Annotated in this window: 51 protein-coding genes and 1 riboswitch (1 of these 52 only partly in view); of the genes, 30 read left to right on the forward strand and 21 right to left on the reverse strand. The window is 38.4% G+C overall.

All coding sequences use genetic code 11. From position 1 onward, the window contains the following. A protein-coding gene (locus ACT53H_RS15525) for a phage major capsid protein, P2 family (protein WP_476009605.1) crosses the window boundary here: on the reverse strand, positions 1–371 show its beginning. The gene continues 619 nt to the left of window position 1, outside the view; the window shows 371 of its 990 coding nt (coding positions 1–371); it begins with the start codon at positions 369–371; its stop codon lies beyond the left edge, outside the window. A gap of 15 nt (positions 372–386) precedes the next feature. Beyond that, positions 387–1,190 (reverse strand): GPO family capsid scaffolding protein, encoded by an 804-nt coding sequence (locus ACT53H_RS15530; protein ID WP_476009606.1) that lies wholly within the window; start codon positions 1,188–1,190, stop codon positions 387–389. A 157-nt stretch (positions 1,191–1,347) separates the two neighbouring features. Between ACT53H_RS15530 and ACT53H_RS15535 the strand changes: the two genes are divergently transcribed. Further along, the gene (locus ACT53H_RS15535; protein WP_476009607.1) at positions 1,348–3,132 is read left to right on the forward strand and encodes a terminase large subunit domain-containing protein; all 1,785 of its coding nucleotides are present in this window, start codon (positions 1,348–1,350) and stop codon (positions 3,130–3,132) included. Continuing rightward, on the forward strand, positions 3,133–4,122 hold the full coding sequence (locus ACT53H_RS15540) for a phage portal protein (RefSeq protein WP_476009608.1): 990 nt from the start codon (positions 3,133–3,135) through the stop codon (positions 4,120–4,122). Between the two features lie 64 nt (positions 4,123–4,186). Here the strand turns inward: ACT53H_RS15540 and ACT53H_RS15545 are convergent, their stop codons facing one another. Next, positions 4,187–6,415 (reverse strand): hypothetical protein, encoded by a 2,229-nt coding sequence (locus ACT53H_RS15545; protein WP_476009609.1) that lies wholly within the window; start codon positions 6,413–6,415, stop codon positions 4,187–4,189. A 319-nt stretch (positions 6,416–6,734) separates the two neighbouring features. Here ACT53H_RS15545 and ACT53H_RS15550 point away from each other — a divergent pair, with 319 nt between their 5' ends. From ACT53H_RS15550 to ACT53H_RS15595, 10 genes are all read left to right on the forward strand, one after another. Next, entirely contained in the window at positions 6,735–6,944 is a 210-nt protein-coding gene (locus ACT53H_RS15550) for a hypothetical protein (protein ID WP_476009694.1), read from the forward strand. A gap of 1,042 nt (positions 6,945–7,986) precedes the next feature. After that, a complete protein-coding gene (locus ACT53H_RS15555) occupies positions 7,987–9,009 on the forward strand; it encodes a DUF2939 domain-containing protein (protein ID WP_476009610.1) in 1,023 nt (340 codons plus the stop codon). A 321-nt stretch (positions 9,010–9,330) separates the two neighbouring features. Then, on the forward strand, positions 9,331–10,602 hold the full coding sequence (locus tag ACT53H_RS15560) for a sensor histidine kinase (protein ID WP_476009611.1): 1,272 nt from the start codon (positions 9,331–9,333) through the stop codon (positions 10,600–10,602). Positions 10,603–10,670: 68 nt separating this feature from the next. Then, complete coding sequence (gene glnE, locus ACT53H_RS15565) at positions 10,671–13,421, forward strand: bifunctional [glutamate--ammonia ligase]-adenylyl-L-tyrosine phosphorylase/[glutamate--ammonia-ligase] adenylyltransferase (protein WP_476009612.1); 2,751 nt, start codon at positions 10,671–10,673, stop codon at positions 13,419–13,421. A 24-nt stretch (positions 13,422–13,445) separates the two neighbouring features. Next, complete coding sequence (locus ACT53H_RS15570) at positions 13,446–14,372, forward strand: branched-chain amino acid transaminase (protein WP_004789093.1); 927 nt, start codon at positions 13,446–13,448, stop codon at positions 14,370–14,372. 67 nt (positions 14,373–14,439) lie between these two features. Further along, complete coding sequence (locus tag ACT53H_RS15575) at positions 14,440–15,330, forward strand: mitochondrial fission ELM1 family protein (protein ID WP_476009613.1); 891 nt, start codon at positions 14,440–14,442, stop codon at positions 15,328–15,330. Positions 15,331–15,352: 22 nt separating this feature from the next. Further along, positions 15,353–16,381, forward strand: a complete 1,029-nt coding sequence (locus ACT53H_RS15580) for a glycosyltransferase family protein (RefSeq protein ID WP_476009614.1) — start codon at positions 15,353–15,355, stop codon at positions 16,379–16,381. Continuing rightward, on the forward strand, positions 16,378–17,133 hold the full coding sequence (locus tag ACT53H_RS15585) for a polysaccharide deacetylase family protein (RefSeq protein WP_476009615.1): 756 nt from the start codon (positions 16,378–16,380) through the stop codon (positions 17,131–17,133). Before ACT53H_RS15580 ends, ACT53H_RS15585 begins: the two co-directional genes overlap by 4 nt. Beyond that, entirely contained in the window at positions 17,130–17,894 is a 765-nt protein-coding gene (locus ACT53H_RS15590; RefSeq protein WP_476009616.1) for a glycosyltransferase family 2 protein, read from the forward strand. Before ACT53H_RS15585 ends, ACT53H_RS15590 begins: the two co-directional genes overlap by 4 nt. A gap of 11 nt (positions 17,895–17,905) precedes the next feature. Then, complete coding sequence (locus ACT53H_RS15595; protein ID WP_476009617.1) at positions 17,906–18,940, forward strand: glycosyltransferase; 1,035 nt, start codon at positions 17,906–17,908, stop codon at positions 18,938–18,940. On the opposite strand, the gene ghy is transcribed toward ACT53H_RS15595, so the two are convergent. Beyond that, positions 18,937–19,827 (reverse strand): glycosyl hydrolase Ghy, encoded by an 891-nt coding sequence (gene ghy / locus ACT53H_RS15600; protein WP_476009618.1) that lies wholly within the window; start codon positions 19,825–19,827, stop codon positions 18,937–18,939. The two genes, ACT53H_RS15595 and ghy, sit on opposite strands and share 4 nt — an antisense overlap. Positions 19,828–19,895: 68 nt before the next feature. On the opposite strand from ghy, the gene ACT53H_RS15605 reads away from it, so the two are divergent. Together ACT53H_RS15605 and ACT53H_RS15610 are read left to right on the forward strand one after the other, a co-directional pair. Next, a complete protein-coding gene (locus ACT53H_RS15605) occupies positions 19,896–20,651 on the forward strand; it encodes a glycosyltransferase family 25 protein (protein ID WP_476009619.1) in 756 nt (251 codons plus the stop codon). Positions 20,652–20,680: 29 nt separating this feature from the next. Beyond that, the gene (locus ACT53H_RS15610) at positions 20,681–21,610 is read left to right on the forward strand and encodes a lipooligosaccharide outer core biosynthesis glycosyltransferase GtrOC6 (protein ID WP_476009620.1); all 930 of its coding nucleotides are present in this window, start codon (positions 20,681–20,683) and stop codon (positions 21,608–21,610) included. 39 nt (positions 21,611–21,649) lie between these two features. On the opposite strand, the gene ACT53H_RS15615 is transcribed toward ACT53H_RS15610, so the two are convergent. Further along, positions 21,650–21,868, reverse strand: a complete 219-nt coding sequence (locus ACT53H_RS15615; protein WP_174732785.1) for a hypothetical protein — start codon at positions 21,866–21,868, stop codon at positions 21,650–21,652. Positions 21,869–22,071: 203 nt separating this feature from the next. Here ACT53H_RS15615 and ACT53H_RS15620 point away from each other — a divergent pair, with 203 nt between their 5' ends. Then, entirely contained in the window at positions 22,072–23,100 is a 1,029-nt protein-coding gene (locus ACT53H_RS15620) for a stealth conserved region 3 domain-containing protein (RefSeq protein ID WP_476009621.1), read from the forward strand. Positions 23,101–23,165: 65 nt separating this feature from the next. On the opposite strand, the gene aspS is transcribed toward ACT53H_RS15620, so the two are convergent. Both aspS and ACT53H_RS15630 read right to left on the reverse strand, forming a co-directional pair. Then, the gene (gene aspS / locus ACT53H_RS15625) at positions 23,166–24,950 is read right to left on the reverse strand and encodes an aspartate--tRNA ligase (RefSeq protein WP_004789117.1); all 1,785 of its coding nucleotides are present in this window, start codon (positions 24,948–24,950) and stop codon (positions 23,166–23,168) included. 170 nt (positions 24,951–25,120) lie between these two features. Beyond that, entirely contained in the window at positions 25,121–25,885 is a 765-nt protein-coding gene (locus ACT53H_RS15630; RefSeq protein ID WP_476009622.1) for a DUF4184 family protein, read from the reverse strand. 137 nt (positions 25,886–26,022) lie between these two features. Here ACT53H_RS15630 and znuD point away from each other — a divergent pair, with 137 nt between their 5' ends. Both znuD and ACT53H_RS15640 read left to right on the forward strand, forming a co-directional pair. Continuing rightward, on the forward strand, positions 26,023–28,098 hold the full coding sequence (gene znuD, locus ACT53H_RS15635) for a zinc piracy TonB-dependent receptor ZnuD (protein ID WP_476009623.1): 2,076 nt from the start codon (positions 26,023–26,025) through the stop codon (positions 28,096–28,098). A gap of 75 nt (positions 28,099–28,173) precedes the next feature. Then, positions 28,174–29,637: a phospholipase D family protein gene (locus ACT53H_RS15640; RefSeq protein ID WP_476009624.1), complete on the forward strand. Its 1,464-nt coding sequence runs from the start codon at positions 28,174–28,176 to the stop codon at positions 29,635–29,637. 248 nt (positions 29,638–29,885) lie between these two features. Here ACT53H_RS15640 and ACT53H_RS15645 read toward each other — a convergent pair whose 3' ends face one another. Next, positions 29,886–30,332 carry a hypothetical protein gene (locus tag ACT53H_RS15645; protein ID WP_004789125.1) on the reverse strand — a complete coding sequence of 149 codons (447 nt, stop codon included), beginning with the start codon at positions 30,330–30,332 and terminating at the stop codon, positions 29,886–29,888. 164 nt (positions 30,333–30,496) lie between these two features. Between ACT53H_RS15645 and ACT53H_RS15650 the strand changes: the two genes are divergently transcribed. After that, positions 30,497–30,880 carry an RcnB family protein gene (locus tag ACT53H_RS15650; RefSeq protein WP_174758810.1) on the forward strand — a complete coding sequence of 128 codons (384 nt, stop codon included), beginning with the start codon at positions 30,497–30,499 and terminating at the stop codon, positions 30,878–30,880. A 48-nt stretch (positions 30,881–30,928) separates the two neighbouring features. On the opposite strand, the gene ACT53H_RS15655 is transcribed toward ACT53H_RS15650, so the two are convergent. The 4 genes from ACT53H_RS15655 to ACT53H_RS15670 form a co-directional block, all read right to left on the reverse strand. Beyond that, positions 30,929–31,411, reverse strand: a complete 483-nt coding sequence (locus tag ACT53H_RS15655) for a phosphate-starvation-inducible protein PsiE (protein ID WP_013196854.1) — start codon at positions 31,409–31,411, stop codon at positions 30,929–30,931. A gap of 122 nt (positions 31,412–31,533) precedes the next feature. Then, positions 31,534–33,315, reverse strand: a complete 1,782-nt coding sequence (locus ACT53H_RS15660; RefSeq protein WP_004789132.1) for an acyl-CoA dehydrogenase C-terminal domain-containing protein — start codon at positions 33,313–33,315, stop codon at positions 31,534–31,536. 167 nt (positions 33,316–33,482) lie between these two features. Beyond that, positions 33,483–35,285: an acyl-CoA dehydrogenase C-terminal domain-containing protein gene (locus ACT53H_RS15665; protein ID WP_004789135.1), complete on the reverse strand. Its 1,803-nt coding sequence runs from the start codon at positions 35,283–35,285 to the stop codon at positions 33,483–33,485. A 289-nt stretch (positions 35,286–35,574) separates the two neighbouring features. Beyond that, entirely contained in the window at positions 35,575–35,952 is a 378-nt protein-coding gene (locus ACT53H_RS15670) for a hypothetical protein (RefSeq protein ID WP_005309618.1), read from the reverse strand. A 131-nt stretch (positions 35,953–36,083) separates the two neighbouring features. Here ACT53H_RS15670 and baeS point away from each other — a divergent pair, with 131 nt between their 5' ends. Next, complete coding sequence (gene baeS, locus ACT53H_RS15675; protein ID WP_049838143.1) at positions 36,084–37,742, forward strand: sensor histidine kinase efflux regulator BaeS; 1,659 nt, start codon at positions 36,084–36,086, stop codon at positions 37,740–37,742. Between the two features lie 21 nt (positions 37,743–37,763). Beyond that, complete coding sequence (locus tag ACT53H_RS15680) at positions 37,764–38,450, forward strand: response regulator (RefSeq protein ID WP_003655179.1); 687 nt, start codon at positions 37,764–37,766, stop codon at positions 38,448–38,450. A 71-nt stretch (positions 38,451–38,521) separates the two neighbouring features. Here the strand turns inward: ACT53H_RS15680 and ACT53H_RS15685 are convergent, their stop codons facing one another. The 3 genes from ACT53H_RS15685 to ACT53H_RS15695 form a co-directional block, all read right to left on the reverse strand. After that, complete coding sequence (locus ACT53H_RS15685) at positions 38,522–39,103, reverse strand: L,D-transpeptidase family protein (protein ID WP_476009625.1); 582 nt, start codon at positions 39,101–39,103, stop codon at positions 38,522–38,524. 76 nt (positions 39,104–39,179) lie between these two features. Then, on the reverse strand, positions 39,180–40,622 hold the full coding sequence (locus ACT53H_RS15690; RefSeq protein WP_476009626.1) for a protein adenylyltransferase SelO: 1,443 nt from the start codon (positions 40,620–40,622) through the stop codon (positions 39,180–39,182). A 99-nt stretch (positions 40,623–40,721) separates the two neighbouring features. Further along, positions 40,722–41,894, reverse strand: coding sequence for an acyl-CoA desaturase (locus ACT53H_RS15695; RefSeq protein WP_004789144.1), 1,173 nt, complete (start codon positions 41,892–41,894; stop codon positions 40,722–40,724). Between the two features lie 208 nt (positions 41,895–42,102). Between ACT53H_RS15695 and ACT53H_RS15700 the strand changes: the two genes are divergently transcribed. Next, a complete protein-coding gene (locus ACT53H_RS15700) occupies positions 42,103–42,636 on the forward strand; it encodes an META domain-containing protein (protein ID WP_440202843.1) in 534 nt (177 codons plus the stop codon). Between the two features lie 27 nt (positions 42,637–42,663). Here ACT53H_RS15700 and ACT53H_RS15705 read toward each other — a convergent pair whose 3' ends face one another. The 3 genes from ACT53H_RS15705 to ACT53H_RS15715 form a co-directional block, all read right to left on the reverse strand. Beyond that, positions 42,664–43,377, reverse strand: a complete 714-nt coding sequence (locus ACT53H_RS15705) for a glycerophosphodiester phosphodiesterase (RefSeq protein ID WP_476009627.1) — start codon at positions 43,375–43,377, stop codon at positions 42,664–42,666. A 74-nt stretch (positions 43,378–43,451) separates the two neighbouring features. Continuing rightward, positions 43,452–44,030: a cob(I)yrinic acid a,c-diamide adenosyltransferase gene (locus ACT53H_RS15710; protein WP_174739537.1), complete on the reverse strand. Its 579-nt coding sequence runs from the start codon at positions 44,028–44,030 to the stop codon at positions 43,452–43,454. Between the two features lie 96 nt (positions 44,031–44,126). Then, positions 44,127–45,977, reverse strand: a complete 1,851-nt coding sequence (locus tag ACT53H_RS15715) for a TonB-dependent receptor plug domain-containing protein (protein ID WP_262446262.1) — start codon at positions 45,975–45,977, stop codon at positions 44,127–44,129. A gap of 24 nt (positions 45,978–46,001) precedes the next feature. After that, positions 46,002–46,208: riboswitch (cobalamin riboswitch) on the reverse strand. Between the two features lie 126 nt (positions 46,209–46,334). Between ACT53H_RS15715 and ACT53H_RS15720 the strand changes: the two genes are divergently transcribed. Genes ACT53H_RS15720 through ACT53H_RS15735 form a run of 4 tightly spaced genes read left to right on the forward strand, consistent with a single transcriptional unit; the run spans position 46,335 to position 49,763 of the window. Further along, entirely contained in the window at positions 46,335–47,003 is a 669-nt protein-coding gene (locus ACT53H_RS15720) for a phosphoribosylanthranilate isomerase (protein WP_476009628.1), read from the forward strand. Then, the gene (gene trpB / locus ACT53H_RS15725) at positions 46,978–48,207 is read left to right on the forward strand and encodes a tryptophan synthase subunit beta (protein WP_002116129.1); all 1,230 of its coding nucleotides are present in this window, start codon (positions 46,978–46,980) and stop codon (positions 48,205–48,207) included. The genes ACT53H_RS15720 and trpB overlap by 26 nt, the downstream gene beginning before the upstream one ends. A gap of 10 nt (positions 48,208–48,217) precedes the next feature. Continuing rightward, on the forward strand, positions 48,218–48,730 hold the full coding sequence (locus tag ACT53H_RS15730; protein WP_476009629.1) for a DUF1543 domain-containing protein: 513 nt from the start codon (positions 48,218–48,220) through the stop codon (positions 48,728–48,730). A 37-nt stretch (positions 48,731–48,767) separates the two neighbouring features. Then, on the forward strand, positions 48,768–49,763 hold the full coding sequence (locus ACT53H_RS15735; protein WP_476009630.1) for a DUF2804 domain-containing protein: 996 nt from the start codon (positions 48,768–48,770) through the stop codon (positions 49,761–49,763). A gap of 8 nt (positions 49,764–49,771) precedes the next feature. Here ACT53H_RS15735 and ACT53H_RS15740 read toward each other — a convergent pair whose 3' ends face one another. Next, complete coding sequence (locus tag ACT53H_RS15740; RefSeq protein WP_476009631.1) at positions 49,772–50,647, reverse strand: metal-dependent hydrolase; 876 nt, start codon at positions 50,645–50,647, stop codon at positions 49,772–49,774. Between the two features lie 120 nt (positions 50,648–50,767). Here ACT53H_RS15740 and ACT53H_RS15745 point away from each other — a divergent pair, with 120 nt between their 5' ends. The 5 genes from ACT53H_RS15745 to ACT53H_RS15765 all read left to right on the forward strand — a co-directional run bounded on the left by ACT53H_RS15745 (position 50,768) and on the right by ACT53H_RS15765 (position 56,092). Beyond that, the gene (locus tag ACT53H_RS15745; protein ID WP_238612542.1) at positions 50,768–51,817 is read left to right on the forward strand and encodes an AraC family transcriptional regulator; all 1,050 of its coding nucleotides are present in this window, start codon (positions 50,768–50,770) and stop codon (positions 51,815–51,817) included. Between the two features lie 246 nt (positions 51,818–52,063). Continuing rightward, positions 52,064–52,867, forward strand: a complete 804-nt coding sequence (gene trpA, locus ACT53H_RS15750) for a tryptophan synthase subunit alpha (RefSeq protein ID WP_004789166.1) — start codon at positions 52,064–52,066, stop codon at positions 52,865–52,867. Next, the gene (gene accD / locus ACT53H_RS15755) at positions 52,864–53,760 is read left to right on the forward strand and encodes an acetyl-CoA carboxylase, carboxyltransferase subunit beta (protein WP_005309656.1); all 897 of its coding nucleotides are present in this window, start codon (positions 52,864–52,866) and stop codon (positions 53,758–53,760) included. The genes trpA and accD overlap by 4 nt, the downstream gene beginning before the upstream one ends. Next, the gene (folC, locus tag ACT53H_RS15760; RefSeq protein WP_476009632.1) at positions 53,757–55,043 is read left to right on the forward strand and encodes a bifunctional tetrahydrofolate synthase/dihydrofolate synthase; all 1,287 of its coding nucleotides are present in this window, start codon (positions 53,757–53,759) and stop codon (positions 55,041–55,043) included. Before accD ends, folC begins: the two co-directional genes overlap by 4 nt. Beyond that, positions 55,034–56,092, forward strand: coding sequence for an SPOR domain-containing protein (locus ACT53H_RS15765; RefSeq protein ID WP_174758562.1), 1,059 nt, complete (start codon positions 55,034–55,036; stop codon positions 56,090–56,092). Before folC ends, ACT53H_RS15765 begins: the two co-directional genes overlap by 10 nt. Before the next feature lie 28 nt (positions 56,093–56,120). Here ACT53H_RS15765 and ACT53H_RS15770 read toward each other — a convergent pair whose 3' ends face one another. Beyond that, positions 56,121–56,699 carry a dual specificity protein phosphatase family protein gene (locus ACT53H_RS15770; protein WP_174758563.1) on the reverse strand — a complete coding sequence of 193 codons (579 nt, stop codon included), beginning with the start codon at positions 56,697–56,699 and terminating at the stop codon, positions 56,121–56,123. After that, positions 56,696–57,508, reverse strand: a complete 813-nt coding sequence (locus tag ACT53H_RS15775) for an MBL fold metallo-hydrolase (protein ID WP_174758564.1) — start codon at positions 57,506–57,508, stop codon at positions 56,696–56,698. Before ACT53H_RS15775 ends, ACT53H_RS15770 begins: the two co-directional genes overlap by 4 nt. Positions 57,509–57,671: the final 163 nt, after the last annotated feature.

Raw genomic sequence — 57,671 nt, forward strand, 5'->3', positions numbered from 1 at the left:
AAATCTGGGAACACGGCCCATGCATCAAGCTTTTCATAGCCAATAGCAACGTCAAAATCGGTTTTGATACATTCATAATTATCTGCACCGAAGCCTGTTGGATCTACTGGCGTACGTTCACCTGAACCTGATGTATCTGTACGACCTGCAATTGTTTGGTTTACAGACAAGCCAATCGCTTGACCCTTCGGATTAATCACGCCAATGACATTAATTTTAGAAAGAAATTCACTTGAAGCTTGAATTTTATCTTCCATCTTTTGAGCTGGAACCGGAGCAACATTAAAGGTATGAGCTACAGACCCAACACCATTAATTTCGGCTAGTTTTTGAAGACTGTGGTTATATTTAATTCGTGTATCGTTACGCATAAGTTCGCTCTCTAATTAGCAATCAATTTGTTCTGAGAAATTGCCTGTATTTTCGGGAGCAGGCGGTGTGTCGGGGTGTGGCTCTTGACTCAGCTTAACTTTCAAAGCTTTAAAGTCTTTTTCGAGGGTGGAGTACTTTGTTTTGAACTCTTGGAGTTCTTGCTGAGTTTCACCAAAGGTTTTAGCAATCTGCTCAATTGACTTTGCAACTTCAGTAAATTGGCCTTTGTTTTTCTGATCCTGTTCTTCTTGTTGTGGCTTTAGCCAATTCATAACGGTATTGAACAAGCCTGTAACTGCCAGCTCTTCTTCAAACTGTAAATCGACTTCTTCAGCAGCAGTGAAAAGATTGTCTTTGTGCTGCTTTTTAGAAGTAAAAGGACTCGCTTCAGGATTGTTAGCCGCAAACTCCATGATTTGCGTACCTAAAGAAGCAGGTGTGTCAGTGAACGCAATGCCAACTAAATACGCTTCATTGGTATCCGCAAAGCTTGGGTTAACTTCAATTGAGTTAAACAGTTTTTGTTTTCGGCCATGCATCTCAATGAGATTATCGAAGGCTTCAAGCTGAGCATATAAAGCCCATTTCTTTTGCCCAGCAATTTCATCTTCTTGAGCTTTTAGAGCAATTACTTTTGCATAATTTCCAAAAGTAGAATCTGGCGAAATACCACGGAAGTGTTCAATGTTTGCTAAGGCGGTATAAGTATTCTGGCTATAGTTTTTAGCCATTTGTTGAATCCAAGCTGCTTCAATCTGGCGGCCATCAGTGGTGGCTCCAGCAACTGCAACTCGATAAAACTTGGATTTCTTACTCATGAGGTTTGAATCCTGCTTAATATTTAAATAATTCATAATTTACGTAGTAAGCAGAATCGGAATTAAACCTAAAAGAATCAATGAAACTCCCTTGTGAAAACAGTTTTCACAAGGTCTGTACAGTGAATCAATAAATTGAAGTTGGCTTAATAAGCCAATGAATACGACACTTGAAAATACACCTCTGACTTTTGATAACCGCCTCTTAGCAAAGTTCTTGTACTGGATGGGGTGGCGAATCAGCTCGATTGCAGAATACTTAAAAGAAAAAGACAAAAATGTTCATGCGTGGAAGGCACGAGATGAGTGGGACGAGCAAGCACCTGAGGGGAGAGTCGCGCAGGCTTTAGAGGCCCAACTTGTAAAGCTCATCATTATAGAGAAAAAAACACCAGGTGATTTTAAAGAAATTGATTTGCTTATGCGTCAACTGGAGCGCATGGCTAAAATCAATAAATACAACAATGGCGGTAATGAAACGGACCTTAACCCTAATTTAAAAAATAGAAATGCAGGTCCACGTAAACCCACTGCTAGAAATGTGCTTACAGAAGAACAAATTGAAAAGCTTCTTGAAGATTTCGATGAGGGTTTATTTGAATATCAAAAAGTATGGTACCGAGCACGTGAACAGCGTAACCGTGCGCTCTTAAAATCACGTCAGATTGGTGCCACATTCTATTTTGCCCGTGAAGCTTTAATCAAAGCCGTAACGACTGGCCGTAATCAAATTTTCTTGTCTGCTTCTAAAGCTCAGGCACATGGCTTTAAAACTTACATTAAAGATTTTGTTCTTCAGTCAATTGGTGTGGATCTACAGGGTGATCCAATCACAATCACTCTACCGACCAATGAAACAGTTCAACTCATTTTCTTAAGTACAAATGCCAAGACTGCCCAAAGTTACCATGGCGATTTGTACTTTGATGAATTCTTCTGGGTAAATGGCTTTGCCACACTTAAAAAAGTGGCTTCTGCTATGGCAGCTCAAAAACAATATAAAAAGACTTACTTCTCAACACCTTCAAGTAAATCACACGAAGCCTATAAGTTCTGGACAGGTGAGGCATATAACAAAGGCCGAACTAAAGATAAGCAAGTTGAAGTAGATACAAGTCATGAAACTTTAAGGGATGGTGCACTTTGTAATGACCAGATGTGGCGACACATCGTCAATATTTATGATGCTGAACGCCAAGGCTGTGACCTGTTTGATATTGACGAGCTGATTGCAGAAAACAGTGCAGATGAATTTGCAAACTTGTATATGTGTGAGTTTGTTGACGATGGCCAGAGCGTATTTCCTTTAAGCCTGATTCAACCTTGTATGGTGGACTCATGGGAACTTTGGGCCAAAGACTTTAAACCGTTAGCAATAAGGCCATTTGGAAGTAAACAAGTATGGGTGGGCTATGACCCGGCTGAATCTGGCGACAGTGCAGGCTTGGTCGTGGTTGCCCCACCAGAACCCACTTACAACAAGTTCCGTTTATTAGAACATCATCAGTTCAAAGGAATGGACTTTGCAAGTCAGGCACTGTTCATCAAGAAAATTTGCCAAAAGTATCGGGTGACTTATCTCGGTATGGACAAGTCAGGAATGGGAACTGGTATTGCTCAGTTAGTTTTAGATTTTTTCCCCAACCTTACGACCTTTACATATTCAGTCGATGTCAAAACTCAATTGGTCATGAAGGGTATGGATGTCATCAACAAAGGGCGCTTTGAGTTTGATGCTGGTTCAACTGAAGTGGCTCAATCCTTAATGGCCATAAAAAAGACCTTAACAGCTTCTCAGAAACAAATGACTTTTGAAGCTTCACGTGCCGAGAACATTGGTCACGCAGATTTAGCATTTGCCATATTTCACGCCTTCTTTAACGAACCGTTATCTTTAGAAAATGACGGAAATTCTAAAAAATCCTCAATGGAGATTTACTAAATGTCAGACAGTAAAGTTCAAGCTTTTTCATTTGGAGATCCTGAACCGGTTCTAAATAACCATGACTTTTCAGGTTACTTTGAGACTTGGTTAAATGGACGGTATTTTGAACCGCACATTAGCTTAAATGGTCTGGCTAAATCATTCCGTTCTACACCATATCTTTCTACAGCCATTATCTATAAAAAGAATCAGCTTGTTTCTTCATTCAAAACGCACAAACTGCTTAGCTCAGCAAACTTTGAACGAATAGTTTTAGATAATCTAGTTTATGGCAATGGATATTTGCAACGCATTGATAACCGTTTAAAAGATCCGCTTAAATTCAAAGGATTGATGGGTAAGTACGTTCGACGAATGAAAGAATCTAATCAATTTTTAATGTTGATGGATGGCTTTAATGAACACGAATTTGCAGAGGGTTCAATTTGTCACATTAAAACTTCAGATGTTGACCAAGAAATATATGGCTCACCAGAATACTTATCTGCTTTACAGTCTGCATGGCTTAATGAGTCGGCAACTTTATTCCGTCGCAAGTACTACAACAATGGATCTCATGCAGGATTCATCTTGTACATGACCGATTCTGGAATAGACGATGAAGATGTTGAGTCACTTAAACAGGCAATGAAAGACTCCCGTGGACCAGGGAACTTTAAAAATTTATTTCTTCATGCACCAGGGGGCAAAAAGGATGGTTTGCAACTGATACCAATTAGTGAACTGGCTGCAAAGGACGAGTTTCTCAACATCAAATCAATCACTCGTGATGACATTCTTGCTGCCTTCAGAACTCCACCGCAACTGCTAGGAATCATTCCTTCAAATGCTGGAGGTTTTGGATCTATAAAAGATGCACGAGAGGCTTATTGGTATAATGAAATTATTCCAGAGCAAGCTCGAATTGCTAATAGTGTTAATGAATGGGCAGCGGACGATATTGTAATGTTTAAATCTTGGAGAGAAATGGATCCGGCTTTAAATTAAAAAAAATATTTTATTAATCACTTTAAAGTAATAAGGGCCAAATTAAATTTTGGCCCTTATTACTTTAAAGATAATTTTCTAATTTAACAGAAATTTTCTCTTCAATTTTATGGTTTTTACGCATAAAAGGCATACCTGAAAGGTAGCTTTCAATAGAGATTTCATAATTAGAGGTTTCAAAATTAAAATGATATTTTTCAGTAAATTCATCATAATTTTGGCTAATTGATCCTCCCGCTATAAATCGTATTAGATCAGTCGTTTGAAATTTTTCTGCTTCCCATAAACTTTCAGTATGATCAAAATTTAATATCTCTCCGGAGGCTAATAAATTAATTATTTGATGTGCATGATGTACATAGATATTATTTTTGTTATAGCCAACAAGCATTCTATTGGCATTACATACTCCGTAAAATACTTTTATATCTGAGTTGTAGTGTTCAGACCATCCTAAATTTTCAAAAAGCTGCCTTAATTTATTCTTATCTTCTAGTTCGCTTTTGGCTCTTTCTAGTTGAAAAAATGCATGTTGAATATGATCATATATATTCCTTAACTCATGGCTATTAACAGGGAGATATGGGTTTTTACATTCAAAAATGAATAATGAATTATCTTTCAAGGCAAGGAAATCTAATTCAAAATTTGAAAATTCAAAATCTGTTTTGACTAAAAAATTTTGAGCTTGAAAGCATTTCTGCATTTCTACAACCATTTGATCTTTGTTAACTTCTTCTGAAGCATCAATTGAAAAAGAGAACTTATTATGAATGCAAATTCTTCTTATAAGATCGGAATTGAAAGATGTAGCATTTAATATCAAATATTCTAAATCATTAATTTTTAAAATAGGTGTATATTGAAGGTCTACATGATGATTTTCTTTGTTAATATCCAAAGTAATTGGTGATAAAAAATCGTCAAGCTCATCTATACTATTTATTATACCAATATAATTGAGAATATGTTTAAGTTGCTCTTTCGAAATTATTGATAAAAGTGAGTTGGATAAAATTTGATCGGCATTTGGTAATTTATCTGAATTTTCGTGGTAAGCAATTTGTAACGCATAGTTAGATAGATTAAATATTTTACTTAAATTAAGATAATTCATAACTGAATAATTATTATGAATTATAGTTTTAGATATTTCATCTATAGAGGTTATCTTATTGAAAAGATAATTCTCATAATATATTTGAGAAAATTTTACTAAATCTTCAAGGTGAAGTTTTTGAGGAGAATATTCTTTAGTTTTAAAAAAATTTAATGGAATTTTTATTAAAAATCTATCAGGATTTTTTGCGATTATATAAGGTTTAAATTCTGAGTCTTCACTAGAGCTGATATCTTTTAAAATTTCGTAAAGACTTTTAAATTCTAAAAAGTTATCTTTTTTAAATTTGCTGAAAGTCTCGACTGCATTTGATAGTCTTTTTTGATCTGAAAGAAAATATCCAATTCTTTTTTGTCTTTCAAATATACCGCCATTAATATAAATTTTATTATTTATATTGATTGCTTGATATTCAAATACACCAACATCAATTTCGATTTCCTTGTATTTGTTTATTTTATATGCAGAAGATAAGGCTTCTTTAATATCATGATTGCAATCAGGTAAGGAGTTTAAGTTTGCAGTTGGTATAAGCCCTTTAATATTAGAGTCAATATAAATACTTACAATAGTAGAAATACTATTGCAAATCTCTTCAGGAGAGTAAAAATTAGATTTTATTACCATTTCTTCAATACAATTATAGCTATGAAAAAATAATGGGTTTATTGTGTTGATAATGAAGGTATGATCGCAATTATTTAAAACTATTCTTAATGCCTGATCATCCATTAAAAATTGTACAATTTTTTCATATTCGTTTTTAATATCATCTGATAATATTAAAATATTTGTAACTGAGTTAAAATAGCTTGAATATAAGTTAATGTTTATTGAGTTTAAGAATTCTTTTAGATTATGTATAATTTCCAATAAAGGTTGGAAATTATAATCATATTTGGAGCTTCTAAAAACTCCTATTGATTTAACATAAGTATGTCCCAATGGATGGTTTTCACTTAAGTAAATTAATTTAAGGAAATCAAAAGCTGACTCTGTATTGCCGATAGAAATTTCATTAATAATTTCTTTACATATTTTTTCATAAGTCTTTTTTTGTTTTTTTAGACTTTTAGGTAGTTTTTCATTTATTAGTTCTTTTATAACTAACATTCTTTCATTTGTTAAAATTTCATCAGCAATAGCATTTTTTAAATCATAAATAATTTGCATATCTAAACTCTAATTTAAAAGTATTAATTTCAATAGTTTTATATTACTTGACCCGCATATAGTATCTAAGCTACTCTAAATTTACCACCCACATGGTGGTCGAGTTTGGTCGCTCGTTTAGAAACATATGGTAGACAGCCGCTACTAGCGGATTTTTTTTGTCTATAATTCGGTGCACCCGTTGTTATGGTGGATCGGATGGGGAGGCTAACGCCTGCCGTTTTACCTGTGTTTCACGGTCGACCAACCCCGTTCGGTCTGCCACCCTAGTTTGGTCGCTGGGATGGCATAGAAAAACCAAACACAGGTGAATAGAACTATGACTCCATTATTAAAAGCTGTTAATAAGCCAACGAACTCAGAAGACTTACTTCAAACAGTCAGCGACTCTCTTTCTAAACTAGAACACTACCTCTCAGCTCTGTCACGTATGCACTTTGACGATGACCTTCATAGTGATGAGTTCAACGCCATCATGTGTGGACTACACCTACAGGTCCACGAGATCTGCCAGCAAATCAAAGCCTGACTAAAATCTGGAGAGAATGGGCCAAAGTTGCTCATTCTCCTTCAGCGCGGGCGGTTGTCCCCCCACCACACCTGGGCAGTAAATATGTCGAATACTCTACAAAAAATCAGCCACCCACAATTGTGGGTAAAACGGCTGTAGATATGGCATACGTTAGAGCAAAACCACACAAAATTGATTCTGCATTTTTCTACACGGTTTCCTCAAATTTCTACAGAAAGAAAATCATTGAAAAGATGTATCCCAAAACAGGCTTTTTAAAATCAAAATAAAAAATCTGAAATTAGGTAACACACACCTAAAACTATATGTAAATACATGAATTAATTGATAAAAAGCTGTCACAAAGAAAGGTAACATTAGGGAACAGATTAAGTAACATGGTTATTAAGTTATTGATAAATATCAATTTGTTTAGTAACGCTCTGTTACCTGAAAAGTGGGTAACTTGTCACCTAGATGTTACTTAAATGTCACTTTATAAAATTAATTAAATAATTATATTATTCATATATTTAGATACTATTTTCTAAATCTGTTACTTTTGTTACCTGTTTTTTTTGTCATTAGAAATTTTGAGTTTTCATCATTTTGACGCTTCTTTTGATGCTTTATAAAAATCACCATAAATCGTACCTTCTTCCACATTTACCCACATTTATTTGATTAAACCACTGTTATTCAATTCTTTTCAGACCCCGACCCTCGGGACCATATTCAGAATCGTAAGATTCTACGAAAACCCCTAAGCTAACGGCTTAGGGGTTTTTTTGTTGGGTTAAAATAACTGCCTATCAATTATAATTTTATCTTTTAGTGTTAATTCTTAATTTATAGAAAGGTTAGATTTCTTATGAAATTTCATTTGGGAGCTAACTTGTGAAAATAAGTGATGATCTATAATTTTGGTGGAATAAATAGATCTGTCTTTCATTCAAAGTCTTGAGCTGTAAATTTTGATTAGAATATAAAAGACAAGATAGGGTATATGATTTAGGTAGAATTATTTTCTACTTATTATTTTACAATTAGAGAGTAAATCATGAATAAAAAAGTTATAGGGGTAATCTTCGGATTAATCATTTTGATTTTTGGGTATTTATACGCTTCGCCTTATATCATCTTAAATAGTATTAAGAATGCATTGAAAGAGAATGATAGTGAAAAGGTTTCTGCTTATATTGACTATACAAGTGTACGCCAAAGTCTGAAAGATCAGATGAATGCTTATATGTTAAAAGAGATCACAGCTAAAGAAACTAATGGTTGGGAAGCTTTAGGTGCAATGATGGTTTCAACTTTGGCCGAAAAGATGGTCGATGCAATAGTAACACCTGAAGGTATGACCTTGATGCTGCAAGGGAAGGATCTTAGAAAAAGTTTAACTGGTAGTAAAGAGGAAGAAGATACGCATAAAGAAAGAACAGATACCTCAAAGATAGAATACAGAACTCGGTACTTATCAATGAGTATGTTTGAGGTAACTTTTAAAAATAAAGAGAATGGTTCGGATGTGAAAATCATTATGGAGCGTGATGGTTTAAGCTGGAAAATAAAAAAGATTGTTTTGCCCATGGATGAGATAAACCCTAAACAAAAACTAGAGCCGACAACGATTCCTACAGTAGAAAAAATACCAGAATCTGAAACTCCATCAATGATAGAACCAAAGACAACGTTTAATTTCTCTGGTGTACAGAAGGGGGCGAAACTTGAATCTTGTTATCATGATCCATGTTCAATTATTCGGGTTATGGAGTTCAAGTTAATAAAGCAAACACCCACTGAATCAAATATTGAGTTAACAGTTGTAGGTGGTAGTCAAGGCTGGGATGCTAAAAAAATAGAATGGAACCATGAAGCTCATAAAATCCAGATTCAATGCTCTATCACTAAGCCAACATTACAGATTGAAGATGAGGTAACAATAATACCTTTAAGTGATTCTGGGGTGCCTGGAGTATTATGGTCAGATGCCGAAACTTACATGCAAGCATGCCATAATTACACTGGGGACATGGGAGCTGGCATTCAACAGTATGGTTATAATGTACAAGATAGTTAAATTATTAATAAAATAGTAATCTGAAAAAGGCCAGTTTATTGGCCTTTTTTTAAACAATAGTTTTAATCGGCTTTTAAAAAATTCTGAACTCGCATTTCTAACATCTTACAACTCTTTACCTTCAAACATTTGTTGTATTTTTCTAAAACATACCCACTTTATGTATCTGAAAACCTTTAATTGAAACTTCACATTTCTATTTCGAAAAGAACGTTGCTCTTTTTATGTACTGTGTTAAAGTTTGTAGTAGATCATAATGATTATAAGTACATTTTTTAAGAGCGTTTCCGACCAAAAACGACAAAATCTGTGAGGCGGGCAATGACATTCCAGCGTTTAGAACTAAATCAGGTTGAGCAGTTAAGTGCTTGTAGAATCTCTCTGTTGCTTGGATTAAATGCCGAGCAGAACTACATTGAGCAATTTTTTCGGTTTAGTCTTCGACTTTTGAAGTGTAAAAAAGCCTTATTAACTTTTAATCAAGAACCTTACTTTTGGCATCGTTGCCCCGAAGGTATGACGGCAATTTCTTTTAAGCCTTCGAAACATTTAAAGCAGTGCTTTGCGAAACAACAGGTGATTAATCACTCACATCCTTCTTATCAAAACTTAACCAACTATTTAAAAGAACTAAACATCGAGTGCAGCAGGGCATTGGCCGTGCATCTTTTGCATCCTGATAAAACCTCTATGGGCTTTGCTGTCTTTTTCGATGACGATGCAGCAACGTTTGAAGATGACGATATTCAATTGCTGCTCGATTACTGTTCTACTTTTATGCAGCAAGTCGAATTAAAGTTTAACTATGAAGAGTTAAACGAACTCTATGAACAACAAGTTGCGATTAACTCAAGTAAAACCAAATTTTTCTCGATTATTTCACATGACTTACGAGCGCCGTTTCATGGGTTGCTCGGATTTTCTGAAGTATTGGCTAAAGAACGTGAAACCTTAGATGAATCTAGTATTCAAAATATTGCAGATTATTTATATGACACTTCACAATCGACCTATAACTTGCTTGAAAGTTTACTAACATGGGCGATGGCAGAGGGTGGGCGTTTTGTTTATCACCCAATTAACTTTAAACTTAGACAAGTCAGCAATATTGTTTGCGATGTTTTGCGTACTTTAGCGTTGAAAAAAAATATTGAACTAGTCAATGATGTTCCAGATGATTTAAATATCTATGCCGATATCAATATGATGACCTCTGTAATTCAAAACTTGGTATCAAATGCGCTGAAATTTACCGACATTGATGGATCCGGAAAAGTCTTTATTGAAGCTAGGCAAGCTGACAAAAATATAGAAATAACCGTGCGAGACACTGGTTTAGGCATGACCGAAAAACAAATGACAAATTTGTTCCATCCACGTATTACAGCTAGCTTTAAAGGAACTGCTGGTGAAAAAGGTGCGGGTTTAGGTTTGAGCCTTTGTAAGCGTTTTGTCGAGATTAATCAGGGACAAATTAATGTCAGCTCCAAAGAAGGGGTAGGAACGACATTTAAAGTTTTACTACCTTCGGCTCAAGAAAGTCATGAGGCGCTTACCGAACATCACTCTTCATCGGAAGCAAAATTAGTCTAATCCCTTTTCCTACCACTACTCGAACTGCTATAACTAAAAACAGAGTACGAGGAAAAGAGCTTTTTTATATGAATGCGGAGCAGTTACAAAAAACATTGCGTGCTAGTCAGTACGCAGAACAAGTTTTAGGTTTGCATCAAGCTGTTTTAGAACAAGATTATCAAATAGATCAATTTGCTGCACCGCTCTCGACCGAACAGATTTATCAATTTGTACAAACCACATTAGATGGAATTGGTGATGAAACGCTTTGGATGCGTGGATTGCGTATTTTACGTAGTCGATTAATGTTCCGCTGGATCTGGCAGGATGCCAATCAGCTTACCGATGTTGTCACACTTACTCGCGAACTTTCTGATTTTGCCGATGCCAGTATTTGTGCAGCAAAGGATTTTGCGCGTCTAGCACTTGTGGCGAAACATGGGGAACCGTTAAGTTATTCTGGCAAAGTCCAAGACTTGATTGTGGTTGCCATGGGTAAACTTGGTGCTCAAGAGCTTAACTTGTCGAGTGATATCGATTTAATTTTTGCCTTTGATGAGCAAGGCGAAACCAATGGCCGCAAATGTATTGATGTACAGCAGTTCTGTATTTTGTGGGGACAAAAACTCATTTATTTACTTGAGCACATTACTGCTGATGGTTTTGTGTTTCGGGTTGATATGCGCTTGCGTCCTTGGGGAGATGGCTCGGCATTAGCAATTAGTCACGCAGCTTTAGAAAAATATTTAAGTCAGCATGGTCGTGAGTGGGAGCGTTATGCGTGGATTAAAGCGCGTGTTGTGACGGGAGGTAAAGAAGGACAAGACTTGTTGGAAATGACACGTCCTTTTGTATTCCGTCGTTATGTCGACTACACCGCTTTTGCCGCGATGCGTGACATGAAAGCGATGATTGAGCGTGAAGTTCTGCGTCGTCATATTGAGGATGATATTAAACTCGGGGCAGGTGGTATTCGCGAAATTGAGTTTATTGTTCAAGTCTTCCAGCTTATTTACGGCGGCTCTAAACGTGAGCTTCAAGACCGTCAGTGTTTAGTCAGCCTTGAACACATTGGTGAAGCGGGTTTATTAGAAAGACAAGCTGTTTTAGAACTTGAAGATGCTTATCTATTTTTGCGCCGTGTTGAACATGCGATTCAAGCCCTCAATGATCAACAAACACAACTGTTGCCAGAAGAAGTAGACCTAAGACAGCGTATTATCGACACCTTGGGTTTTGCGAGTTGGGATGAGTTTATTGATGTTCTTAACGAGAAACGTCAAAAAGTTAAAGTTCAATTTAAGCAGCTCATTGAAGATACAAGTTCCAATGCCGCAACTGAAAACTTTGGACAGTTAGAGCAGCAGTTAGATGAAGTGTTGGATGACAATGCGAAAAATCTGATTCATGAATTCTGGCACGGTCACGCACTCAAAAAATTACCTTCAAATGCTGTCCAGCGTTTAAAAACATTCTGGCCTCATTTAATTGAAGTAATCTTACAGTCAGAACAACCTCAAACTGCGCTTTTGCGCTTAATGCCGCTGATTGAATCAGTCATGCGCCGAACCGTGTACTTGGTGATGTTGATTGAAAGTAAAGGTGCATTGCAACGCTTAGTTAAAATGGCGACTGTAAGTCCTTGGATTTGTGAAGAGCTAACACAATATCCAGTACTGCTTGATGAGTTTTTATCGATGGGCTTTGAGTTACCAAAGCGTAAGGACTTAGAAGATTCATTACGTCAGCAATTGCTTCGTATTGAAATTGATCAAGTTGAAGACCAAATGCGAGCACTTCGACTGTTTAAAAAGAGCAATGTACTCACTGTTGCGGCAAGTGATGTGTTAGCTGAAAGCCCGCTAATGAAAGTATCTGATGCATTAACCGATATTGCTGAAGTGAGTGTTAATGCAACACTTCATTTAGCTTATCAGACCGTAGCAAAGCGTCATGGTTATCCATGTGATGTCGATGGAAAACGTTGCTCACTTGACTACAAAGCCTTTGCTGTTATTGGTTATGGCAAAGTAGGTGGGATTGAGCTTGGCTATGGTTCTGACTTGGACCTTGTCTTTATTCATTATCTAGATGAACAAGCAGATACGGATGGAACGAAGTCAATTAGTGGCTTTGAGTTTGCTATGCGTGTCGCTCAAAAGTTTATGTCACTCATGACCACTCAAACCCTAGATGGTCGTGTCTATGAAATTGATACGCGGTTAAGACCTTCAGGTGAGGCCGGTTTATTGGTGACAAGTCTTAAGGCTTACGAACACTATCAGTTGAAAAGTGCGTGGCTTTGGGAGCATCAGGCATTAGTACGTGCCCGCTCTATTGCAGGTGATGAGGTACTTTGCCAGAAATTTGAAATATTTCGACGCGAGATATTGACTCAATCTAGAGATGAGGCTTATGTTCGTGAGGAAGTGTTGAAAATGCGTCAGAAAATGAAAGACCACCTAGGTTCGTCTTCTGAACAAAAAAAACATGGTATTTTTCATTTAAAACAGGACGCAGGTGGTATCGTCGATATCGAATTTATGGCACAGTATGCTGTACTTGCATGGAGCGGGACGAAACCCGATCTCGCCCATTATTCTGATAATGTAAGAATATTAGAAGATGCTGCTAAAGCAGACTGCTTATCCAGTGAAGATGCCACAGCATTAATTCGAGCCTATCTTAGTGAACGTGCCGAAAGCCACCGTTTAGCCCTTGCAAATCAATCCATGCAAGTAAGCGCAGCGGACTGGCGTAGTACCCGTGCGGTCGTTTGCAATTTATGGCAAAGATTAATAGACCCAACCGCTTCGGTTGAGTTGGATAGTGAATGATTTTATAACAATTTGGAGTGTTCCATGAATTTGGCTGATCGTGATGGTTTTATTTGGCAAGATGGAAAATTAATTGATTGGCGTGATGCAAAGATTCACGTTTTAACCCATACATTACACTACAGTATGGGCGTATTTGAGGGTGTTCGTGCTTATGAAACGCCTAAAGGTACTGCAATTTTCCGTCTTCAAGACCACACAAAACGTTTGTTAAATTCAGCAAAAATTTATCAAATGAAAGTGCCGTATGATCAAGCCACGCTTGAACAAGCACAAATCGATGTTGTTCGTGAAAATAAATTAGCTTCTTGCTATTTACGTCCATTAATCTGGATCGGTTCAGAAAAACTTGGTATTGCAGCAACAAATAACACGATTCATGCCGCAGTTGCAGCATGGGCGTGGGGCGCATACCTTGGTGATGAAGCAATGGCGAATGGTATTCGTGTTAAAACTTCATCATTTACTCACCATCATCCAAACGTGACGATGTGTAAAGCAAAAGCATCTGGTAACTACACGTTGTCAATTCTTGCTCACCAAGAAGTTGCACATTCTGGTTATGACGAAGCAATGTTAATGGACCCACAAGGTTATGTGTGCCAAGGTTCTGGTGAAAACGTATTCTTAATTAAAGATGGTGTTTTACACACTCCAGATATCGCTGGTGGTGCGCTTGATGGTATTACACGTCAAACAGTAATGACGATTGCTAAAGATCTTGGTTATCAAGTTGTTGAGCGTCGTATTACACGTGATGAATTCTACATTGCAGACGAAGCATTCTTCACAGGTACTGCTGCGGAAGTAACGCCAATTCGTGAATACGATGACCGTCCAATTGGTACAGGTGGCCGTGGCCCAATTACTACTGAAATTCAAAAGACTTACTTTGATGCAGTTCAAGGTAGAAATCCGAAATATGAACACTGGTTAACTTACGTAAAATAAGTTAATCCGTTAACATAAAAAGGCGAACATAAGTTTCGCCTTTTTATTTTTGGCTTCGGGAGCTTTTATGCATATTGTCTATGTCTCTGATGGTAAGGCAGGGCACCGTTCACAAGCATTAGGCTTGTTTCAGGCAATGCAAAGACAACAGCCAGAAACAACTTTTGAAGAGATCCTTATTTCTGATTTGCCAATTATTTCTTTAATTCAGGCACTTTTCTCTTCAAAAAAATCGTTATTAAAAAAAACACCTGATTTTATATTTGGCGTGGGAAGCCACACACACTTTCGTGTCTGGTTACTTGGCAAAATTTTTAGAAAAGCCAAAACTATTATTTTGATGAAGCCTAACTTACCTATGGTTTGCTTTGATTACGCTGTTATTCCAGAACATGACGGTATTCACGCCGACAGCCATGTGATTGTCACACGTGGGGCATTAAATCCAATTCGTAATGAAAACCGCCATCAAAAAGACCGAATTTTAATTGCTTTAGGTGGTTCATCTAAACGACATCAATGGAACCAAAACAAAGTATTAAGCAGTGTTCAGAAAATTGTTGAGAATAATCCAGCCGCTGAGATTATTTTGACAACTTCACGCCGTACACCAGCAGAATTTATCGATACTTTAAGACAGCAAAGCTTTGCTGGGCATTTACAAATATTTCCAGTTGATCAAACACCTCAAGGCTGGATTTTTGAAGAAATGCAAAAAGCAGAAGCAGTTTGGGTAACAGAAGACAGCGTGTCTATGATTTTTGAGGCGCTTACCGCAGGTTGTCGAGTCGGTGTAATGGCAATGGACCGGTTGAAAGATGACCGGATTACCCACTCAGTTGATCAAATGTTAGAATCAAAATTAATTTCACAGCAGACTTGTGTTGTACAGTTACCACAACCTTATGCTTTTAAAGAAGCAGACCGTGTGGCAACATATCTTTTAGCGAAAAATTAAATTTTTTATTTTGAGTAAATAAATGAAAATATTGCATATTGCGAATTTTGGCTTTAATAAACAAGGCGCCCATTTTTACTGCACAGACCGTAAAATTTCTGCCGGATTAATTGAAAATGGCCATTTCGTTTATGATTTTAGTTTTCGTGACATGGCTCGTATGGGAACCATTTTTAAAACAAAAAAACTGGGTGCCAATTGGGCTAATAAAGAAGTTCTAAAGGTCGTTAATAATATTGAACCTGATCTAGTGCTGATTGGGCATAGTGACTTAATGAGTCCAGATGTTTTAAGACAGATTAAAGAAGCTTATCCAAATACTAAAATTGCATTTTGGTATGTTGACCCGCTTTATCTTGAAAGCAAACTCGACTTTGTTAAAGCATTCTCGCCATATTTAGATGCTATTTTCTGTACAACCGGTGGTGAATATCTACAAAAATTAAAACAGCCGCATTTAAGCGTAGCCTATCTACCAAATGTGGGTCACCGTAATGTAGAAACACTACAGCAATTTTCAAATGTGAATACGGATAAGACCTTTATTTTTTGTGGTGTGGTCTATAAAGAACCTGAGCGTGAGAAGTTCTTAAAGGACTTAGCAGATGCGTTGCAACAAGGCCATGTGAACTACCAATATTATGGTTGTTTTGAGCAACCGGGTGTTTACGGTAAAGCGTATTATAAAGTTCTATCTGAAACAAAAATGGGACTTAATTACTCACGCCGTAATGATGTAACTCTGTATAGTTCTGACCGTATTGTACAACTGACTGGTAATGGTTTATTGACTTTTAGCCCAAGAATTCCGGGCTTTGAGAAGCTCTACACTGAGCAGGAAGTGGTTTACTTTGACGATCAGTTTGACTTGGCCAAGAAGATCCAATTCTTTGATCAAAACCCAGATCAGGCTGAAAAAATAGCGAAAGAGGGCTGGGAGAAAACACGTAGATCTTTCAATGCTAAACGCATCACCCAATTTATGGTTGAAGTGACATTTAAGCAGGCCCTTTCAGAAGATTATGAATGGTCACATGAGGTTTATGCATGATGTGGTTTTTGTACGTTGCGGTAGGCCTACTAGCACTTGCTGCACTGTTATATGTGCTGGGTAATTATACTTTCTGGCTTCCGTTTCGTTCGAACAAACTACCGCGCGTTGTGATGTTGCATCAGGTTACACCTAAAGATGCAGCCTCTGGTATGAATATGCCTCCTGAAAAGTTTGAACAACTCTTACAGTTGTTGACACGTAAGGGGAGTACTTTTTGTTTTGTCTCTGAGCTTGAACAATATCGTAATCAAAAAAATGTCGTTGCTTTAAGTTTTGATGATGGCTTTATGGATAATTATCTTTATGCCTATCCATTACTTAAAAAATATAATGCAAAGGCAACCATTTATTTGGCGACGCAAATTGAAGGAATCGAAAAGCTAACTCATGAGCAAATTCATGAAATGGCGAATTCTGGTTTCATTGAATTTGGTGCGCACACCCAACACCATGTGAACTTACTTAAGCTTGACGATCAAACCGCTTATGATGAAATGCTTCAGTCTAAACGTGACGTTGAAGCATTAGTTGGGAAGTGCCCAAGCTTTGCCTATCCATTTGGTCGATTTAACGAAAAGCACCAGAAAATGGCTCAAGAGATTGGCTTTAAAAATGCTGTATCGACGCGTAAAAAAATCGAAGCTTACGAAGTAGTTAATCAATTTAATATTCCACGTGTCAGCACGCATGGTGCCATGAATGCTTTACAGATGCGTATCGCCCTTGCTAAAGGACGTTATAAGTTATGAATAAAATTCCATGTAGTGTCTATATTGTCACTTTAAATTGTGGTGCTTGGTTAGAGCGAACTTTGCAAAGTGTCAGTGAGTTTGATGAAGTTATTATTTTAGATTCGGGCAGTACTGATAATACTTATGAAATTGCTCAGAGTTTTGAAAATACTCAAATTTCTCATCAAGACTGGCAAGGCTATGCAGGGCAAAAAAGTTTGGCTCTAGCGAAATGCCGAAATGATTGGGTATTTAATTTAGATGGTGATGAAGTCTTATCTAACGAGTTAAAACAAGAAATTGTTGAGACCATTCAGCAAAATAAGCTTGATGCTTTAATTACACCGATTAATGATGTGTTTTTAGGTGTTCCCAACAGCAAACATACTAAAAAACATGCAAAGGTGCGTTTTTTCCGTAAGTCTAAAGGGCATTACGACCTTGCCAATAAGGTCCATGAAAATGTGATTGTAGAAGGTGATTCTCAGCGTGCTCAACATGATATTTATCATTATGGCGAGTCGAGCATTTTTGTTAAAGTCGAAAAAAATAACCAATATTCCAACCTCAAAGCATTAGAGAAATACCAAAAAGGAAAGTCTCCAAGTGTTGCAAAATTGGTTTTGGTAATGCCTGTGACTTTCATGAAGTCTTATTTTATTCGTCGTAGTTTCTTAAATGGTTGGCGTGGTTTCGTTAATAGTATGATCAACGCATTTTATGCTTTTCTAAAAGAAGCCAAACTATTTGAACAGACCATGAATAAAGATAAAAAATAAGTAGGCAAGCTATGAAAATTGTTCAGGTATTGGCAACTAGTGGTGGAATTGGTGGTTTAGAGCAGCACACTTTTAACCTTGTTAATCAGCTCGCTTTAAATCATGAAGTACATGTGATTGCACATCCTTGCTATCTAGACAAATTTAGCCAACAAGTAAATTTTCATGCGGTTGATTTTGCACGTAGCCGTTGGAATATTTTTTTACTCTGGCAACTTAAAAATCTTATCCAGCAAATTCAACCTGCTATTGTTCATGCACAAGCAGGAAAGGCGGCTGAGCTGATTGCCCGAATTAAGCCATTTTTATCTGGCCCAAAGTTTGTGACAACAGTACATGGTACTAAAAAGAATAAATCTGCCTATTTAGCAGGTGATGCTGTTATTGCGGTGAGCCAAGCACTCACGCAAGGCATTCCAGAGTCTAAAGCACATGTGGTTTATAACGGGGTCTATCCTCAACCCGTACTTACAGTTGAAAATAAAGAAAAGTTATTTCAATCAATTCAAAAAGATTTTGCTGAGCTAGATGCAAGTAAAAAAGTTGTTATGTGTATTGGACGTCTAGAGCCAGTAAAAAATATCAGTTTACTGATTGAGTCGATGCAACAGATCGATGCCAATTTATGGATTATTGGTGATGGTTCACTTAGAGCAAGTTTAGAAAAACAAGTCAGTGAATTAAACATGCAAGATCGGGTCGCTTTTCTTGGGTTTAGAACTGATGCTCGAGATCTGATGCAATTAGCAGATATTGTGGTTTTGTCATCAGATCGTGAAGGTTTTCCACTCGTCATGGTCGAAGCTTTACAGGCTAATAAAGCAATGGCTTCAACCAAAGTGAATGGCGTGATCGAGTGGCTGCCAGAGCAGTATTTGGCAGAAATTGGAGATGCACAAGGTTTGGCAAAAGCAATTCAATATGCACTTCAACCTGATGCTCAAAATGACTTTGACCCTTTGTATGCAAAAGCCAAGGCTGAACTGACTGTACCAGCCATGGCTGAGCAGACGCTTAATATTTATAAAGGCCTGCTGAAAACTTAAGTATTCTTCGGCGTAAGGCGAATAGCATCAAGTACCACAAAGTTATCTTCGACATTAATGGTATGACAACCGTCATCAGCCTGATTCCAGTCTGGTAAAACTACTTCTAGTAATTTTTCTTCGTAAGCTGTCGGGCTAAGCTGAGTAATTGCCTTTAATTCGATATTACCGCCATAACGTTTTAACGAATCTTGGCTTGGACGAACCAGTTGTCCTTTATAAATAAAAGGTTTACCCGCCATACGGAACTGCTGACTGCCTCGACACACTGGATTCATTGGGTGTTCTTGCCAGTTAGGATGTAAAATATCTTCGGTAAAGAATAGATCTAAACGATCACCAAATTTCTTACAATCACGACGCGTTGAAGTAAAAAGATACCATAAGCCTTCATGATAGAAAGGGGTGCTGTCGACTGCTTCGATATTCTCGATCAGATTAGAATGCTTTTCCCATTTCAGTGGAAATTCAGTACATTTCCAAAGTTCAATCGTCTTGTTGGCAGAAGTTTCTGGGATCATGTACCAAGTATCTTTTACTTTGAATATACAAGGATAAGAAAGGTGATAGTCGAGCTTTAGGATTGTCTCTGGTGGCGTGTAGGTGCCCTCTTTAAAAACTTCTAAAACTGAAAGAAAACCTACAGGATGTTCGTCATCAACTTCTTCAAAAAAAATGAAATGACGGCCATTTTCATAAGCATAAAAGCTATCTGCAAATGTAAACTTTTTAGGGGAGTGGATCTCAAAGAGAGAATCTAGTTGCTCAAGTGTAGTAAACGGTTGTTCTAACCAGCCAAAACGCATATACCAATGAGAGTCAAAAGATTTTGCTTTTTTTGCTTGTTGGTATTTATACCATTTTTTTTGAATCAGGCGATTTAGCATTAAATTTTACACTCGATATAACTATAATTAGATAGACTATCCCTGACTCATTTTAACATTTGAATGAAATGAAAAAATATTTAATCAGTATTGAATCTGCTAATAGTGAACGTTTAAAAAAGTTGTACTCTCAAGCAACATTTTACAAATATCGCGATGAATTTAAGCAGTTTGGGGTAATCGGTAAGAATTTAAGCGTCAGTGAATATTTTCAACAAGGTGTAGCAGGCAAGAAAAAACCGATGACGCCTGGCGAGCTTGGTTGTGCCATGTCTCATATTGCTGCACTAAAAGATTTTTTAAACTCAGATGAAGAATATGCAATTATTTTTGAAGATGATGTGATCGAACGTTTTGAAATTGATTTCCAAGACTTAGAAAAGCACATTCATTCTTTGAATCTAGGTCCGTGCTTTTTCCTAAGCTTGGGCGGTATTCAAATGAAAATATGTAATCGCGTTCGTGGAAAATTTTTATCCGAAGAGTTGTATAACCAAAAAATTCTAAAAGTTGATTATGATTATCTCGAAAAACTAGCCTATGCGTATGCCTATGTTGTAGACCGTAAAATGGCGCAGATGTTGGTTGATTATCATCAGCCGATCAAAATTTACGACCATTGGCAAGATCTTGTTGGACGAGGTGATTTCAGTTTTTATGTCAGCTTTTTATTCGATCACCCGATCATCGAAAATAATGATGCGTTAAGTTATTTAGAAAAGGAAAGAAGCTTAATTACTCCTATTTCACAAGATGATAGAGATTTGTTACGTTACCTAAGAGTTAAACTAAAGAAATATATACTTAATAAATATATAATTTAGTCGTTTTTTTAGATTTTCTTACTAATTTTATGACTAAGCAAAAAAATATTATTATCGGGTCAGCAACTGGATACAGTGCTGACCTCATTTCTTCTTTTGTATATTCTTTGGAAAAGACAGACTTTGATGGCATTTTGACTTTAATTATCTATAAAGAGCAAATGTCAGAGTTTGTTAATGCATTTTCAAATATCAAAAATTTTAAAATTGAATTTAAAGTTTCAACGATTGGGAAATTTAAATCGAAGTCAAAATACTCAGGTATTTACAAGTTTAAGTTTATAAAGAATATTCTTAAGAAAATTATTGGATTAACTGTAAATGAAGCAGTTCCTGATTCAAAAATAAAAGCCCTTAAAATCACAGGCTATCCGCATGTGAGTCGCTTTTTTGAATATAAAGAAGTTGTAGAAAGTCATCCTGATGCTTCACATGTGCTGCTCAGCGATGTGCGAGATGTTTTTTTTCAGGGTAATCCTTTTAAAGATCTGGGCAAAGGGCTCTTTGTTGGTATGGAAAATCCAGATTATACGATAGGCACTGAGCAATATAATCAAAAATGGATTATCGATGCATATGGAAATAGTTTTTATAATAGTGCAAAAGATGAGCAGGTTTCGTGCTCAGGTGTCACAATTGGAGATATGAACTCGATTAAAGTCTATATCAATAAAATGATTGAAGAGTTCTGCAAACAGCCATATCAAAAAATGTCTGAAAGAATTTATGATCAGGCAATGCACAATAAATTATTAATTACCAATGATTTAGCTGATGTAACTCGCTGTCAGCCATTTGAGTCTATTATTGTAACTCTTGGATTGTATCCAATAGATCAAATTACGATTAATGATCAAGGTTTTATTATCAATCGCAACCAGAAAATCATTCCTATTGTCCATCAGCATGATAGACATCCGGAATTGATTCAGTTATGTGATAACTATATTGGGAAATAAATTTTAGGATTATCTAAACTTTATGAGGGGAAGCGGATATTAATTTTTATCCGCATTTCCTTTTAAAACCATATAAATCAGCGCAACAAAAATAAGCAATGCACCTGCTAAGCTACTTACGCAGAAATAAAGAATACGTTGACTTGTAGTGATGTTAAATAATTCATTTGCAAGGATATAGCGCATGAAAAACCATTGCGCAAGAGAGAATACGATTACGATTAAAGCATGTCGACGTACATCAGGGCGCATTGCCATAATGAATCACCAAGGGAGAAAAAGTGGTGATATTATGCCATTTGCTCACTGTCATCTCAAGAGAGCCTTAATTGGGGTGATTATATAGAAAAATTAAAATTATGAATGAATTGTGAATTTTTATTAACATTAATAAACCTTGAATTCCATTTTTTATCTGAAATTTTCTAGTAAGTTTCTGTACTTATTTGGATATGTGTTTGATGCAGCCTGTTGATTTTGTAATGATTTGGGTAGACTCAACCGATACGAAATGGCAGCAACAATATATATATTATAAATCCAAAGTAGCTCAAACAAAGGTGGTTGAACTTGTTGAGCAATGTCGCTATCGCGACTGGAATAATCTTCATTATTGGTTTAGATCTGTTGAAAAATTTTGTCCTTGGGTTAGGAAAATCCATCTGGTGACTTGTGGTCATTTCCCTGAATTTTTAGTCAAAAATCATCCTAAGTTAAATTTGGTTACACACGATCAAATCATGGAATCAAACTGTTTACCGACATTTAACTCACATGCTATTGAAATTAATATTCATAAAATAGATGGTTTAGCAGAGCATTTTGTCTATTTTAATGATGATACTTTTATCAATAGGCCTTTAGAGCCTGAGTTCTTTTTTAGAAATGGTTTACCTTGTGATGGTGTGCATTTACAGCCACTTATGGTCGTAGGTGAAGAGAACTTTCTAGGCGCAGTTGCCCTAACTGATGTTGCAATTATTAATAAGCATTTTGATAAGCGAAAATTATTCCATAAAAATCCCTATGCACTTTTTAATTATCGCTATTCTATGAGCAGTAATTTGGGTAATTTTTTGAGTTTATATAATCGAAAATTTTCAAGTTTTTATAGTACTCATTTGCCTCAACCTTTTTTGAAATCGGTATTTGAAGAAGTTTGGAAAACTGAAGAGACTTACTTAAAAGAAGTATCAAGTCATCGATTTAGACAGCCTTTAGACGTTAATCAGTATCTTTTTCGATTGTGGCAGTTGTGCTCATCCCGTTTTTATCCTGTCAATATATTTGAGCGTGGACAAAACTTTAACTTAAGGCTACAAAATCTTCCTGAAATTAATCAGGTTATTAAGAATGAACAACTTCCACAAATTTGTCTAAATGACGATGAACACGTGGTCGATTTTGAAAAGCTTAAAACAGAAATCATTCAAATTTTTGATCAAAAATTTAAAACGCTCTCAAGTTTTGAAAAAGAAATATCTCATTAAAATTTGAAAATTAATGAATAAAAAACCCTGCATAAGCAGGGTTTTTTAATGTGAAAATCTAAAAATTATTTAGATTCTTCAGCTTTTGGCTTCTCACGTAAGCGGATGCCCAAGTCACGAAGCTGATTTGCTTCAACAGGAGCAGGTGCTTGAGTAAGTGGACATTCAGCAGTCTTCGTTTTAGGGAATGCAATAACGTCACGAATAGAAGTCGCGCCAGTCATTAACATCACTAAACGGTCAAGACCAAATGCCAAACCACCGTGAGGAGGAGCACCGTAACGAAGTGCATTTAATAAGAAGCTGAATTTCTCTTCTGCTTCTTCATCAGAAATACCAAGCGCTTCGAAAATCGCTTTTTGCATTTCTAATGTATAAATACGTAGAGAACCACCACCAACTTCAGTACCGTTCAATACCATGTCGTAAGCAACAGAAAGCGCTTCACCTGGATTGCTCTTCACTTCTTCTACGCTTGATTTTGGTAGAGTGAATGGATGGTGAACAGAAGTCCATTTGCCATCGTCAGTTTCTTCAAACATTGGGAAATCAACAACCCAAAGTGGAGCCCACTCACAAGTTGCAAGATTCAAATCATGGCCGATCTTCACACGAAGTGCGCCCATTGCATCATTTACAACTTTAGCTTTATCAGCACCAAAGAATACGATATCGCCATCTTGCGCACCAACACGTGCCAACAATTCAAGTACGATCGGTTCAATGAATTTCACGATTGGAGATTGAAGACCTTCAATTCCTTTAGCGAGTTCATTAACTTTGATGTAAGCCAAACCTTTTGCACCATAGATGCCAACGAATTTAGTGTATTCATCGATTGCACTACGTGGCAATGATGCTGCACCTGGAACACGTAAAGCAACAATACGGCCTTTAGGATCTTTTGCAGGACCAGCAAATACTTTGAACTCTACTTCTTGCATTAAATCTGCAACGTCAACGAGTTTCAACGGAATACGCATATCAGGTTTGTCTGATGCATAGTCACGCATTGCATCTGCGTAAGTCATACGTTGGAATTTATCGAATTTAACGCCAAGAAGTTCATCGAACATCTTCACAGTCAGGACTTCCATCAAGTCCATAATGTCATCGTCACTCATGAACGATGTTTCAACGTCGATTTGAGTAAATTCTGGTTGACGGTCAGCACGTAAATCTTCGTCGCGGAAACATTTCGCGATTTGGTAGTAACGATCAATACCACCCACCATCAACAATTGTTTGAATAATTGTGGTGATTGTGGAAGTGCATAGAAACTGCCATTTTGTACACGACTTGGTACTAAGTAGTCACGCGCACCTTCAGGAGTTGCACGTGTCAAAATAGGTGTTTCAACGTCTAAGAAACCATTATCTTCGAAATAGTTACGAATAAGATTGGTCAGTTTAGAACGGAAGCGTAAACGATCCAACATTTCAGGACGACGAATATCTAAGAAACGATATTTCAAACGAATTTCTTCAGAAATATTGGTATTTTCATCATTTAAAGGGAATGGAGGTGTTTCTGAAGCGGCAAGAACTTCGATGTCTTTACCTAAAACTTCAATTTGACCACTCACCATGTTGGCATTTTCAGTACCTTCATAACGGCGACGAACACGACCTGTAATTTTTAATACATATTCAGAACGTGCTTTATCTGCAGTTGCAAATGCTTCTGGAGTATCTGGGTCAATAACCACTTGAACGAGGCCATCACGGTCACGCATATCAAGGAAAATAACACCGCCATGGTCACGGCGACGATGTACCCAACCGCATAGTGTAACGGTTTGGTCGATTTGGGCTTCAGTTAAAGAGCCACAGTAATGAGTTCGCATCATGATGAAAAATATCCAAACTATATTGGCTGAAAAGACGGATGCGTAAACCGCGCACCGTCAAAAAAATAAGTTTTCGATTATGCCCTGTTGCATGGTTTGCCACAAGAACTAGATCAAAAAACCGCGGAAATTAACCTGAAAATGAGCAATTTGGCAGCAAATTTTCTGATTCATCCCATTCTTTGTTGTCGATCTAAAAACAAGAATAATAAGCATCCTAAGCTAAAGGTACTTAACCAACCTTGCATAAACTCGTTGATAGAACGGCCTGTAAAATAATAGGTATCGGCATGCCAAACCTCATGGGGTATGTAACGTGCATAATCCCAAAATGAAAATAAACCTAAGACTGTAGATAGAATAAGCAGAGACCACGCGTAAATTTTAATTTTTTTATTTACTTTCCAGTGTTGTTTGTAGCGCTGGTAATAGTGAATACACATCCAACCAAGAAAAGGTAAGGCAAGAGCAGAGGAGCCAAGTTGTAAAAGACGATGCAAAGGGTAGGGATGACCAAAAAGATGAATAGTTGTCGCTAAAACATCTTTAAATACAAAAGTTCGAAAGTCTGAATGTGTTAAACCATCCCAAATGAGATGAGTTGCTATACCGACAATGAGTGCAAATATAACTCCAATAAAAAATATAAAAATACGTTTTAAAGAGCTGAGGCCAAGATCATGTTGCACACCAAAAAAACGGTACACCACTGGACGATAAAGAAAATACCAAACTGCACAAAAGATGAGGCCTAATGCAAGGTTGGGATAAATCAGACCTTTCCATTGGTGCGTCAGCATGCTGGACTGAACTGTAAATAAGCGGTAAAGATCGGGTGTCATACTTCCAATGGCTAACGCAGCAATCGGTAAAGTGTTTTGGCTAAGCTTAGATAAGGGAGGAGCTATAACGGCATGAGAGATGGTAAAAGGCATTAGAAATCAAAAATTACTCACATCATTTAATTGACCAGTCTAACGAATCATCTAATCAGAAATGTTTTTTATTGCAAAACAAACGAAATGTTATAATATAACAAAAATAAAACATATCGTGATCCGGGACACATCCAATGCAGTTTTATAAAAATATTTTGACCATATCCATTTTAGCTGTCATATCCGTTCCTTCGTTTGCAGCAGAAAGTGAAAATGTTGAAAAGCTAGAAACTATCCGAATTAAGGCTCATCCACTTGAGCAAACTTCACAAGATTTTGCTGTGGCAGATACTGTTGTTGATCAAAAGCATTTATCGCAAGGGGCCGCCACCATTGGGGATGCGCTGAGTAGTGAAGTAGGAATTTACGCTAATCAGTTTGGGGCTGGTTCGAGTCGACCAGTGATTCGTGGGCAAGATGGACCACGCGTTAAAGTACTCCAAAATTCATCAGAAAATATTGATGTTTCGACCTTGTCTCCTGACCATGCGGTAACTGTAGATCCTGTGCTTGCGAAGCAAGTGGAAGTGATTCGAGGTCCTTCAACTTTACTGTTTGGTGCTGGAACTGTAGGTGGTTTAGTCAACGTAATTGATAACAAGATCCCTACGCAAATGCCTGAAAACGGTTATGAAGGACAAGTTGGCTTACGTTATAACACTGGAAGTGATGAAAAACTGGCGAGCGCTGGAGTAACTGTTGGCTTGGGTAGCCAAGTTGCTTTACGTGTTGAGGGGTTAACACGTGATGCAAATAACTACATTGCGCCAAATTATATTCATGAAGGTGAAAAAGAGCGCCGTGTAGACAATACTTTTGCTCAAGGCGATTCAGTTAATGTCGGATTGTCTTGGATTTATGACCGTGGTTATACGGGTATTTCTTATAGCAACCGTCGTGATCAATATGGCCTACCGGGGCATAGTCATGAATACGAAAGTTGTAGCGCTCATTTAACAGGTACATCACATTTGCATTGTGGAGACCATGAGCATGAAGATGGTGAAGAAGCTCATGATCATGGACAAGAAGAACATGGTCACGAACATGGCGGTCCATGGATTGACTTAAAATCTGAGCGTTATGATTTTAAAACTGAATTAAATGATCCGTTTGCAGGCTTTCAAAAGTTACGTGCACAAGCGAGCTATACCGACTATCAACATGACGAAATCGAAGAGGGAGCAATTGCAACCCGATTCCAAAATAAAGGCTATGACGGGCGTGTTGAGTTAGTACATAACCTAATTGCAAGTTGGGAGGGGGTGATCGGTGCACAGTTAGGACAGCAAAAACTGAATTTAACTGGCGAAGAAGCCTTTATGGCACCGACTACTACCAAAAAGTGGAGCGTATTTGCTTTAGAACATAAACAATGGAAAGACGTACATTTTGAGCTTTCTGCACGAGCAGATCAGCAAGAAGTTGATGTAGATGATAACTCTAAACAAGATTTTGATGGCTCGGCATTTTCCTATGCAGGTGCTGCGAATTGGGAGTTTGCACCGAACTACAAACTTTCTTTTGTCGCTTCACATCAGGAACGTTTACCTTTAGCTCAAGAGTTATATGCCAATGGTGGGCACTTTGCGACAAATACTTATGAGTTAGGAAATGATCAACTCAGTAAGGAAAAATCGAATAATGTTGAGTTAGGTTTGCATTTTGATAATAACAAACTTGATTACCATCTTCATGTTTACCATAACTGGTTTGATGACTACATCTATGCGCAAACCCTTGACCGTTATAAAGACTTCCGTTTAGTTCAATATACTCAAGATAAAGCACGCTTCTATGGTGCAGAGGGTGAAATTGGTTATCAAATTACCCCGATGTACAAGATCAGTGCTTTTGGTGATTATGTGCGCGGTAAAATTGATGCAGAAGGTAATGCTCCGCGTATTCCAGCAGGACGTTTAGGTACTAAAGTTGACGCAGATTTTGGTGATGGTTTTAGTGGTTCTGCCGAGTATTATCATGTCTTTAACCAAGACAAGATCGCAGCTTACGAGACCGAAACTGAAGGCTATAACATGCTCAATCTTGGGGTGGCATATTCCGGGCAATATGGTGCAAAAACAGATTATCGTGTTTATATGAAAGCGAATAACTTGTTAGATGACACGGTTTATCAACATGCATCTTTCTTATCAAATATTCCACAAGTTGGACGCAATTTTACGGTAGGTGTTGATTTTAGTTTTTAAGGCTTTAACACGAAACTAAACTTGAAAAATCAATCCAAAAGACCTAATTTGAAACCATCAAGTTAGGTCTTTTTTATGCGTATTTTTCAGCGAATTCATCAAAAAATAAATTGGTCAGGGCATCGTTATATGGCGATATTACTTTGCGTTGTTGCTATTGCATATATTGCATCGGCAATTTATCACACGGTAAAACCATTGCCACAAGGAATTAACTTTAGTGGCAAGCTTAGACATGCTGATGTCAAATTTTTAGCAGATAAAACCTACCTTGATGCAAAAGGACAACAGCAGGTCGATCAGCACATCTTTGATGAAATCTTGAAAATGATTGATGAGGCAAAAACCACAGTTGTGGTTGACATGTTCTTGTTTAATTCAGAAGTGGGTGACTCAAAACTGAAGCAAAGGCCATTAATGCAAGAGTTAACCGATGCATTAGTAAGTAAAAAAAGACAGAATCGCCAAATCCAGATTGTATTAATTACTGACCCAATTAACTCAGTATATGGTGGTTTAAGCCCTGAACATTACCGCCAGTTACGTCAAGCGGGTGTTGATGTGATTGAAACCAATTTAGCTCCTTTACGTGCTTCTAATCCGTTCTGGTCAGGCTTATGGTATATCTGCTGTCAGAATGTTGGAAATAACCCTGAAAAAGGCTGGTTGCCAAATCCATTCGGTGAGGAAAAAATTACACTGCGCAGTTATTTGAACTTATTTAACTTTAAGGCCAATCACCGTAAAACTGTAGTCGTCGATACCGATACTGGTTGGAAGTCACTGGTGACTTCAGCAAATCCGCATGATGGTAGTTCTAGACACTCAAATGTTGCATTAGTTGTAACTGGAGCGACAGCCGCAGATGTTTTACAATCTGAAGCCGCGGTTGCGCGAATGTCAGGTAGTAGTTCTCCATCGCTCATTTTAGGTGACTTTGAAAAAGACGTAACCAAACCTCAAGTTCAAGTGTTAACTGAAGGGGCGATTTATCAATCTGTATTAAAATTGATTAACTCGGCTAAGCCTAAAGAGCATCTTGATTTAAGTATGTTCTATTTATCTGAACGCAAGATTATTCAGGCTTTAAAAAAGGCTCAAGATCGTGGAGTTGTAGTTCGCGTTTTACTTGACCCCAATAAAGATGCTTTTGGCCGACAAAAAAATGGTATTCCAAATCGTCAGGTAGCTTCAGAGTTACATGCAGCGGGTATTCCAATTCGTTGGTGTGACACACATGGTGAGCAGAACCATAGCAAAATGATTTTGAAATATAATGCTCAACACGCTGAGTTGATTGTGGGATCTGCTAATTTTACGGCCCGTAATTTAAAAAATTACAACCTTGAAACGGATATGTTGGTTGTGGGTAAAGTTCAAGATCAAGTCTTTAAAGATGCTCAAGATTACTTCAATACCTCTTGGTCAAACCTACAAGGTAGACAGATGAGCGTGGATTACGCGAAGTATGCTGATGAGTCTAAAGTGAAGTATTGGATTTATCGTTTTATGGAATGGTCAGGTTTGTCGACTTTCTAATGACCATCTTTGGAGTTTTCCAAAAATGGCTTGTGCCTAGAGTCATCCACAACCTGCCCAAAATCTGAGATTAAATTGTTTTTGCAATAAAATTAGATAAGCGAAAACAGTGAACAGGTTTTGTGGATGACAAATGCTTTTGGTTACTTTGGGCGAAACCAAAGTAACGAATTGGCTACTACAACTAGAACTTAAAGCGGTAAGACTCCGTCGTGCTAATTAAAAAAGAGAATAAAACTTTGAATATTTTAAGGCGCTGGAGGAATCAACTGATCCAACGTCTTATCATCTAACTTTTCTAATTCACTCAAATCAGTCTTAATTTTCCACTGCGACTCATCATCTACAGGATTTGGTAAACGAGCTTCAAGCCAGTCACAGACTACATCTGGGTTAAATTCAGGATGGTTACACTGAATAATCCACGATAAAAAGTCTTTCGCTTCACCGTTCATGTATGGCGGTGGAGAAACAGGGAAGAATAAAGTCGGTAGACGTTCATTCGTCGATAGATAGTTTAAAACATGTCCTAATTCTTGAACTGTTTGCCATGCTAGCGGATGTTCTACATCAATACTGAACTTAAACCACCAAGCATGTTCGCCGTCTGCTCCATGAGCCATGATACGGGCTTCTTGTACGGTTGGAACTTTGCAAAAAAATTGATGAAGACGTTCAAAACTGATTTCAGACACAGCAATTGACCTAGTTTGAAAAATGGTAATGGTAGCACAGATACAGATTCTTCATATTTTCTTTATAGTCATTACAAACAATATCAATCAAAGCTGTTTTATTCATGGTTTCTCCTTGACTCTCTTTTAATCTAGCTTCAGATCAAGATAAAAGGAAATAGGTCATGAAAAAGCCAATCGTTCTTGTACTTTCAACATTAATGTTGGGTATGTCAGCTACTGCGATGGCCGATACAAGTCATCGTTGGGACAATAATCATGGTAAAAACTATGATCGATATGAGCATCGTGATGACCACCGTCATGACTACCGAAATGATCATCGCGCTCCACAGTGGTCAAATGCCGATCGCGGTAAGCACTATGGTCGATATGTAGCATTTAAACGTGGTGATCGTGTTCCAGCAGAATACCGCAATAGTCGCTATTATGTTTCAGACTGGAGATCGCATCGTTTGTATGAGCCACCACGTGGATACCGTTGGGTTAAAACACCGAATCAATATTTACTCGTAGATTCAAAACATCAAATTTATCGTGTCCGTTAATTTTGAAATATAGAATATATAAATGGCCTCAATATTGAGGCCATTTTTTTATGCTAATTCATCATCTTGAGGCTGAGGGGGCTTTAAAGGCGTTGGTGTTTTTGCATGTTTCTCTCTCATCACTGACGGATAATTCCAAGATGCAAAACGAACAACCAAGATAGAAAGAGCTAAAATAAGAATCGAGCCCGTAATAATGACTTGGTCCATATCCGCTTTATGGTCATGTTGGATATCGGAAATGAGTAGGCGGGTTAAGGCTGTAATCGCAACATAAATAAGAAAGCGTACAGGCATATGATTGGTTTTAAAGTAAATTCCAACCATCGCCCCAAGTTCTAAGTATATAAATAATAATAAAATATCATCAATTGAAGCATACTTTTTGACTGTTAAAATTTCAAAAACAGTATTGGCTGCGGACCAAGCCACCATACATCCAATAATAAACAGGGCTAAATAGTGGAAGGCTTCTACGGCGTAATGACCAAAACGGTCAAGTATTCGCTCGTATTTTTTAGGATCAGGCATCGTAAGATCTTTTGTTTGTTTCTTAATTTTTAGAAATTAAACAAATTTCATGCCAATGGAAATAGTAAATACAAAATAAAAAAGCGCCTGAATATTCAGACGCTTTTTCATAAAGAACTTAATTAAGCTTGGTTCGTAAAGTAGTCTTCACTGAAGCCCATAATTAAGTCAGAACCCGCTTTAATTTTAGCAATACGTGCATCAATATCCGGCAAGATACGATCAGCAAAGTATTGAGCTAAAGCAAGTTTGTTTTGATAGAAGTCACCAGACTTATCTTTTGCTGCTGCCGCAATTTTTGCAAACATATAAGCGAAGCTGAGTAAGCCAACTGCATGTAGATAATCAACAGCAGCAGCATTCGGGAAGTCTACGTTTTCAGCAGCTTGTTCAATAATAAACTGAGTGATTGCTTCTATTTCAGTTGCAGCATCTAAAGTTGCATCTTTAATGAAGTTCAAATCGGTGTCTAAGTCATTTGCAAAGTCACGAATCTCAGTGATGTATTCCGCAATGAATGCACCGCCACATTTAATGGTTTTACGACCAATTAAATCTTGAGACTGAACGCCATTCGTTCCTTCGTAGATTTGAGCAATACGAAGATCACGAATACATTGTTCCATACCCCATTCACGGATATAACCGTGACCACCGAACACCATCTGAGCATCTAAAGTTGCTTGGAATGCGGTATCTGTGAGGTAAGCTTTAGCAATTGGTGTTAAAAGCGCAACGCGATTATTGGCTTTTTTCACAGCTTCAGCATCAGTTGAGAATTTAGTGATATCGAGCTGTTGACCAACATAGACTGCAAAAGCACGTGATGCTTCATTGTTTGCACGTACGTTCAACAACATACGACGAACATCACCATGGACTAAAATGCTGTCAGCAGGTTTATTTGGTGATTGAACACCAGCTGCACTACGACCTTGTAAGCGGTCAGTTGCATATTGCGCTGCATTTTGATAAGCAAATTCAGATGCGCCTAAACCTTGGATACCCATTGATAAACGTTCGTAGTTCATCATGACAAACATGGCAGCAAGACCTTCGTTTTCTTTACCAACAAGGTAACCTTTTGCTGCATCAAAGTTCATCACACAAGTTGCGGACGCTTTAATCCCCATTTTGTGTTCGATAGAACCTGGGCCAACGAGGTTACGTTCACCTAATGAACCATCTTCGTTTACCAAATACTTTGGCACGATGAACAAAGAAATACCGCGTGAACCAGCAGGAGCATCTGGCGTTTTAGCAAGTACTAAATGAATAATGTTTTCTGCTAAATCGTTGTCACCGCCAGTGATAAAGATTTTAGTACCTGTGATGTTATAAGTACCATCTTCATTAGGTTCTGCTTTGGTTTTAATAATACCTAAGTCAGTACCTGCATGTGGCTCGGTTAAGCACATCGTGCCCGACCATTCACCTGAATAAATCTTTGGTAAGTAAGTTTCTTTTTGTTCTTGAGATGCATAGCTGTTTAAAGCCATGCCTGCACCCACAGAAAGAAGCGGGTAGAGCATAAATGATGGGTTAGTTGCAAATAACATTTCATCAGAAAGAACGGTGAGCATTTTTGGCATGCCTTGACCGCCCCATTCTTCATCGGCACCTAAGCCAATCCAACCACCTTCTGCATATTGACGGAATGCATCTTTAAAACCAGCTGGTGTGAACACCTCGCCGTTTTCATAGCGAGCGCCTTCTTCATCACCGGTACGGTTTAATGGATGAGTCACGTTCTGAGCAAATTTAGCCATTTCTTCTAAAATTGCTTCAGCTGTTGCAGCATCTACATGAGCGAGTTTCTCATTAGACTGCCAAAATTGTTCTGCTTTAAATACATCATTTAAGATGAATTTCATATCAGCTAAAGGAGCATTGTAAATTGGCATAATCGTTCACCTTTTTTGTGCACATTGGCCTGTGCTAGATATCCTGTAAAACGAAATGGATATGGAATTTAAAGTGTAAATTTATCATTGATTTTATAAAAAAAGGACCGTCAAAACTGAGCAGTCCTTTTTTGTTTTTTAACATTGCATATCGCAACCAACTATGGTTAGAAAGCGAAATGTTCAGCGTCTAATGACATCAATGGATCTAGACCACCTGCAATCACATCAACATGTGAGCGAACACGTGGCAAGATTTTCTTGAAGTAGAAGCGAGCAGTTGTAACTTTCGCGTTATAGAAATCAACATCGGTAGTACCTTCTGCTAATTTCTCTTGTGCAACAAGTGCCATACGAGCCCATAGATACGCTAAAGTGATATAACCTGAGAAGTAGAGGTAATCTACAGCAGCAGCGCCTACTTCATCTGGGTTTTGCATTGCGCGCATACCAATTTGCATAGTGAGATCGCCCCATTCTTTGTTAAGAGCTGCAAGCGGCTCAACAAATTCTTTCATGGCAGCGTTATCTTTATTTGCTTCAACAAATTTGTGAACAATTTTGGTAAAGTCTTTTAGCATTGCGCCTTGAGTTTGCAATACTTTACGGCCTAACAAATCAAGTGCTTGAATTTCAGTTGTACCTTCATACAAACATGAAATACGTGTATCACGTACGATTTGCTCCATGCCATGCTCAGAAATAAAGCCATGACCACCGAAGACTTGAACACCATGCTTAGCAGACTCAGAACCTGTTTCAGTTAAGAATGCTTTTGCAATTGGAGTCAATAAAGACAAGATGTTGTCAGCAAACTTGCGCTCTTCTTCTGTTTCACCTTTTTCAACGATGTCAGCATATTGAGCAAGTAAGTAAACAAGTGCACGACCGCCTTCAGCAAATGCTTTTTGTGTTAAAAGCATGTTACGAACAGCAGGGTGAACGATAATTGGGTCAGCATCTTTTTCTGGAGCTTTAGGACCAGAAAGCGAACGCATTGCTAAACGTTCTTTTGCGTAAGTTAACGCACCTTGGAAAGATGATTCAGATGCTGCTAAACCTTGAACAGCCGTACCAATACGTGCTGTGTTCATGAAGGTGAACATACAGTTCAAACCACGGTTTTCAGGTCCGATCAAGTAACCTTTAGCTTGGTCAAAGTTAATGACACAAGTCGCGTTACCATGAATACCCATTTTGTGCTCGATAGAACCACAACGAACTGCATTACGCTCGCCTACAGTACCATCTGCATTTACATGGAATTTAGGAACGATAAATAATGAGATACCTTTGGTACCTTTCGGCGCACCTGGTAAACGAGCAAGAACGATATGAATGATGTTCTCAGCCATGTCATGTTCACCAGCAGAGATAAAGATTTTCTCGCCAGAAATTGCATAGCTACCGTCAGCATTTGGTTCTGCTTTAGAACGGATAATACCTAAGTCAGAACCTGCATGAGATTCAGTTAAGCACATCGTACCTGTCCAAACACCTGAAACAAGGTTTGGTAAATAAGTATTTTTTTGTTCATCAGAACCATGATGTTCTAATGTACGTACAGCTCCGTGAGACAAGCCAGGGTACATACCCCAAGACCAGTTTGCTGTACCAACCATTTCAGAAATTGCAATACCTAAAGAGTTAGGTAAAGCCTGACCACCGTATTGTTCTTCTGCTGATAAAGACGGGAAGCCAAGTTCAATATATTTTTGATAAGCTTCTTTAAAGCCTGTTGGAGTGGTAACTACGCCATCATTCCAAGTACAACCTTCACGGTCGCCAACTTGGTTTAAAGGAGAAAGTTCATTTTCACAAAAGTCTGCCGCAGCTTCTAAATATTGATCAACCAATTCACGGCTTACGTTACCTTGGAAATCAGGTAATTTTGCATAGTGTTCTTCAGCATTTAATAATTCATGCAAAACGAATTGCATATCACGTAAGGGCGCTTTGTATTGTGGCATATCGGGTTCCTCAATACTGGTGAAACCAGAGTTATAATCTTAATCTATGAGAATGTGCCATGAGGCACCTTGGACTATTACATCGTGCAACAACTTGCATAACTGCACAAGCACCTCAGGACCTTTACTTTGTGACTGCAAAGTCAAGAAAAAAATGCTTAAACTAGCTAAGTGCTTTGAGTGTGAACACTTTTGGTTATGTTTATATGATACAAATAGTCAAAATCGTAAACAGTTATGTATAAACAAAAGGCGCCTATAGGCGCCTTTTGTTTTATGATTTTTAGAATTATTTTGCTTGAGCTGATGCAGGAGCAGGGGCGTTAACTGGTGGTTGAGGGCGCTTTGGTTCAAAACGAAGGTTACAAGTACCTTCAAGTGTCTTATCTCCAACTTGAACATTTACTGCTTGTCCGTTGGCCTTACCATCACATGCTTTTTGGATTTGTTCAAAGCGAGCTTGACGTTCTGCACGGTGTTGTTCCCATGCTGCTTTTTGCTCTGGTGTGAACTCACGATGTTTCATACGGTGGTGGCCTTCACGTGGGCCATCTTGCATCATGCCACGCTCTGGCTTTGGCGGTTGAGTCGTCGATTGACACGCCGCTAAACTTCCCATTGTTACAATTGCCGCACTGAATAATGCAATTTTTGCCGTCATTTTCATATTTAAAGCCTTTTAATGTTGTGTTTACTGATGGCTTAAAGATTAGATAATAAAGATGTAGAAACAATGGAGAGTTTTTCTTTTCGTTGTTGGTTACAATGCAAATATAGGGTAAAAATGAGAGAGTGCTTTTGAACGTTCTACGTGTTCCCATTGCATTACGGTTGTTTTTGACAGTCTTGCTCACCACATTGCTTATTGCGACTGCAAGCTTGAGCGTTTTGCACTGGACAATGCAAAAGAACTTTGCCAAATACGTGGCTGACGTTGAAATGCAGAAGCTCGACCGCCTTATAACCAATCTGGGTGATGTCTATACGGTGTACCATGATTGGGGTAATGCGATTCAGGCACAGATTTTACAAATCGAAGGAACCGCGGCTCCTGATGACTACGATCGTCTCTCGCAGTGGTGGCTTCGTCGTCAATATGACATTGCCATACAACAGCATTCTTTCGATGAACATGCTCTTATTAATATTTCGCCGCAAGTTGCACCGACAAATAAAAATACTATTTTTAGCGATGAAGAGTTAAGAACGCTTGAGCAAAATTTACCTTCTCAATATCAACCCTTTGAAGGATTAAGATTCCCCTTAAGCGCAAACCAATTTCGCCCAAGTGATGATAAAAATAAGTCTAAGAAAGGGAGCTTAAAAGATATTGAAACTCAAAATGGTAAAAAGCGTTTTATTGCTTTGCCCGACCGTTTGGGGTTGAGTTCCCGTTTATCTTTATATGATGCACGGCACCAGTTTGTTGTAGGTGAACCGCCTTCTTCAGATCAGATGTCATTTCGCCCGATTATCTTAAACAATCAAGTTGTAGGATATTTAGGTTTAAAACCTGTTTTAGATAAAGAAGATGCTTTGAGTATTAATTTCTTTAGTAATCAAAAGCGCTATCTACTCTTAATTTATGCTTTAACCTTACTTTCAAGTTTAGTTGCAGCGCTTTTGATGGCGACTTATTTTAAAAAGCCGATTCAGCGTTTATTAAATGCAACCAATGAATTAACGAAAGGAAACTATCAGCATCAAGTTGTTATTAAACGAAATGATGAGTTGGGCGATTTATCAACCCAATTGAACCATTTAGCAGAAATTTTACATCAGCATGAAGAGTCGCGACGTCAATGGGTGGCAGATACTTCTCATGAGTTAAAAACGCCGCTGGCTGTATTACAAGCACAAATTGAAGCGATGCAAGACGGGATTCGAAAAGCAACCCCTGAGCATTTAGATGCGATGATGCGTCAGGTTTCAAGCTTGAAAAAATTGACCCAAGATCTTGCAGACTTGGCACAGGCAGATGCCCAGCAGCTTAAGTGTTATTTAAGTTCTGTTAATCCATGGGAAGTGGTATTACAGGAAGTAGAAAACTTTAAACCTAAACTTGAGCAGGCTGGTCTCGAAATTCAGGTTGAAGGAACAAGTTCTCCGCTATTATTAGACCGTGATCGTTTTAAACAGATTATTGTTAATTTAATTAGTAATAGTATTCGTTACACAGAAACAGGTGGCAAAATCCATATTCATACAGCTCAAACTCCGCAGGAGTGGACTTTGTATGTCGATGACAGCCCATTTGGTTTAAACGATGAGCAGTTATCTCGTTTAGGTGAACGTTTCTATCGCGTAGATGATTCGCGTACGCGTAGTACAGGTGGAACAGGGCTAGGCTTGGCTTTGTCTTGTAAAATTGCGCAGGCGCTTGGTGGTACACTCAGTTTTGAACATTCACCGTTAGGTGGTTTACGTTGTGTGCTCACTTTTAAAAAGCAGAGTTAAATATAAAAGGAAAAATATCTCATGAAACATGTGATGTTGGTTGAAGATGAAGTCGAATTAGCGCATTTAGTGCGTGATTATCTTGAAGCTGCCGGTTTTGAAGTAAGTATGTTTCATGATGGTCAAGATGCCTATGCGAGTTTCCAACAACGTAAACCTAATTTAATGGTTCTGGACTTAATGGTTCCACGAATGGATGGTTTGACCATTTGCCGTAAAGTTCGTGAACAATCAGATTTGCCGATTATTATGGTGACGGCTCGTACTGAGGAAATTGACCGTGTATTAGGTCTGAATATGGGCGCTGATGATTACGTATGTAAACCGTTTAGCCCAAAAGAACTTGTTGCTCGTGTACAGGCAGTTTTACGCCGTTTAGAGCGTAAAGCAGAACCTGAACAAAATGATTCTTTCAGAATTGATAAAGCTCAGCAAAGAATTTGGTATCAACAAAAATCATTGAGCTTAACGCCAACCGAATTTCGCTTACTTGAGCTATTTTTAGAGCATGTAGGGCAAGTATATTCACGTGCACAATTATTAGATCATATTAATCCAGATAGTTTTGACGTTGCCGACCGTGTAATTGACAGTCATATCAAAAACTTGCGCCGAAAAATTAGTGAAGCGGCTGAAACTGGTAACCGTCATGAATGGATTCAAGCTGTTTATGGTGTAGGTTACCGCTTCGAATATCCTGAAGAGTAAAACACTCACGAAAGTTATTCTGTGGATAACCACAATGTTATCCACAGAAAATGTGGATAGTTTTAAAGATTTTATGGATAAATAATAATCTTCGTGTGATTGGGTACCAATTGCCAAATCTCATCTATATCTGCATTTCTAACCGCAATACATCCTAATGTCCAATCCTTATGTGGCATATAAGTCGAGCTAAAAGGCATAGACAAAAAGGATTTTGGAACTGATCCATGAATCATGATATCTCCACCTGTTGGTTGATTATGTTGCTTGGCATAAGCAACATCTTTCGTATCGGGATAGGAAATATGCAATGATTTATAGAAAGCACTTTGTAGATTGCGCCAATCTATAGAATAGACCCCTTCAGGCGTTTTACCGTCATTTTCAAAATTTTTGTGTCCTTCAGGGTTAAAGCCTAAACGGATAGGATAACGACGAATCACATCCTGATTACTCTTGAGCAGAAGTACGCGTTGACTTTTAAACACTTCAATTGAGGTGATGGGCTTGGTCTTGATTAGATCCGAAATCTCTTCGCGTGAAAGAGCTTTATGGGATGATGTAAAAGTCGGTAAATATTTTTCATATTTATAAAAAGCGATTCCGAGTGGAATTATAAGAAGTGTACAAATAATGATAGGTCTAATTTTCATATATTATTCTTTGATGCTTAAAAACTCTCTTAAGCCACTCCTAAAGTGGTTTAAGAGAGTTTTAGTTTTTAAAGTATTAAGAAGAACAGCTGACAGCTACGTCTGGTACGTCACTTGGTAATGGGCCTAAATCTTGTGGCTGTTCGAGCTCTGGTTGTCTTGTATATGGCTGGTCAAGCAGCTTAAACAAACGGTCTACTTCGCTAAAATCATCTCGTTCTGCTGCTTCAATAGCACGTTGAGCCATGTGATTCCGTAAAATATAAATCGGATTTGCTTGCTGCATGTTTGCATCAAGTTCAGCAGTATCTTGATGTTCACGAATACTTTGATATTGGCTAAGAAACTCATCAAACTGTCGAATATCAAGGCAATCATCTCGTAGAGTTTTATATTCTTTATTTTGAAGTCGGATAAAGCTCTGAGTGTAATCGAGTTGTTCAGTTTGTAAGATTTTTAAAAAACTAAAACTACAATCAAGACTGTCTTTATGAAAATGGGGAAGTCCCATTTTTTGACATAAACCAGTTGTGTAATGTTCAATAAAAGTCGGTTCAAATTGTTCTAAGCAACGCGCTAACTCTTCTTTGAACTGATCCTTTTGTTCAGGTTCAGCAAGTGGAATCAAGTTGTTTAACCACGTCCATAAATTCCAATGGCCTATGCTTGGCTGATTTTGATAAGTATAACGACCTTGGTAATCTGAGTGGTTATTGATCCAGTTCGGGCGGAAGCGTTCCATAAAACCATATGGACCAAAATCGAGTGTTGAACCTGTAATATTTAAGTTATCGGTATTCATCACGCCATGAGCAAACCCAACCAATTGCCATTTCGCAATCATGATTGCAGTCCGTTCAATTACCTTTTTGGCAAAGGATAAAATAGGATTCTCAGTTTCTAGACACTCAGGATAATGCCATTCAATACATTTTTGAGTGAATTCTGGCAGCAACTCTGGAGCGTATTGATTAATCCATTCGAAATGTCCTAAACGGATATGACATTCAGATGTTCTGAGCAGCATTGCGCCTAACTCTAGTTTTTCGCGCTGTACCCCTTGAGTAGAGGTCGTAAAACCTACCGCGTGACTAGAAGCGACGCCTAAAGCATTTAAAGCATGCCCAGCTAAATATTCCCGGACAACGGAACGCAGCACTGCACGTCCATCTCCCATTCTTGAATAAGGGGTAGGGCCTGCACCTTTGAGATGTAGGTCAATGGTTTGACCCTTTGTATTGAGTATTTGCGCAATCAGTAAGCCACGACCATCACCGAGTTGTCCTGCCCATTGTCCAAATTGGTGGCCAGCATAGACCATCGCCACAGAAGGAAATTCAGTGAAAGTACGCTGTCCGCTACAGATTTCAACCCATGCATTTTTATCGTCTTCTGACCATTGAAGTTCATTAGCCAAAGCACTGTTAAAATGACCTGCTTTTGCACCACGTAAAGGAGATGGTTGCTGAACATGAAATAATTTAGAAGGAAGTGAAGGGTAGAGCGGATTAAATTGCATGGGCTTGGCAAAATAGAGAAAGCGGATTTCACTATACCATAGTTAAAAAGCAGGCATAAAAATAGCTCCCGAAAGAGCTATTTTTGATCAGAATTTATTTTAGTCTGACACCACGTTGGTATTCTTTTTAACACTACGCATGAGTGTTTCTAAGCATTCACGGTGATGACTTAAGCGGTGTTCAAGCAACTGAAAATCAACTTTAAGCTTGTGATCCATTCTATGAATCTTTTCAGCCATTGCTGCTTTTTTCGCTTGTAACTCTTGTTCTTTAAGTTTTGCCCAATCATTTAAAGTATGGGTAAATGCTTCGTATTCTTGTGCAATACGTTGTTTCATTTGACTAATGTCAGCATTTACATCATGACCATAGATAGCAAGATCTTGCTCGGCATATTTAAACTTCATCGCCAGTTCTGCTTTTTTAATATTAAAGCTTGGAATACGACGTAAATTTTTAGCTAAACCAAGTTTAGAACAAGACCAAATCAACCATTTTGTTGGGTCATATTGCCACCATTTCACACCGTTACGATAATCGTATTGGAAGATATGGTGATAGTTGTGGTAACCCTCGCCCCAAGTGGCGATAGCTAACCAGAAATTATCACGTGCCGAGTTTTCGTCTGTATAAGGACGTTTACCGAACATATGACAAAGTGAGTTAATAAAGAAAGTTACTTGATGGCTAATGATTAAGCGTAAGAGACCACCTATGAGGACTACACCCCATAAATCGCCAGTTGCCCAACCAATTAAACCTAAAATTCCAACATGAACTGCAACTACGAGTAAACCGTAGTATTTATGCTGGAACATAACCAATTTATCATTGAGCAAGTCAGGTGCATTTTTAAAGTCGGGCTCAGATGGCGAATGATCGCGGATCATCCAACCCATATGGGCATACCAAAAACCACGCTCAATTGAATATGGATCTTCATCGACATGATCAACATGTCTGTGGTGAGTACGGTGACCAGATGCCCAAAACAGAATACTGTTTTGTACGGCAAAAGTTCCACCGATCATTAAAAGAATTTTAAGCGGTAACGACGCTTCATAAGCTCGGTGAGCCCACAGGCGGTGATAACCAGCAGTAATCCCCATACTACTTAGAGCTAAAAGAAAAAATAAGCTTACCCATGCGCTTACACTAAAATCATAATAATACGCGTAAATCGGGATTATGATTGCGGCAAGAATTGGTAAACCAATTAAGGTAATGCTAGCGGTCCAGTTAATTGGGGCTTTGAGTGGGGCGGAAGTCATATCCGGCAGCGCTCCTAGAATCCTTGTCAGACAAGGTACAAAGACAAAACGACATAGCAAAACCAATCATCAAGATATATTGCTATTCTATCCTTCATATTAGCACGTGCTTAGTGAGAATCACTAGCATTATTGTACAGATGTATTGAAAGAACGGTAACAGAATTAAACTATGTCACAGAGTTTTTCAAGTAGGAGAAGTTGTTTAATGAACGTACAACGATTGAAAAAAAAGAACAGCATTGATATTGCAAGGAAATTATCATTGAAGTGTATCTTGGTCACAATCAGTCTTGTATTAGCCGCATGTCAAAGTGCACCCGATCAAAGTACAAAAAAAGTTCAAACAAAAAAAACAGTTCATCATGTTCAATCGCCTGTTGTAAAAAAGAGAGTGAGCCCTGATGGCATTCAAGATATTGATTGGCAGATTACTCAGATCAGTGGCCATAAGGCAAAATTCTTTACACAGTGGCCAACTCTCTCTTTAAATTCTGCTATCAAAACAGTATCAGGCCATACTGGATGTAACGCAGTTTTTGGTCGTTATACATTTGATTTTAGTCAGCAAAAACTTGACATGCAGGTAAATGCAGGACATTTAAGCTGTGATGGAGCTTTGGCTCAAGAGGCAGAACTGGTAGATGCTTTGCAACGTATTCAACGCTTCCAGCTCGTAGGTAATACGTTATATCTGCTTGATCAGAGTGGACAACGCCTTATTCAGGCACAAAAGAAATAAAAGGTGGTTTTACCACCTTTTTTATATTTATAGTGCTTGTAACATCGTGGTTGGAATATCTGTAATTAGCCCTTGTACATCTAAATCCCTAAGCCTTTTTGCTCTTTCGACATCATTCACTGTCCAGACACTAATATTTAAGTTGGCCTGTTGTGAAAGCCGAATCATTTCATCTGTTGCGAGTTGATCGTGCCAGCCAATATGACAACAACCATATTGATGTGCGAGTTCAATTGCTGTTGCTCCAACTGGAAGTTCGACTAACAATCCACGTTTGAATTGAGAGTTTATATCGCGTAAGGCAGTTAGAATCTGAAGATCAAAACTTGTGATGGTGACGACTTTCTCAAAACCTTGTAATTCAGTCTCAAGCTTTTGAACAATTTTTTCTGCTAAAACCATGTCTCTTACAGCTTTCACTTCCACTTCAATATGATCGAAGTTATCAAGCAGGTTTAAAACGCCTGTGAGAGTGGGTGTTGGCTCTGAATTTGGCCAGTCAGGCCAGTTTTGACGATGATCAAATGACAGTGCTTGAGCCAAAGTGGATTGCTCAACAATTTGGTTGACTCCAGCTGTACGTAAAAAATTATCATCATGGATTACGACCAACTCTTGATCTTGAAGTTGACGAATATCAAATTCGACACCACGAATACCTAAATTTTTTATGTGCTGAAAACCGCCTAGTGTATTTTCAGGAGCTTCTTTGCGTGCACCACGATGACCAATAATGCGCATAATTTTCTTCTATGAAATATTTTGACTATGGTCTCTTTAAAAAGAGCAGAGACCATGTTTAATCTAATCTATTTTTAAATAATCTCATTAATATTTTTTTGCCAAAGCACTTCTTGTCCACCTTCAGCCCGTTGTAAAGCACGAGATGCAACAAACAACCAGTCAGACAGGCGGTTTAAAAGCTGGAGCGCCGTGGCTTGAATGTTTTGATCACGTGTTTGTACCGACAGGAGAGATCGTTCTGCGCGGCGACAAACGGCACGGGCTTGATGGGCATAACTACAAGTTAAAGAGCCTGATGGAAGAATAAACTCTTTAAGCATTGGTAAGTCTTCATTCATACGGTCAATTTCTTTTTCAAGAAATTCAATACAAACAGGTTCAAGTAAATTGTAGTTTGGAATACAAACCTCTCCACCTAAATCGAAAAGCCAGTGTTGAACAAGGCTGAGACTTTTATCCCAATCCGCTTTGTTGGTCACTTGACTCGCTGTGATTTGAGCACGAAGTACCCCAATAATGGCATTGAGTTCATCGACATCACCAAGTGCTGCAATTCGTAAATCATCTTTAGCAACACGAGAGCCATCGCCTAAACCTGTTGTGCCTGAGTCGCCTGTGCGTGTATAGATTTTGCTTAAACGGTGTCCCATGATGGATATCCTGAACATAAAAAAGGGGATAATGTCGGTCAGAACATTACCCCGAAACTGGAGTTAAGAAAATATCTTTATAGTTGGAGTGAGATATTAATAACGGAAAGTGACCCCAACAGAAGCTTGGCGGCCTGTATTAACATACCAATCATTTGAAGGATACGTATTTAATACTTCACGATATTGAACATCACCTACGTTTTGAATATTGGTAAATACTTTTACGTTAGGAATAATATTCCAATAAGCATTTAAGTCTACAGTTGCATAACCCGGTACTCGCATAGAGTTTGCTGAGTCTGCATAAGATTTAGATCTTGCAATTAAAGAGGCACTGATTCCATAAATTGCATTTTCTAAACCTGTACTTACAGTGATTGTCTGGCGAGGACGGTAAGCAATTTCTGTATTATCTTTTTCATTTTCTGTTTTTACGTAAGCATATTCAGTAGACAAGAATAGATCATTCTGTTGCCACTTTATTCCAGCTTCACCACCTGTAAAGTTTGCTTTGGCTATATTTGTATTAGTACCCGCATTGTAGGCGATAAGATCTTTAATTTTTGTATGATAAACAGAAAAATTAGTACTCACATTTGACGTAAGATCATAGTTCATACCCATTTCATAAGAAGTACTTTCTTCTGGCGCTAAGTTCTCATTTCCTCCCCATTGTGAATAAAGTTCATTTAAGGTTGGAGCTCTGAAAGCACTACCGATATTTGCATATACGCTAGCATTTGGTAGGAAGTGATAGCGAATAGCACCTTGGCCAACAGTATGGGTACCAAAGCGTTGATTATCTTCTAAACGAACACCAACTTGCGTATCAAAAAGATCATTTTTGAGTTGATGCTGTAGATAATAACCTGTGCTATTTACACTTTTATCTGAATTTAAGATGGTATTGCTTTTATAATTTGCATCGTTATAGGTGGCACCAACTAAAATATTTTGGTTCGGAGTGAATTTCCATTTCAGATTTAAATCACTTTCATTATTTTCAGTATTGTAATATGAACCATAAGCAGGAACATTTTGTTTATCCTGAACATTTGCATAGTGTGCATTAATGATTAAATCAGGCAAAATATTATAAGCAACTTTTGTGTTGATAACTCGATTTTCAAATTGACGTTGTGCTGTATTGGTTATGTAGTCATTACTAAAAACATTCGTGCCTTTATTTTCACTAATTGAAGCAGAAGCATCTATTAAATTTTCTTGGAAGAAGCCTATTTTAGCGTGATAGCCTTTTTGATCATAACCGGCTTTTTCATTTTCTGGCTGGCTTTCAAAAATACGTGTCCCATCACTTTCTAAGCGTTGCCCACCTACTTGTGCATAGAACCCTTGGTCAGTCACGAGATTGGCATTAACAATAGCCTTATAGGTATTATTTTCACCATAAATGCCCGTTAACTCAGCACCTGTTTTCTCTGGTTTTTTAGAAATTAACTGGACGACACCACCAATAGCATCACTACCATATTGAACTGATGCAGGGCCTTTTAGAATTTCAATTTGTTGAACATCTGTAGTATCTAAAAACGCTGGATATAATGGGCCAAGCTCATTTTGACTATTTAAGCGAGCACCATCTTTAAGAACTAATGTATGAACTGATTTAGTGCCACGAAGTGAAATTTCAGAAATCTGACCTAGACCACCGCTTTGTTTTATATAAACAGAAGGATCGCGTTGAATAATATCTGAAACGTTTAATAATGGATTCTTCTCAATCGTTTTTTCATCAATCACTGAAATACGCGCTGGAACTTCACTGGCTTTTTCAGCACTTTTTGAAGCAGTGACTACAATTGGATCAAGCTGAGTTGCGTTCGTGGTATCTTCAGCAAAAATAACAGGTGAAAACCCCATCGCAATAGCGATAGCCCCTACCAGACGAGTAGGTTGAAAAGACTTAGACATAACATGCTCCATACATTCACCCCACGTGAATGATCGGGTAGATAGATGAAACAAGTAGGTCTCCGGACTTCAGCGCCATATTTATGTTATGGACATATTCACCTTCCCACATTACTGCAGTGGTGTAAGTCGATATCGACTTAAAAAATATGCTTTACATTGTTACCGTTGCGGGGGCAGTGCCGGACTTTCACCAGCTTCCCTAAAGCATTAATTGCTTACACTTGCTTCCAATTTTACGCAGTATAAAGTGACGATTTATTTCATACAATGTCATTTAGCCCAATTCCCAGAGAACTTTTACGCAAGGGGCAAAAATTGCATTACAATGGCGTTTATTTTAAGAAATGGTTGTAGTTTAGGCAGATCATGAGCCCATCAAACCAAAAACGTACACGAGCAAAAATCTGTGGAATTACTCGCTTTGAAGATGTTCAGGCAGTTGTTGCTGCTGGAGCAGATGCGATAGGTTTTGTTTTTTTTCCGCCAAGTCCAAGACACGTAACAGTTGCGCAGGTTCAAGAATTAGCAAAAGTAATTCCACCTTATGTACAAATGGTTGGTTTGTTTGTTAATGCAAGTGCTACTGAAATTCACGATGTACTTGATTGTGTTCCCCTAGATGTATTACAACTACATGGCGATGAAACTCCTGAACAATGTCAGGAAATAGCTCGCCATTGTAAGCGTCGCTGGTATAAAGCGATTCAGGTTAAACCTGATTTAGATGTAGTTGCTGAAATTCAAAAATATCAAGCGGCTGGTGCCAGTGCTGTATTGCTTGATGCGTGGCATCCTGAGCTTAAAGGGGGCACAGGGCATCAGTTTGACTGGTCTAAATTTCCAAAACTTGATATTCCTTTAATCTTGGCAGGTGGTTTAACCCCTGACAATGTCATTGACGCTATTCATACTACCGGTGCTTTTGCAGTAGATGTGAGCGGAGGCGTAGAGTCCGCAAAAGGTATAAAAGACCAACAACTCATTGAACGATTTATGCAAGGAGTCCAACGTGGATCAGCAAAACAATGTGATTGACTATACACAGTACCCAGATGCTGCAGGGCATTTCGGTATCCATGGCGGACGTTTTGTGTCAGAAACACTCATGGCGGCATTAGAAGATTTAGAAAATCTCTATTCTCGCATGAAAAATGATGAACAGTTTCTGGCAGAATTCGACCGCGATCTAGCCTACTATGTAGGTCGTCCTAGTCCACTTTATTATGCTGAGCGATGGTCAAAAGAGTTAGGTGGTGCGCAAATTTATCTTAAACGTGAAGACTTAAACCATACAGGCTCACACAAGGTAAATAACACGATTGGTCAGGCGTTATTGGCAAAGCTTTCTGGTAAAAAACGTATTATTGCTGAGACTGGTGCAGGGCAGCATGGTGTAGCAACTGCAACAATTGCAGCACGTTTGGGCCTTGAATGTGTTGTTTATATGGGTGCCGAAGACGTTAAGCGTCAAGCCATGAACGTTTACCGTATGCGTTTGTTGGGTGCAACAGTTGTACCTGTGCAAAGTGGTTCTAAAACATTGAAAGATGCCATGAACGAAGCGATGCGTGACTGGGTAACTAATGTTGATACGACGTACTATGTCATTGGTACAGTTGCAGGTCCACATCCATATCCTCAACTCGTTCGTGACTTCCAGTCGATTATTGGCCGTGAAGCACGCAAGCAGATCTTGGAGCAAGCAGGTCGCTTACCAGATGCATTAGTTGCTTGTGTAGGTGGTGGTTCAAATGCAATGGGCTTGTTCTATCCATTCTTAAATGATGCCAATGTGAAAATGTATGGTGTTGAAGCTGCTGGTTTTGGTATTGAAACTGGTAAGCATTCTGCGCCGTTAAATGCAGGCCATGTGGGTGTATTACACGGTAACCGTACTTACTTGATGAGTGATGAACAAGGTCAGATTATTGAGACACATAGTATCTCGGCGGGTCTTGACTATCCGGGTGTTGGTCCTGAACATAGCTTCTTGAAAGATATGAAGCGCGTAGAATACGTGCCGATTAATGATACAGAAGCTTTGCAAGGTTTCCGTGATTTAACCAAAATCGAAGGGATTATTCCTGCACTTGAAAGCTCACATGCGATGGCTTATGTCTCTAAGCTTGCGCCAACAATGTCTAAAGATCAGATTATTATTGCGACTGTTTCAGGCCGTGGTGATAAAGATTTAATGACTGTTGCACGCATTGATGGCGTAGAAATGGTCGAGATGTAAGAGAACTATAATGCCAAACTTGTTTATGGTGATGTTGGGCGGGCGCCATGCCCGCGCTAATACAGAAGTTCATGATGTAGTCATGGCTGTAGGAGATACTTTGGAAGAAGTTTATCCTCAACTTAAACAGGCTTGGTTTGGTGAGGCTCAAGGGTTGCATATCGATGCTTGGGCCAAGCTCTCAGGAGTTAGCTTTCAAGGGCAAAATTATCAAATTCATTTTACAGATGCTGCGCCACAACCAGATGATTTAAAATTATATTTAATTAATCTGGGTGGATATGATGCGCGTGAATTCGGTGAGCTTCATCGTTATGAGTTTGTGGTTGCACCCAATGCGGTCGTTGCCAAACAATTAGGTAAACAATTTATAGATCGGCAGTGGCAAAAAGCACATACAGATCGAGTGATTGATATTGATGACTGCTTAGCGATAGATTGTGTAGCAGGGCGCTATATTCATTTAATAAAAGGCGATTTTGCTGCAACAATTTGGGAAAATACATATTTGACCGTGGTATAGGTCATTTGAAATCTAATATTCATATGGAAGTGGGTAAATGGATTTAATTCAAGAAAATGGACAGCCTCGTTACGGGCGTTTTGAATCTGTACCGTCAACCATTCACGTACAACATTATATTTATAAAACCCCTTATGGTAAGGTCTTAAAAGGCTGGCGTAAGCAATTAAAATATAAAAAAATCAAATTCTGCGGCATTCAACATAAACACTATAGTATTGGTCTGGCCATTGCAGATATTGGCTGGGTTGGGCACGGTTTTTTCTATATTTATGATCATGAAACTCAGCAGGTCATTGAGTGGAATGCAATTCAGCCTTTGGGGCATAAAACCTATCTTGATGAACAGCCGTTGTTTAATCAAAGCTATTTTTCTAAATCTCCTTATCAGTTTGATATTCAGCATGCCAATGGCGTGCGGTACATTCGAGTCACGAAATATGGTGAGATTCAACTTAGCGCTCGAATTTTTTGTGCTGGAACAGACATATTAAGTTTATGTACACCAACTGGCATTAACGGTTGGACTTATACCCAAAAGCAAACCACGCTTGCTGTAGAGGGAATGTTTATTAATAAACAAAACCAAGTTGTACAATTTGATGAAAAGACATTTGCATCGCTAGATGATACTTGTGGTTTTCTGCGACCTGAAACGGCTTGGTTCTGGCTTTCATGTAACTTTTGGGACGAGCAAGGACGACGTATTGGTTTAAATTTAGCTTCAGGGGTTAATGAAAGCTTTGGTAATGAAAACTGCTTATGGATTAATGGAGTTTTATTTCCACTAACAGACGTTTTATTTGAAAAATTAAATGATGAACTTTGGCAAATTAGCTCTCTAGATCAAAAGCTTAATCTACAAGTGCATATTGGTTGGTGCAGATACGAAAATATTAATTTAAGAATGATCGGCAGCCAGTTCAATCAGTGGCAAGCTAAAATTAGTGGCACAATTGAGCATGAGGCAACCGATATAATCAATTGCAATGAACAATACGGCTTACTAGAACAACATTATGCAAAATGGTAACAAGCAGGTTATAAACCTGCTTGCCAAAATGCTTCACCAGCCGCAATCGGGTCATTGGTTTTTTCAAGTGTTTCAATCCAGACTGGATATTGACGAATGACTGGATGCTGACTTGGATGAAAATCTTTTTTGAACCAATCTAAATATTGGCTTTTCATAGCGGTTAATGTGCCATTTTTGCCAAAGAACCAAGGTAAACCTTTAATGCTCATCAAGAGTCGTTCTCTAGAACTGAAACCATCACATTTCAACATGACATTGGTGCGATAAAGAGTAAAACCAAACATGAGTACTGTCGTAAGAACCAATACAAATCGACGAGTCGACTCAGGAACTTCACCTACTTGTTTCATGACATCAAAAGCAACATCACGATGCTCCATTTCTTCAATGGCATGCCAAGCAAACAGTGCTCGGACATACGGGTGAGCATTTTCCAAAGTTTTTTTATTGCTATAAAACGTTTCTGCCATTAGGGCAGTTAAATGTTCAGCTGCTGCTGTCATTGCAATATTGTATTGCGGTGAGCGTTTGGTGAGTTCAAAACGAAAAATTCTTTTCAGTGTAGCTGTGAATTGGTCAACAGGCATACCTTGCTCTTTCATGAGCTGATTCATTTTGTCATGCGCAATACCGTGTTGAGCTTCTTGTTTAATAAAGTCTGCAACACGGTTTTGTAGTTCTGGATCATCAATTTTGTCTCGGAACATACGAACACATTCGATAAAGTAACGCTCTCCATCCGGAAAGGTTAAGCTGAGCGCATCAAACATACGAGTCAAAAAAGGATCATTATTAAACCAAAAGCGAGGCGCTTCATTTAAATGAAAATCTAGATCTTTACGAACCACTGGCTCGACTTGATAAGAAACATGTGCGTTCATATTTTATTTCTCGCATCTAACTTGTTTACTAGTATGTCGCGGCTGGTCGGCTTTGTTTTGACAGTTATTGCCAATTTTTATACAGTTTGCGACAAGATGGCAGTAAAAAAAGGATGAGCCATGCAAGATTTTACGATTTCAAATGGGTATTTTTACCTTTGGAATACTTACTTAAAAGAAAGAGAAATGGACTGGCAGGCATTAAATCTGACGGATGTTCAGGCCCGACAAGTTCAAAATATTTTAGCTTCGTCTATTGATGCTCAATCATCTTTAAATTTTTTTCTTGAGCTTTTAGAGCTAACCGAATCTCAGCTACAAGTTTCCAATTTAGCTTTGGAAATGGCCACTTGCATTACACCTGCCAATTTTGGAGTGTTGGGTTATATGGCATCCCGAAGTGGCAGTTTTGCAGAGGTTCTTGAATATATTATGAAGTTTCATCGTCTGGTAATTGACGGTGAGCAAGTAGTGCCTATGCAAATTGAGCAAGATGCTTCTAAAATTCGTTTGTATTGGCCATTGGTTAATGACAGCAATATCATACTTTGTGAACTGACCTTGGCAGCAATGGTACAGCTTGCTAAACAGATAGCACCACTACATGATTTTCTCTTGCAACAAGTTGAGTTCGTGCACCGTGCGCGTGGTCCGTTAGTGCACTATCAGCGTTTCTTTCAATGCAAATTATCATTTGAAAAACCTTACTACGCATTAACTTTTGCAAGTGAGGGACTAAGTATTCGTCCTCAGCATGCAGACCCAACCTTAATGCAACTTTTAGTGAAACAGGCAGAAGAAGCATTAGCTCAGCGTAAAATACATACAGATTTAGCTCAGCAAATACATTGGATCGTCCATGAATATTTTAAGCAAAGGCAGCAGGCCCCTAAAATAGAAGATATTGCCACCGAGTTGAATATTTCAGTACGAAGCTTGCAGCGCCAGCTACAGTCATTAAACACTTCATTTAAATTAATTTTAGATGCAGAGCGTATGAAGCGCTGTGAGATATTACTTAACCAAAATGCCAGCCTCACTTTAATTGCTGAACAATTGGGATATTCGGACCAGTCAGCACTTGCACGTGCCCATAAAAATTTAACAGGACAAACCTTATTAGCAAGAAAAAGACAATTACAGCTAACAAATAAAAATGCAATAAAATAGCCTTTCTTTGGCGATTTTCTATTTGGATGACGATCTAATAATGGCTCGAAAATAGGAAGCTTTGATCATTGAGAAAAGTTTCAAAATATTGATAAATGTACGCCATGGGTTGTATGAATCATACAATCGAATATCGCCATAACGTTAGACCTGTTCAATGGACAAAAAATAGCGTTAAAATGCGATGTTCTTGTATTTCTACAAACAACTCCTCAATTTTAAATAATTCAAGGAAAGCACAACCCTATGTCACGTCTTGCCACTCGTTTTGAAAAGCTTAAGTCCCAACAACGTAAAGCGCTTGTATCTTATGTCATGGCGGGTGATCCACAACCGCAAGTAACAGTTCCGTTACTGCATAAAATGGTTGCAGCAGGAGTAGATGTCATTGAGCTTGGTTTACCATTTTCAGATCCAATGGCCGATGGTCCAGTAATTGCGCTTGCAGCTGAACGTGCGCTTGCAGCAGGGACTAACACATTAGATGCTCTTCATATGGTAAAGGAGTTCCGTGAACAGGATCATGATACACCTGTTGTTTTAATGGGTTATCTGAATCCGGTTGAAGTGATTGGTTACGAGAAGTTTGTTTCTCATGCGAAAGAGTGTGGTGTAGATGGCTTATTACTGGTGGATTTACCGCCAGAAGAGTCAAAAGATTTTGGTGCTGTGTTGAAGCAACATGACATGGATCAAATCTTCTTGCTCGCACCAACTTCTACAGACCAACGCATTCAGCATGTGGCAAATCAGGCAAGTGGATTTATCTACTATGTTTCACTTAAGGGTGTAACAGGAGCCGCAACACTAGATACGGCAGAAGCTGCTGCACGTATTCAAAAAATCAAAAATGCCACTGATATTCCAGTAGGTGTTGGTTTTGGTATTAGTGATGCTGCTTCAGCAAAAGCAATGGGTAGTGTTGCTGATGCGGTGATTGTAGGTAGTGCTTTCGTTAAAAATTTTGCAACGTTGGCAGCGGATGACGCTGTTGAACAGACGGTGAATAAAGTCAAGGAGCTTCGAGCAGCGCTCGATGAGTTAGTATGAATCAAGAAGTGAAATCAGGGAAAGTTCTTAGCCCTTCGACACCATGGACAAAACGTCCGGTTCCAGGTATTGAAGTCGCAAATGAGCAACAAATTCTCAAAGCAACATTTACTGAGCCAACGATTGAATGCCCTGAATGTCATGCTCTAGTGACACGTACAGCAATCTCTTTCAATGCGTATGTTTGTCCGCAGTGTGATGAACACTTACGTATGAAAGCTCGTGATCGTTTGAACTGGTTCTTCGACAATGTAGTAGCAGAATTAGGGCAAGAATTTAGCGCGAAAGATCCGTTAAAGTTTGTCGATACCAAGCCATATCCAGATCGTATGCGTGAAGCGCAAACCAAAACTGGTGAAACGGAAGCCTTAATTGCCATGCAAGGTAATTTAAATGGCGTAGATATGATTGCATGTGCTTTTGAGTTCGACTTTATGGGCGGCTCTATGGGTACAGTTGTAGGCGATCGTTTTGTTCAGGCTGCTGAACTTGCTATTGAAAAACGTCAACCATTGATCTGTTTCGCAGCTTCTGGTGGTGCACGTATGCAAGAAGGCATGCTGTCTCTTATGCAAATGGCACGTACTTCAGCGGCGATCCAAAAGTTAAAAGATGCAGGTTTACCTTATATCGTGGTGTTAACACATCCTGTATATGGTGGTGTAACAGCTTCTTTAGCAATGTTGGGTGATATTCATATTGCTGAACCTAAAGCGATGATTGGCTTTGCTGGTAAACGTGTAATTGAGCAGACTGTACGTGAAACTCTAGAAGAGCCGTTCCAACGTGCTGAATATTTGCTTGATCATGGTGTAATCGATCAGATTGTTCATCGTCATGCTTTACGTGATACTGTATCTCGACTTGTATCGAAATTGATGAACTTACCTTGAACCAACAAGCTCCACTTTCAATAGACTCTTTAGATACATGGCTCAATTATTGGAGCCATGTTCACGTTACAGGGATAGATCTTGGTCTGGAACGTGTAATTCCTGTTGCAGAAAAGCTGGGTGTAACTCAGCCTACTGCTAAAGTTTTTACAGTGGCCGGAACGAATGGTAAAGGCTCAACTACGACCACACTGGCTGCGATATTAAACGCACAGGGTTATAAAGTTGGATTATATCAGTCACCGCATATCTATCGCTTTAATGAGCGAGTCAAATTAGGTGGAGTTGAAGTCGATGATCAAAGTCTGATTGATGCTTTTGTTCAAGTCGATCAGGCTCGTCGCGATTGTGATTTAAGCTTATCTTTTTTTGAAGCAACCACTTTGGCTGCTTTTGTCATTTTTAAACAACAGCAATGTGATGTATGGGTGCTCGAAGTTGGTTTGGGTGGACGCTTAGATGTTGTCAATGTAATTGATCCCGACGTTGCAGTTATTACTAATATTGGCCTAGATCATACTGACTGGTTGGGCGATACCATCGAAAAAATTGCTTTTGAAAAAGCAGGCATTATTCGTCCACAAATTCCAGTTGTCTTTGCCGGTGAACAAATTCTACCTCGAGCAATCCAAGATAAAGCAGAAAGTACCCAAGCAGACTTATATACCGTTAATCGTGATTATTTTTATAAACTCGCCGATGATGGGCAATACTGGTACTTTGCCTCAGAAGGAACTACTTTAAAGCTTCCCTTAGGTCATTTAGCTATTGAAAATATTGCGGGAGCGGTTGCAGCTATTTTAAATAGTGGACTTGAAATTTCTCAGTCAGCACTAGAAAAAGGTATTCAATCTGCACGTTTAGCAGGACGTTTTGAGCAGCGTCAAGTGCAGGGGAAAACGGTAATTTTTGATGCCGGACACAATCCACATGGTGTTGAATTTTTGTTAAAGCAATTGCGAAATTTCTTAGAATACAATAAACAGTACACAGAAGTTGTCGCAGTATTTTCAATGCTGGCAGATAAAGATATAAAATCAGTAGTCGATTTATTGAAACCTACTGTTTTACATTGGAAAATTGCTGAGTTGAATGTGCCGCGTGCTGCACCGATTCAGCAACTCAATGATGCCTTGCAAGGCCAGACAGTACAACAATATGGCAATATCAAAGAGGCTTTTAAATCAGCGCTTGAGCAAACAAATAACAATCAGCTGATTTTGGCCTGTGGTTCGTTTCATACTTTAGAAGCGATTTGGGAGTATTTGGAAGAATGTCAATGAATAACAAACAACGCTGGATGGGTGGTGTTGTTTTACTGGGAGGTGGTGTTTTATTGGCAGCATTACTTCTAAAAGGAAATGAGGAAATAAAACAGGTTGAAGTTCAACCACCGGCATCCACATCACCAAAAACTCAAACTAAGCCAAAGCAAGCAACCGAAGAACAAATGGTACAACTACAGCCTTTGGCGGTTGATGTTGAAACAGAAAAACGTTTGTTAGAAGAGCAGCGCCGTTCGCGTGAAAAAGCGGTTGCTGAGCAAGAAGCACGTGCAGCTGAGTTTTTAGCAATGCAACAGCAAGCTGAAGCTGATGCTGCTCGTAAAGCCGCAGCAGAGTACGCTGCGATTAATGCGCGTCGTACAGCTGCTCAAGAAAGTTCAGATAATATTCCACCAGAGTTAGTGGGTGAGGCGAAAGCTAAAAACCAGCAAACTAATGTGGCAAATAAAACAACTGATACTTCAAAAATAGATGCAGACAAAAAAGCAGCTGAAGCAAAACGCCAAGCAGAAGCTGATAAGAAAGCAGCTGAAGCAAAACGTCAGGCAGAAGCTGATAAGAAAGCAACTGAAGCAAAGCGCCAAGCGGAAGCTGATAAGAAAGCAACTGAAGCAAAACGTCAGGCAGAAGCTGATAAGAAAGCTGCTGAAGCAAAACGCCAAGCCGAAGCCGATAAGAAAGCAGCTGAAGCCAAACGACAAGCAGAAGCTGATAAAAAAGCCTCTGATGCTAAACGTAAAGCAGAAGCTGATAAAAAAGCTGAGGCTGAAAAAGCGCGCGAATTGCTGGAAAATGGTGATAAAAAGTGGATGGTGCAAGTTGCATTGGCTGCTAACCAAGCAAATGCAGATGCAGTTGTTTCTAAATTACGAGCTAAAGGCTACAAGGTAACTACGAGCCAAACTAGCAAGGGAATCCGTATTATGGTCGGACCTGCGAAAGACCGTGATACAGCAGATGCGGCCCGTAAGAAAATTACTTCTGATTCAAGTTTAAATATGAAATCGGCTTGGGTCATTGATTGGGTGCCATTAGATCAGCGTTAATCTGATCTAAGGTTTACTTAAGATGTAGTTAAGATGGATTTGACAATTCTTGTTGAATCCATTTTACATTTTCAGGGGTGAATAAACGGTCAATGTTCTTCCAAATAATATGATAACCGTAACCACCTTGTTTCATTTCCTTAACCGCATCATCAATCGCCCAATTTTCAAAAATAATACGATACATCGCAACGCTGGCGCCTGTACGGTCTGAACCATGGTAGCAGTGCAATAAAACGCGCTGATCATTCTGCTTGGCAATTTTGATTTGCTGCATAACCTCTAATAGATCTTGTCGGTCAATTGCCCAAGTGTTGATAGGAATATGCACAAGATTAAAATTTTCATTTTTAAAAACTAAACTATCTGCGTCTTTGGCTCTTAAATTAATGATCGTTCCAATTTGATGATTCTTTAATTCAGAAATCATTGCAGGATCAGGTTGTTCACTACGATAAACATTCTTACTAATTTGATAAAAGTTATGAGTCTGAGAAACTAAGCTTCCCCAATCTTGTGGTCGATGCTCATGGGCGATACTTTCATGCTGCATACATCCTTGCAAATTTATACAGATGAGAAGGGTGATGAGCGATAATTTTTTCATGTTTGATACCGATTAAGCTCATAAGGATCATGAGCACAAATTATTTCAATCGTTGGCTCATGTTGAGCTAAATGCTGTAAGCGTTTGAGATTAACAAGGCGTTGCTCATTATCTTCTGCAAATGTTTTTTCCAGCACACTGAGTGATCTTAATTTATTTTTAGGGTTTAACTCTAGATGTGAGTAGTAAGCATCTCCACAAAATAATAGCCATTGATTTTGTTGCTTTATGGCAATACCACAATGGCCAGCTGAATGCCCCAATAGAGGTACCATTAAAATTTCATCTTGGAACAGAGGAAAGCCTTTTACTTTTTCGAGGTTGAACCATGCTTCACCTTGCTGATATTCAACAAAGTTCCAGTAGCGATGATCTTTATATTGATTGGTTCTATAGCGAAGTTTGCCCTTAAAATTTGGAAGTTGGGCTGCGTTATATTCTGCAGCTAAAACATGCACAGTGGCATGTGGAAAATCTGAAATTCCACCTGCATGATCAAAATCAAGATGAGTGACAAAGATGTGTTGCACATCCTTCGGATTAAACCCCAGCTTTTGGATTTGCTGAATGGCACTAAACTCAAGGTTAGGCTCAATTTTGCCTAAACGTTTAACTAATGAGCCTAGACGTTTTTTCATATGTAAGTAATCTTGCAAGCCAAAGCCTGTATCAATAAGTACTAAGCCTCTATCAGTTTCAACCAGAAGGCAATGACAGACGACTTCAGCTCGAAAGCCCTTTTGTCCAAAGAGTGGGGCACAGACTGGGCACATGCTGCCACACTTTAAATGATGAATTTTATAGATCATGATTTTTATTTTTTATACCGAAACGCTTCGAGTTATAACTGATCTGAGCAGTAAAAACCATGTGTATTCAATATATAAATAAAAAGCCATCGCGTTGGATGACTTTTTAAGGGTGGGAAATTTACTTATTTTGCTTAAGATTTACTACGCGTTTGGCTTATTT

The organism is Acinetobacter sp. DMC2 (assembly GCF_056314305.1).

Excerpts from the sequence above, each read along its gene's own strand:
- ACT53H_RS15530 (WP_476009606.1), bottom strand. The coding sequence starts at position 1,190 with ATGAGTAAGAAATCCAAGTTTTATCGAGTTGCAGTTGCTGGAGCCACC.
- ACT53H_RS15535 (WP_476009607.1), top strand. The coding sequence starts at position 1,348 with ATGAATACGACACTTGAAAATACACCTCTGACTTTTGATAACCGCCTC.
- ACT53H_RS15540 (WP_476009608.1), top strand. The coding sequence starts at position 3,133 with ATGTCAGACAGTAAAGTTCAAGCTTTTTCATTTGGAGATCCTGAACCG.
- ACT53H_RS15545 (WP_476009609.1), bottom strand. The coding sequence starts at position 6,415 with ATGCAAATTATTTATGATTTAAAAAATGCTATTGCTGATGAAATTTTA.
- ACT53H_RS15550 (WP_476009694.1), top strand. The coding sequence starts at position 6,735 with ATGACTCCATTATTAAAAGCTGTTAATAAGCCAACGAACTCAGAAGAC.
- ACT53H_RS15555 (WP_476009610.1), top strand. The coding sequence starts at position 7,987 with ATGAATAAAAAAGTTATAGGGGTAATCTTCGGATTAATCATTTTGATT.
- ACT53H_RS15560 (WP_476009611.1), top strand. The coding sequence starts at position 9,331 with ATGACATTCCAGCGTTTAGAACTAAATCAGGTTGAGCAGTTAAGTGCT.
- glnE (WP_476009612.1), top strand. The coding sequence starts at position 10,671 with ATGAATGCGGAGCAGTTACAAAAAACATTGCGTGCTAGTCAGTACGCA.
- ACT53H_RS15570 (WP_004789093.1), top strand. The coding sequence starts at position 13,446 with ATGAATTTGGCTGATCGTGATGGTTTTATTTGGCAAGATGGAAAATTA.
- ACT53H_RS15575 (WP_476009613.1), top strand. The coding sequence starts at position 14,440 with ATGCATATTGTCTATGTCTCTGATGGTAAGGCAGGGCACCGTTCACAA.
- ACT53H_RS15580 (WP_476009614.1), top strand. The coding sequence starts at position 15,353 with ATGAAAATATTGCATATTGCGAATTTTGGCTTTAATAAACAAGGCGCC.
- ACT53H_RS15585 (WP_476009615.1), top strand. The coding sequence starts at position 16,378 with ATGATGTGGTTTTTGTACGTTGCGGTAGGCCTACTAGCACTTGCTGCA.
- ACT53H_RS15590 (WP_476009616.1), top strand. The coding sequence starts at position 17,130 with ATGAATAAAATTCCATGTAGTGTCTATATTGTCACTTTAAATTGTGGT.
- ACT53H_RS15595 (WP_476009617.1), top strand. The coding sequence starts at position 17,906 with ATGAAAATTGTTCAGGTATTGGCAACTAGTGGTGGAATTGGTGGTTTA.
- ghy (WP_476009618.1), bottom strand. The coding sequence starts at position 19,827 with ATGCTAAATCGCCTGATTCAAAAAAAATGGTATAAATACCAACAAGCA.
- ACT53H_RS15605 (WP_476009619.1), top strand. The coding sequence starts at position 19,896 with ATGAAAAAATATTTAATCAGTATTGAATCTGCTAATAGTGAACGTTTA.
- ACT53H_RS15610 (WP_476009620.1), top strand. The coding sequence starts at position 20,681 with ATGACTAAGCAAAAAAATATTATTATCGGGTCAGCAACTGGATACAGT.
- ACT53H_RS15615 (WP_174732785.1), bottom strand. The coding sequence starts at position 21,868 with ATGGCAATGCGCCCTGATGTACGTCGACATGCTTTAATCGTAATCGTA.
- ACT53H_RS15620 (WP_476009621.1), top strand. The coding sequence starts at position 22,072 with ATGCAGCCTGTTGATTTTGTAATGATTTGGGTAGACTCAACCGATACG.
- aspS (WP_004789117.1), bottom strand. The coding sequence starts at position 24,950 with ATGATGCGAACTCATTACTGTGGCTCTTTAACTGAAGCCCAAATCGAC.
- ACT53H_RS15630 (WP_476009622.1), bottom strand. The coding sequence starts at position 25,885 with ATGCCTTTTACCATCTCTCATGCCGTTATAGCTCCTCCCTTATCTAAG.
- znuD (WP_476009623.1), top strand. The coding sequence starts at position 26,023 with ATGCAGTTTTATAAAAATATTTTGACCATATCCATTTTAGCTGTCATA.
- ACT53H_RS15640 (WP_476009624.1), top strand. The coding sequence starts at position 28,174 with ATGCGTATTTTTCAGCGAATTCATCAAAAAATAAATTGGTCAGGGCAT.
- ACT53H_RS15650 (WP_174758810.1), top strand. The coding sequence starts at position 30,497 with ATGAAAAAGCCAATCGTTCTTGTACTTTCAACATTAATGTTGGGTATG.
- ACT53H_RS15655 (WP_013196854.1), bottom strand. The coding sequence starts at position 31,411 with ATGCCTGATCCTAAAAAATACGAGCGAATACTTGACCGTTTTGGTCAT.
- ACT53H_RS15660 (WP_004789132.1), bottom strand. The coding sequence starts at position 33,315 with ATGCCAATTTACAATGCTCCTTTAGCTGATATGAAATTCATCTTAAAT.
- ACT53H_RS15665 (WP_004789135.1), bottom strand. The coding sequence starts at position 35,285 with ATGCCACAATACAAAGCGCCCTTACGTGATATGCAATTCGTTTTGCAT.
- ACT53H_RS15670 (WP_005309618.1), bottom strand. The coding sequence starts at position 35,952 with ATGAAAATGACGGCAAAAATTGCATTATTCAGTGCGGCAATTGTAACA.
- ACT53H_RS15680 (WP_003655179.1), top strand. The coding sequence starts at position 37,764 with ATGAAACATGTGATGTTGGTTGAAGATGAAGTCGAATTAGCGCATTTA.
- ACT53H_RS15685 (WP_476009625.1), bottom strand. The coding sequence starts at position 39,103 with ATGAAAATTAGACCTATCATTATTTGTACACTTCTTATAATTCCACTC.
- ACT53H_RS15690 (WP_476009626.1), bottom strand. The coding sequence starts at position 40,622 with ATGCAATTTAATCCGCTCTACCCTTCACTTCCTTCTAAATTATTTCAT.
- ACT53H_RS15695 (WP_004789144.1), bottom strand. The coding sequence starts at position 41,894 with ATGACTTCCGCCCCACTCAAAGCCCCAATTAACTGGACCGCTAGCATT.
- ACT53H_RS15700 (WP_440202843.1), top strand. The coding sequence starts at position 42,103 with ATGAACGTACAACGATTGAAAAAAAAGAACAGCATTGATATTGCAAGG.
- ACT53H_RS15705 (WP_476009627.1), bottom strand. The coding sequence starts at position 43,377 with ATGCGCATTATTGGTCATCGTGGTGCACGCAAAGAAGCTCCTGAAAAT.
- ACT53H_RS15710 (WP_174739537.1), bottom strand. The coding sequence starts at position 44,030 with ATGGGACACCGTTTAAGCAAAATCTATACACGCACAGGCGACTCAGGC.
- ACT53H_RS15715 (WP_262446262.1), bottom strand. The coding sequence starts at position 45,977 with ATGGAGCATGTTATGTCTAAGTCTTTTCAACCTACTCGTCTGGTAGGG.
- ACT53H_RS15720 (WP_476009628.1), top strand. The coding sequence starts at position 46,335 with ATGAGCCCATCAAACCAAAAACGTACACGAGCAAAAATCTGTGGAATT.
- ACT53H_RS15730 (WP_476009629.1), top strand. The coding sequence starts at position 48,218 with ATGCCAAACTTGTTTATGGTGATGTTGGGCGGGCGCCATGCCCGCGCT.
- ACT53H_RS15735 (WP_476009630.1), top strand. The coding sequence starts at position 48,768 with ATGGATTTAATTCAAGAAAATGGACAGCCTCGTTACGGGCGTTTTGAA.
- ACT53H_RS15740 (WP_476009631.1), bottom strand. The coding sequence starts at position 50,647 with ATGAACGCACATGTTTCTTATCAAGTCGAGCCAGTGGTTCGTAAAGAT.
- ACT53H_RS15745 (WP_238612542.1), top strand. The coding sequence starts at position 50,768 with ATGCAAGATTTTACGATTTCAAATGGGTATTTTTACCTTTGGAATACT.
- trpA (WP_004789166.1), top strand. The coding sequence starts at position 52,064 with ATGTCACGTCTTGCCACTCGTTTTGAAAAGCTTAAGTCCCAACAACGT.
- accD (WP_005309656.1), top strand. The coding sequence starts at position 52,864 with ATGAATCAAGAAGTGAAATCAGGGAAAGTTCTTAGCCCTTCGACACCA.
- ACT53H_RS15765 (WP_174758562.1), top strand. The coding sequence starts at position 55,034 with ATGTCAATGAATAACAAACAACGCTGGATGGGTGGTGTTGTTTTACTG.
- ACT53H_RS15770 (WP_174758563.1), bottom strand. The coding sequence starts at position 56,699 with ATGAAAAAATTATCGCTCATCACCCTTCTCATCTGTATAAATTTGCAA.
- ACT53H_RS15775 (WP_174758564.1), bottom strand. The coding sequence starts at position 57,508 with ATGATCTATAAAATTCATCATTTAAAGTGTGGCAGCATGTGCCCAGTC.